The 57,134-nt window shown below is 64.7% G+C and carries 53 protein-coding genes (2 of these 53 only partly in view); 21 read left to right on the forward strand and 32 right to left on the reverse strand.

The window, feature by feature from the left end:
• From IOC82_RS00515 to IOC82_RS00525, 3 genes are all read right to left on the reverse strand, one after another.
• Positions 1–331, reverse strand: the beginning of a protein-coding gene (locus IOC82_RS00515; protein ID WP_290544209.1) for a sulfotransferase domain-containing protein. Its footprint begins 587 nt before the window's first position; only the first 331 of its 918 coding nucleotides appear in the window; it begins with the start codon at positions 329–331; its stop codon lies off the left edge, out of view.
• Between the two features lie 75 nt (positions 332–406).
• The gene (locus tag IOC82_RS00520) at positions 407–1,735 is read right to left on the reverse strand and encodes a sugar-transfer associated ATP-grasp domain-containing protein (protein WP_290544210.1); all 1,329 of its coding nucleotides are present in this window, start codon (positions 1,733–1,735) and stop codon (positions 407–409) included.
• A gap of 36 nt (positions 1,736–1,771) precedes the next feature.
• On the reverse strand, positions 1,772–2,944 hold the full coding sequence (locus tag IOC82_RS00525; protein ID WP_366935626.1) for an ELM1/GtrOC1 family putative glycosyltransferase: 1,173 nt from the start codon (positions 2,942–2,944) through the stop codon (positions 1,772–1,774).
• A 30-nt stretch (positions 2,945–2,974) separates the two neighbouring features.
• Here IOC82_RS00525 and IOC82_RS00530 point away from each other — a divergent pair, with 30 nt between their 5' ends.
• From IOC82_RS00530 to IOC82_RS00545, 4 genes are all read left to right on the forward strand, one after another.
• Entirely contained in the window at positions 2,975–3,907 is a 933-nt protein-coding gene (locus IOC82_RS00530) for a hypothetical protein (RefSeq protein ID WP_290544211.1), read from the forward strand.
• A gap of 50 nt (positions 3,908–3,957) precedes the next feature.
• The gene (locus tag IOC82_RS00535) at positions 3,958–5,088 is read left to right on the forward strand and encodes a glycosyltransferase family 1 protein (protein ID WP_290544212.1); all 1,131 of its coding nucleotides are present in this window, start codon (positions 3,958–3,960) and stop codon (positions 5,086–5,088) included.
• Entirely contained in the window at positions 5,078–6,088 is a 1,011-nt protein-coding gene (locus IOC82_RS00540; RefSeq protein ID WP_290544213.1) for an ELM1/GtrOC1 family putative glycosyltransferase, read from the forward strand. Before IOC82_RS00535 ends, IOC82_RS00540 begins: the two co-directional genes overlap by 11 nt.
• A 179-nt stretch (positions 6,089–6,267) precedes the next feature.
• Complete coding sequence (locus IOC82_RS00545) at positions 6,268–8,721, forward strand: AMP-binding protein (RefSeq protein WP_290544214.1); 2,454 nt, start codon at positions 6,268–6,270, stop codon at positions 8,719–8,721.
• On the opposite strand, the gene IOC82_RS00550 is transcribed toward IOC82_RS00545, so the two are convergent.
• From IOC82_RS00550 to IOC82_RS00585, 8 genes are all read right to left on the reverse strand, one after another.
• Entirely contained in the window at positions 8,718–10,187 is a 1,470-nt protein-coding gene (locus IOC82_RS00550) for a mannitol dehydrogenase family protein (RefSeq protein WP_290544215.1), read from the reverse strand. The genes IOC82_RS00545 and IOC82_RS00550 overlap by 4 nt on opposite strands.
• 33 nt (positions 10,188–10,220) lie before the next feature.
• Positions 10,221–10,991, reverse strand: coding sequence for an L-iditol 2-dehydrogenase (locus tag IOC82_RS00555; RefSeq protein WP_290544216.1), 771 nt, complete (start codon positions 10,989–10,991; stop codon positions 10,221–10,223).
• Positions 10,991–11,992, reverse strand: coding sequence for an ABC transporter ATP-binding protein (locus IOC82_RS00560; RefSeq protein WP_290544217.1), 1,002 nt, complete (start codon positions 11,990–11,992; stop codon positions 10,991–10,993). The genes IOC82_RS00555 and IOC82_RS00560 overlap by 1 nt, the downstream gene beginning before the upstream one ends.
• Position 11,993: 1 nt before the next feature.
• On the reverse strand, positions 11,994–12,824 hold the full coding sequence (locus tag IOC82_RS00565) for a carbohydrate ABC transporter permease (protein ID WP_290544218.1): 831 nt from the start codon (positions 12,822–12,824) through the stop codon (positions 11,994–11,996).
• A gap of 4 nt (positions 12,825–12,828) precedes the next feature.
• Positions 12,829–13,737, reverse strand: a complete 909-nt coding sequence (locus tag IOC82_RS00570; RefSeq protein ID WP_290544219.1) for a carbohydrate ABC transporter permease — start codon at positions 13,735–13,737, stop codon at positions 12,829–12,831.
• Positions 13,738–13,810: 73 nt separating this feature from the next.
• Positions 13,811–15,115 carry a sugar ABC transporter substrate-binding protein gene (locus tag IOC82_RS00575; RefSeq protein ID WP_290544220.1) on the reverse strand — a complete coding sequence of 435 codons (1,305 nt, stop codon included), beginning with the start codon at positions 15,113–15,115 and terminating at the stop codon, positions 13,811–13,813.
• A gap of 513 nt (positions 15,116–15,628) precedes the next feature.
• Positions 15,629–17,065 (reverse strand): cardiolipin synthase, encoded by a 1,437-nt coding sequence (gene cls, locus IOC82_RS00580; RefSeq protein WP_290544221.1) that lies wholly within the window; start codon positions 17,063–17,065, stop codon positions 15,629–15,631.
• A gap of 51 nt (positions 17,066–17,116) precedes the next feature.
• Positions 17,117–17,626 (reverse strand): invasion associated locus B family protein, encoded by a 510-nt coding sequence (locus IOC82_RS00585; protein WP_290544222.1) that lies wholly within the window; start codon positions 17,624–17,626, stop codon positions 17,117–17,119.
• A 170-nt stretch (positions 17,627–17,796) separates the two neighbouring features.
• Here IOC82_RS00585 and IOC82_RS00590 point away from each other — a divergent pair, with 170 nt between their 5' ends.
• From IOC82_RS00590 to mtnA, 10 genes are all read left to right on the forward strand, one after another.
• A complete protein-coding gene (locus IOC82_RS00590) occupies positions 17,797–17,922 on the forward strand; it encodes a hypothetical protein (RefSeq protein WP_290544223.1) in 126 nt (41 codons plus the stop codon).
• 8 nt (positions 17,923–17,930) lie between these two features.
• Entirely contained in the window at positions 17,931–18,563 is a 633-nt protein-coding gene (locus IOC82_RS00595; protein ID WP_290544224.1) for a hypothetical protein, read from the forward strand.
• A 162-nt stretch (positions 18,564–18,725) separates the two neighbouring features.
• Positions 18,726–19,361 carry a toxin-activating lysine-acyltransferase gene (locus IOC82_RS00600; RefSeq protein WP_290544225.1) on the forward strand — a complete coding sequence of 212 codons (636 nt, stop codon included), beginning with the start codon at positions 18,726–18,728 and terminating at the stop codon, positions 19,359–19,361.
• Positions 19,358–20,041 carry a hypothetical protein gene (locus IOC82_RS00605; protein ID WP_290544226.1) on the forward strand — a complete coding sequence of 228 codons (684 nt, stop codon included), beginning with the start codon at positions 19,358–19,360 and terminating at the stop codon, positions 20,039–20,041. Before IOC82_RS00600 ends, IOC82_RS00605 begins: the two co-directional genes overlap by 4 nt.
• A gap of 121 nt (positions 20,042–20,162) precedes the next feature.
• Positions 20,163–20,375, forward strand: coding sequence for a hypothetical protein (locus tag IOC82_RS00610; RefSeq protein ID WP_290544227.1), 213 nt, complete (start codon positions 20,163–20,165; stop codon positions 20,373–20,375).
• Positions 20,376–21,134: a hypothetical protein gene (locus tag IOC82_RS00615; protein WP_290544228.1), complete on the forward strand. Its 759-nt coding sequence runs from the start codon at positions 20,376–20,378 to the stop codon at positions 21,132–21,134. It begins immediately after the preceding gene.
• A gap of 3 nt (positions 21,135–21,137) precedes the next feature.
• Positions 21,138–21,566, forward strand: a complete 429-nt coding sequence (locus tag IOC82_RS00620; protein WP_290544229.1) for a hypothetical protein — start codon at positions 21,138–21,140, stop codon at positions 21,564–21,566.
• Positions 21,567–21,650: 84 nt separating this feature from the next.
• Positions 21,651–22,073: a hypothetical protein gene (locus IOC82_RS00625; protein WP_290544230.1), complete on the forward strand. Its 423-nt coding sequence runs from the start codon at positions 21,651–21,653 to the stop codon at positions 22,071–22,073.
• Between the two features lie 11 nt (positions 22,074–22,084).
• The gene (locus IOC82_RS00630; RefSeq protein ID WP_290544231.1) at positions 22,085–24,220 is read left to right on the forward strand and encodes a tetratricopeptide repeat protein; all 2,136 of its coding nucleotides are present in this window, start codon (positions 22,085–22,087) and stop codon (positions 24,218–24,220) included.
• 182 nt (positions 24,221–24,402) lie between these two features.
• Complete coding sequence (gene mtnA, locus IOC82_RS00635) at positions 24,403–25,503, forward strand: S-methyl-5-thioribose-1-phosphate isomerase (protein WP_290544232.1); 1,101 nt, start codon at positions 24,403–24,405, stop codon at positions 25,501–25,503.
• Here the strand turns inward: mtnA and mtnK are convergent.
• Entirely contained in the window at positions 25,497–26,777 is a 1,281-nt protein-coding gene (gene mtnK, locus IOC82_RS00640; protein ID WP_290544233.1) for an S-methyl-5-thioribose kinase, read from the reverse strand. The genes mtnA and mtnK overlap by 7 nt on opposite strands.
• A gap of 263 nt (positions 26,778–27,040) precedes the next feature.
• Between mtnK and IOC82_RS00645 the strand changes: the two genes are divergently transcribed.
• Genes IOC82_RS00645 through IOC82_RS00665 form a run of 5 tightly spaced genes read left to right on the forward strand, consistent with a single transcriptional unit; the run spans position 27,041 to position 32,709 of the window.
• Positions 27,041–28,066: a sugar ABC transporter substrate-binding protein gene (locus IOC82_RS00645; protein WP_290544234.1), complete on the forward strand. Its 1,026-nt coding sequence runs from the start codon at positions 27,041–27,043 to the stop codon at positions 28,064–28,066.
• 10 nt (positions 28,067–28,076) lie between these two features.
• Positions 28,077–29,594: a sugar ABC transporter ATP-binding protein gene (locus tag IOC82_RS00650; protein ID WP_290544235.1), complete on the forward strand. Its 1,518-nt coding sequence runs from the start codon at positions 28,077–28,079 to the stop codon at positions 29,592–29,594.
• A gap of 26 nt (positions 29,595–29,620) precedes the next feature.
• Positions 29,621–30,691 carry an ABC transporter permease gene (locus IOC82_RS00655; RefSeq protein ID WP_290544236.1) on the forward strand — a complete coding sequence of 357 codons (1,071 nt, stop codon included), beginning with the start codon at positions 29,621–29,623 and terminating at the stop codon, positions 30,689–30,691.
• A 45-nt stretch (positions 30,692–30,736) separates the two neighbouring features.
• Positions 30,737–32,164, forward strand: a complete 1,428-nt coding sequence (locus tag IOC82_RS00660; RefSeq protein ID WP_290544237.1) for a deoxyribodipyrimidine photo-lyase — start codon at positions 30,737–30,739, stop codon at positions 32,162–32,164.
• Positions 32,161–32,709 carry an NADPH-dependent FMN reductase gene (locus IOC82_RS00665; protein WP_290544238.1) on the forward strand — a complete coding sequence of 183 codons (549 nt, stop codon included), beginning with the start codon at positions 32,161–32,163 and terminating at the stop codon, positions 32,707–32,709. The genes IOC82_RS00660 and IOC82_RS00665 overlap by 4 nt, the downstream gene beginning before the upstream one ends.
• Positions 32,710–32,760: 51 nt before the next feature.
• On the opposite strand, the gene rpe is transcribed toward IOC82_RS00665, so the two are convergent.
• The 3 genes from rpe to IOC82_RS00680 all read right to left on the reverse strand — a co-directional run bounded on the left by rpe (position 32,761) and on the right by IOC82_RS00680 (position 35,193).
• Positions 32,761–33,426 carry a ribulose-phosphate 3-epimerase gene (gene rpe, locus IOC82_RS00670; protein WP_290544239.1) on the reverse strand — a complete coding sequence of 222 codons (666 nt, stop codon included), beginning with the start codon at positions 33,424–33,426 and terminating at the stop codon, positions 32,761–32,763.
• Positions 33,427–33,440: 14 nt separating this feature from the next.
• The gene (gap, locus tag IOC82_RS00675) at positions 33,441–34,454 is read right to left on the reverse strand and encodes a type I glyceraldehyde-3-phosphate dehydrogenase (protein WP_290544240.1); all 1,014 of its coding nucleotides are present in this window, start codon (positions 34,452–34,454) and stop codon (positions 33,441–33,443) included.
• 91 nt (positions 34,455–34,545) lie between these two features.
• Positions 34,546–35,193, reverse strand: a complete 648-nt coding sequence (locus IOC82_RS00680) for a TetR family transcriptional regulator C-terminal domain-containing protein (protein ID WP_290544241.1) — start codon at positions 35,191–35,193, stop codon at positions 34,546–34,548.
• Between the two features lie 91 nt (positions 35,194–35,284).
• On the opposite strand from IOC82_RS00680, the gene IOC82_RS00685 reads away from it, so the two are divergent.
• Complete coding sequence (locus IOC82_RS00685) at positions 35,285–36,550, forward strand: DUF3422 family protein (protein ID WP_290544242.1); 1,266 nt, start codon at positions 35,285–35,287, stop codon at positions 36,548–36,550.
• Positions 36,551–36,670: 120 nt separating this feature from the next.
• Here the strand turns inward: IOC82_RS00685 and IOC82_RS00690 are convergent, their stop codons facing one another.
• The 12 genes from IOC82_RS00690 to IOC82_RS00745 all read right to left on the reverse strand — a co-directional run bounded on the left by IOC82_RS00690 (position 36,671) and on the right by IOC82_RS00745 (position 52,077).
• On the reverse strand, positions 36,671–37,840 hold the full coding sequence (locus IOC82_RS00690; protein ID WP_290544243.1) for a Gfo/Idh/MocA family oxidoreductase: 1,170 nt from the start codon (positions 37,838–37,840) through the stop codon (positions 36,671–36,673).
• Positions 37,841–37,855: 15 nt separating this feature from the next.
• Positions 37,856–38,914 carry a sugar phosphate isomerase/epimerase gene (locus tag IOC82_RS00695; protein ID WP_290544244.1) on the reverse strand — a complete coding sequence of 353 codons (1,059 nt, stop codon included), beginning with the start codon at positions 38,912–38,914 and terminating at the stop codon, positions 37,856–37,858.
• Between the two features lie 22 nt (positions 38,915–38,936).
• Positions 38,937–40,250, reverse strand: a complete 1,314-nt coding sequence (xylA, locus tag IOC82_RS00700) for a xylose isomerase (RefSeq protein ID WP_290544245.1) — start codon at positions 40,248–40,250, stop codon at positions 38,937–38,939.
• On the reverse strand, positions 40,250–41,707 hold the full coding sequence (gene xylB / locus IOC82_RS00705) for a xylulokinase (protein ID WP_290544246.1): 1,458 nt from the start codon (positions 41,705–41,707) through the stop codon (positions 40,250–40,252). The genes xylA and xylB overlap by 1 nt, the downstream gene beginning before the upstream one ends.
• A 317-nt stretch (positions 41,708–42,024) precedes the next feature.
• A complete protein-coding gene (locus tag IOC82_RS00710; RefSeq protein WP_290544247.1) occupies positions 42,025–43,356 on the reverse strand; it encodes a flavin reductase family protein in 1,332 nt (443 codons plus the stop codon).
• Positions 43,357–43,361: 5 nt separating this feature from the next.
• Positions 43,362–45,005 carry an ABC transporter ATP-binding protein gene (locus tag IOC82_RS00715; RefSeq protein WP_290544248.1) on the reverse strand — a complete coding sequence of 548 codons (1,644 nt, stop codon included), beginning with the start codon at positions 45,003–45,005 and terminating at the stop codon, positions 43,362–43,364.
• Positions 44,995–45,897, reverse strand: a complete 903-nt coding sequence (locus IOC82_RS00720) for an ABC transporter permease (protein ID WP_290544249.1) — start codon at positions 45,895–45,897, stop codon at positions 44,995–44,997. Before IOC82_RS00720 ends, IOC82_RS00715 begins: the two co-directional genes overlap by 11 nt.
• A complete protein-coding gene (locus tag IOC82_RS00725) occupies positions 45,894–46,865 on the reverse strand; it encodes an ABC transporter permease (RefSeq protein ID WP_290544250.1) in 972 nt (323 codons plus the stop codon). Before IOC82_RS00725 ends, IOC82_RS00720 begins: the two co-directional genes overlap by 4 nt.
• A gap of 286 nt (positions 46,866–47,151) precedes the next feature.
• The gene (locus IOC82_RS00730; protein ID WP_290544251.1) at positions 47,152–48,747 is read right to left on the reverse strand and encodes an ABC transporter substrate-binding protein; all 1,596 of its coding nucleotides are present in this window, start codon (positions 48,745–48,747) and stop codon (positions 47,152–47,154) included.
• Between the two features lie 246 nt (positions 48,748–48,993).
• Positions 48,994–49,947 (reverse strand): Hsp33 family molecular chaperone, encoded by a 954-nt coding sequence (locus tag IOC82_RS00735; protein ID WP_290544252.1) that lies wholly within the window; start codon positions 49,945–49,947, stop codon positions 48,994–48,996.
• Positions 49,944–50,873, reverse strand: coding sequence for an ornithine carbamoyltransferase (gene argF, locus IOC82_RS00740; protein ID WP_290544253.1), 930 nt, complete (start codon positions 50,871–50,873; stop codon positions 49,944–49,946). The genes IOC82_RS00735 and argF overlap by 4 nt, the downstream gene beginning before the upstream one ends.
• Before the next feature lie 25 nt (positions 50,874–50,898).
• Positions 50,899–52,077 carry an aspartate aminotransferase family protein gene (locus IOC82_RS00745; protein ID WP_290544254.1) on the reverse strand — a complete coding sequence of 393 codons (1,179 nt, stop codon included), beginning with the start codon at positions 52,075–52,077 and terminating at the stop codon, positions 50,899–50,901.
• Between the two features lie 429 nt (positions 52,078–52,506).
• On the opposite strand from IOC82_RS00745, the gene IOC82_RS00750 reads away from it, so the two are divergent.
• A complete protein-coding gene (locus IOC82_RS00750) occupies positions 52,507–53,043 on the forward strand; it encodes a GcrA family cell cycle regulator (protein WP_290544255.1) in 537 nt (178 codons plus the stop codon).
• 163 nt (positions 53,044–53,206) lie between these two features.
• Here the strand turns inward: IOC82_RS00750 and phoB are convergent, their stop codons facing one another.
• The 5 genes in view from phoB to pstC are tightly spaced (at most 11 nt apart) and all read right to left on the reverse strand, a layout consistent with a single transcriptional unit that may run on beyond the window.
• Entirely contained in the window at positions 53,207–53,908 is a 702-nt protein-coding gene (gene phoB, locus IOC82_RS00755; RefSeq protein ID WP_290544256.1) for a phosphate regulon transcriptional regulator PhoB, read from the reverse strand.
• Positions 53,905–54,627 (reverse strand): phosphate signaling complex protein PhoU, encoded by a 723-nt coding sequence (gene phoU / locus IOC82_RS00760; protein WP_290544257.1) that lies wholly within the window; start codon positions 54,625–54,627, stop codon positions 53,905–53,907. Before phoU ends, phoB begins: the two co-directional genes overlap by 4 nt.
• Positions 54,628–54,638: 11 nt before the next feature.
• Positions 54,639–55,460 carry a phosphate ABC transporter ATP-binding protein PstB gene (gene pstB, locus IOC82_RS00765; RefSeq protein WP_290544258.1) on the reverse strand — a complete coding sequence of 274 codons (822 nt, stop codon included), beginning with the start codon at positions 55,458–55,460 and terminating at the stop codon, positions 54,639–54,641.
• Positions 55,461–55,471: 11 nt separating this feature from the next.
• A complete protein-coding gene (gene pstA / locus IOC82_RS00770) occupies positions 55,472–56,968 on the reverse strand; it encodes a phosphate ABC transporter permease PstA (protein WP_290544259.1) in 1,497 nt (498 codons plus the stop codon).
• Positions 56,961–57,134 carry the end of a phosphate ABC transporter permease subunit PstC gene (gene pstC / locus IOC82_RS00775; RefSeq protein ID WP_290544260.1) on the reverse strand. The gene runs 1,005 nt beyond the window's last position, so 174 of the gene's 1,179 nt are visible here — the last part of the coding sequence; the start codon falls outside the window, past its right edge; its stop codon occupies positions 56,961–56,963. The genes pstA and pstC overlap by 8 nt, the downstream gene beginning before the upstream one ends.

The raw sequence follows: 57,134 nt of genomic DNA on the forward strand, positions 1-57,134 counted from the left end.
CGAGATAGTCCTTCAGGTAATTGTCGTGGGTGAAGAACAGCACCGGCACTTGCGGGTGGCGGTTGCGGAACTCGTCGAAGCCCGAGATCGAGTCGCCGGCATAGCCATTCTTCTTCGCGAAGTAGCGCCACAGCAGGACGCGCACCCAGGTGCGGCCGCTCTTGCCGAAGGAAACGATTGCCCCGCCGGCGGCCTTGAGCTTCTTCATCTCCTCGTAGCCGCGGAACCAGCGTTCGGCGCGGATGCCGGTCTCCCGCGGCAGCAGCACGGAGCCGTGCGAGACAAGCTGGCGCAGGCCGGTGCGGAGGTCGAAGGAATTGGGAAGCGGCATCACATCTGGTCTTTCAAAGCGGCAAGGGCGCGGCGGGCATAGCAAATCGCCGCCGCAACAGCAATGCGCCGCCCGTCAGGCACGGGAACTCACATTATATGCGAGGAGATGGGCGATGCGGCTTTCGCCCGCGGGGCCGCGCTCGGCGCGCTGGTGGATGTCGAGATCGGGCTTGCCATTGCCCTCGACGATCATGGCGCCTCCGGCCAGCATGGCAACATCCCAGCCCACCACCACGCGCTGGGGAAAGACCTCATGCGCCTTCACCGCCAGCGAAAGAACGTCTTGCCAGTGCGGCAGGGTGCGGCCGGCGAAGCGGGCGCCGCTCACCGGATGCGCGTCGCGCCAGCCGACGTCCGGGCGGATGCCAATGTCCGACGCGATGCCGATGACACCCGTCTTCAGGTCCACCGCCGTGGCGAGGCCGCCCTGGTGGAAATTGTCCACGACCGAATTGCCGATAGCCATACGGAAGGCGGCATTCGTGGCCTCGGCGCGGCCCTGCTCGTTGCGGCATGTGAGCACCCGGACGGTGGCGAGCGCTCCGTTCGAGATGTCGTCGAGGGCCGGGTGGTTGGCGAGCCGCGGCTGAACGAGGAAATCATCCTTCAGCGACTGGCGCGAGAGCTTCTCCATCAGCTGTGCGCGGGTGAGAATGCCGCCATGGGCATTGCGATAGCGGTCCTCGCCGATGAAGTCCCAACGCTCCATGCGGTGGCCGCCGCTGCCGGAGCGCGGCTTCACGAAGAGATCTCCATCGGGCAGCACGGCGCTGCCGCCCTTCAGCGGCTGGCGCTCGCCCCTGGAAAAATGCATGAGCACCGGAACGGCGCTAACACCCTGCTCATGGCAGTGCTCGGCGAACCAGATCTTGTCGTCCATGCCGTCCAGGCCTTCGGGCGGCTGCAGCAGCGCATAGGCGGGGCCGATGGTTTCATGCGCGGTAAGATAAAGATGCGCGCGCTTCTTGCGCTCCGCCAAGTGCAGCTCGAACATATAGTACCAAAAGGGTGCGATGGCGAAGCGCGACGCCATCTCGACCTGGCCGAAGATCTGCGCGGCCGGGCTTACGCCCGAACGCTGAGCAATGACGCGGGCATTGCGGCGCGCGAAAATGAACACGGCAATCATCAGCGCGATGGGCCAGACGATGGCCGCGACGATGGCCTTCAGCGGCCCCCAGGGCAGCTGCCAGTATACCCAGGCATAATAGCGGTGAAGATATTCGGCGGGCGGCAGCGCCGGCGTGGGCTTGCCGCGGAAGATGCGGCGGAGCGCCATGGGAAGCCCTGCCACCATGTAGGCGAACCCCTCTCCCGCCACCAGCAGGGCCTTCCAGGCAGCGCCCTTCAGCGCCGTCAGGCGGTCGCCAGGGCTGAGGCGGGAGTCTTGCGGGGCAGGCATCGAATCACGGTGTCCGGAAGGGTAAAGGAGAAACGCTCATAGGCCGAAAAGCCCGCGGATGCGAGTGACCGCGCGGGCAAGCCCATCCTCCAGCGGCTGCCGCGGCGCCCGCGAGGGCGGGCCGCCCAGCCACTGCGCGTGGCCCGACGCGATGAGCTGGCGGTGCACCACGCGCAGATCGCGCGAGAAGCGTGGCGGGGCGTAATTGATCAGCAGACGGAACATGGTGGCGCCGGGGCCGCGGCCGCGCCAGCCGATGCGGGTTGCGCCGGGATCTTCACGCATGGCGAAGACCCCCTCCTCGATGTCGAAGAGCAGCACCGGCTTTGCCGTGCTCACCGCCTCCGCCATCATCGAGATCGAATCCGCCGTGACCACGATGCGGCTGGCCAGCCCGAGCATCGCATGGAAGGGATTGCCGGCTGCGTCCGGCTGCCAGCGATGAAGGAAGAAGGGCACGTCGATCGCCGCCTGAAGCGCCCCGGCGGCGGCAGCGCCGGTGCGCGCACTGGTGGTGACGAGAAGCGAACCGCCCTCCCCCCTCGCGAGCGCCGAGGCCTCGCGGCCAAGCCGTCGCGCCGAATCCGCCGTGAAGCGATAGGGTCCGCTCGCGCCGCCCACCAGCACGGCGGTGAAGGGCTGCGGCAGGTGGCCGAGGCGCGGCGCCCAGCGCGCCGCCTCGGCCGCCAGCCGCTCCCGCGTCACGTCATGGACGGGCAGCAGGTTGTGCAGCACGTTGGGCGCGCCGGCCAGACGATACTGCGGCGTGGTGATGACGAGGTCGAAGCGGCTGAGCGCCGACCACGGTGTCCCGACGAAGACGATGCGGAGCTGCGGGTTCTGCTTCTTGAGCCAGAAGGCCACGGCCTCCGCCCCGCGGCCCGAACAGATGACGAGGTCCGGCCACGGTGCCGCAAGCGGGCTCGACGCCGCGAGCTCCACGCCTGCCAGGGTGGGAAGGCTCATCAGCCGCAGCAGGCCTTCGTGACGGCGATAGAAGAGCCGCTTCGACTCAGCCGGCCAGCCCAGTGCGCCTGCGATGGCCCGAAGCTGGGTATTGTCGCCGGAGTGCGGGCTGATCAGGATCCAGGTTTTCAGGCTGCGGTTTTTCAGGCAAAATTTCCATTCTGCGGCAATGACTTGGACCTTGTGACAGAGAGCCGCGCGCGAGCGGCCTTGGACGCGCCGGTCAGTACATGATAGAGGGATCGTTTGTCATCAATAGTTTCGGGGATTGTCATGGCTTCGACCGGCAATGCCGGGGCCACCCGGCCTCACATCTTCATCCAGGCGAACGACAAGCAGTCGATCGGCGCCATCGTGTCCGCCTATTCGATGAAGCGGTCGCCCCACGCCGGCGAGTTCGACGTGACCATCATGAACAAGGACGCCTATCCATGGTTCGCCAAGCGCGACGGGCAGACGTACAAGCGTCATGGCGTGGACCGCGTGTGGCTGGAGAATGACCTGCAGTCCTTCACTCTCACCCGCTTCCTGCCGCCCCAACTGATGGGCTACCAGGGCCGCGCCCTCGTCGTCGATCCGGACGTCTTCGCGGTGCAGGACGTGTGGGAGCTGCTGACGCGCGACATGCAGGGCAAGGCCATCATGTGCCGCGGCTCCAAATTCAAGAACGGCGCCTTCGCCTCCTCCGTCATGCTGCTTGACTGCGCCAAGCTGAAGCACTGGGACGTGGAGAAGAGCTTCAACGAGCTGTTCGAAGGAAAGCGCGACTATCACCAGTGGATCTCGCTGCTCATGGAAGACCCCAACACCATCGGCGTGTTCGAGAACGAGTGGAACGACTTCGACAAGCTGACCCCCGCCACCAAGATGATCCACAACACACGCCGCCGCACCCAGCCGTGGAAGACCGGCCTCAGGGTCGATTATACCCCGACCGAGTTCGTGCCGGTGATCGGCTGGATCATGCGCATGCGCCGCAAGATGTTCGGCGAGCATGCGCTGCTCGGACGCTATGCCAGGCACCCGGACCCAAGGCAGGAGCAGCTGTTCTACGGCCTGCTCAAGGGCGCTTATGAGGCCGGCATGGTGACGGATGCGCAGATCAGGGACGCGATGGACAAGAATTACATCCGCCACGACTCCGTCGAGGTGATGAAGGCCGCGCCCAGCCTGCCGCCGCTCGCCGAAATGAAGGCCGCGGCCTGAGCCCGCCCCACGAGATGCATGAGGCAGGGCCACCCGCGGACGATCTGCGGGTGGCTCTTTTCACGGGCAACTACAACTACATCAAGGACGGCGTCGCGCTGACGCTCAACCGCCTCGTGGCGTTTCTCGAAAAGCGCGGCGTGCCGGTGCTGGTCTTTGCGCCAGTGGCGGAGCGGCCTGCCTTCGAGCCGGTGGGCGAGCTGGTGCCCGTGCCCTCCTTCGCCATCCCGACGCGCAAGGAATACCGCATCGCCACCGGCCTGCCGGAAGCGCAACGCAAGCGGCTCGAAGCTTTCGGGCCCACGCTGTTCCACATCGCGGTGCCGGACATCCTCGGCTACCAGGCGCTGAAGCTGGCGGAAACGTGGAACGTGCCCGCCGTCGCTTCCTATCACACGCGCTACGACACCTATCTGCGCTTCTATGGCCTCGGCATGTTCGGGAAGCTGGGCCAGCGCTACATGAGGAATTTCTACAACCGCGTGCGCCGGGTCTATCCGCCGTCGGAGTCGATGGCGGAGATCATCCGCAAGGAAGGCCAGTCGCGGCATGTGGAGGTATGGGCGCGGGGCGTGGACAGCGAGTTGTTCTCGCCCGGGAAGCGCGACATGGCGTGGCGGCGCGCGCTGGGCATTGCGGACGGCGAGGTGGCGATCAGCTTCGCCGGACGGCTGGTGAAGGAAAAGAACACCGCGATCTTCATGCGCGTGATGAACCTGCTCACCGAGCGGGGGCTTAAGATGAAGCCGCTGGTGATCGGCGACGGTCCCGAAATGGCGGCGATGACGGCGGGGCTGAAGAACGGCGTGTTCGCGGGCTTCCTGCATGGGGAGGACCTGGCGCGGGCCTATGCCTCATCCGACATCTTCTTCTTTCCGTCGGAAAGCGAGACCTTTGGCAACGTGACGCTTGAAGCCATGGCGAGCGGGCTCACCGCCGTCAATGCCATTGCCAGCGGCAGCAATTCGCTGGTGATCGAGGGCGAGACGGGACACCTTGTCAGTGCGCGCGACGAGCAGGGGCTGGCGGCGAAGCTCGAGATGCTGGTGAAGGATGAGGCCTTGCGCCGGCGCATGGGGGCGGCGGCGCGGGCGCGCGCGCTCACCTTCAGCTGGGACGCGATATTGTCGGGCCTGCTCGACAGCTATCGCACGGTCCTGCGCGAAGCCCATGGCCGCTGATCCGGCGATCTGGATCCTCTCGCGCGGGCGCAAGGGCGATCTCGACCAGATGCTGGCGCTCGCGAAGGCCATGGGCTGGCCGCATGAGGTGAAGACGCTGCGTTTCGCCGGGCCGGACATCCCCGTACTGTCGAATTTGCTGCTGAAAGAAAAGATGTCGCCGCCGTGGCCCGACCTCGTGCTCTGCGCCGAGGCTTCGCCCAGTGTGATTGCGCGCGGGATCAAGCGGCTGTCGCCCGGCACGCGCATCGTCTGCCTCGGCCGGCCGGCGGGCGCCCCGGGAAACTTCGATCTCATCCTCACCACCGCGCAGTACCGCATTCCGGCAGCGGCCAATCTGGTGGAACTCTCCATGCCGCTGACCGGGGTGGCAGAGGCCAGCGCCCGGAAGGGCGCCGGCCCGGTCGCTCTCGCCGTCGGCGGCCCTGCCTTTCCCGACCTTCTCGATGCGGCGGCGGCCGAAAGGCTTGCTGCGGACGCCCTGGCACATGCTGCGAAGAGAGGGCAGGTGCTCGATGTCGTCACCAGCCCCCGCACGCCGCCCGGGGCAATTGCCGTTCTCGAAAGAAGCATCGTCGCTCCGCACCGCCTGACCTTGTCCGGACACGGCACGAACCATTACAAGGACGCCCTTGCCGAAGCCTCCGAGATCATCGTGACCAGCGATTCCGTCTCCATGGTGGCGGATGCGCTGGCGAGCGGAAAGCCCGTCTCCATCTATCCGCTGCCACAGGCGCTCAATGCCAAATGGAAGCTGGGCAGCTGGCTCTACCGCAATTCGGTGGAGGCGCCCCAAGCGCTGATGGGGCCGGTGCGCTGGCTGTTCAACGCGGGCGTGATCGAGGTGGCGCCGGACCGGCGCAAGCTCTTCGCGCGCCTCGTGGCCGAGGGGCGAATCGGCTGGTTCGGAGAAGCCGTGCCGCCGCCGCAACCGGGCGCTGCGCGGCGCGACCTTGAAATTGCCGTGAAGTCGCTGCGTGAATTGATGTCCAGACCCTAACCCACCGAGTTTCACATGAACCATCGCACTCTCGGACAGCTTTCCGTCTCCGCCATGGACCCCGGCCGCCTCGCCGCGGCCTTTTCCAGGGGCGCGGTCTTGGGCGAGCGCTCCTGAACATCCTTGCCCACATAAAGCCCGGCAATGACGCGCCGGTTCTCCTCCTGCCGGGGCATGAGTTGAGCTACGGCGATCTTCACGAGAAGGTGGAGGCCGTTCGGCGGCGCTTGGGGCGCGCGCGGCGGCTCATCGCGCTGGAGGCCCAGGCTTCCCATGATTTTGCCGTCAGCTATCTCGCCGCGCTGAGGGGTGGCCATGCCGTGGCCCTGCTGCCGCCGGGCGATGCACCGGCGGCGGAGCGCTTCCGCGGCGACTTCCGCCCGTCACTCTCATGTGGCGTTGCCGATGGCCGCTGGCGCATATCGGAACATGCGGATGCGCCTGGCGCCGGCCTGCACCCCGACCTCGCCGTGATGCTTGCCACCTCCGGCTCCGAGGGCCGGCCCCGCTGGGTGAGGCTGTCACGCGCCAACATCGCCGCCAATGCGGCGAGCATCGCCGGCTATCTCGGCCTCACCGCGGCGGACCGCGTGCCGCAGACCCTGCCCTTTCACTATTCCTACGGGCTCTCGGTGTTGAATTCCCACCTGGCGGCGGGGGCCAGCATGGCCTTTTGCGGCCAAAGCGTGGTCGATCCAGGTTTCCTGGAGGGCGCGGCCAGGAGCGGCTGCACCGGCCTTTCGGGTGTGCCTTTCACTTATGAACTTCTCGAGCGCATCGGCTTCCGGAACAGGCTGTGGCCAAAACTCCGCTACATGACGGTTGCCGGAGGCCGGCTTCCGCCGGAACTGGTGAGACTCTATGCCCAGCGGCTGCAGGCCCATGGCGGGCAATTCTTCGTCATGTATGGCCAGACGGAAGCGACCGCCCGCATGGCCTACCTGCCACCCGAGCAAGCGGCGGACCAACCGGACTGTATCGGTATCGCCATTCCCGGCGGAAAACTCCGCATCGATGCGCCGCGCGGCGAAGAAGGCGAACTCTTCTACCGCGGCCCCAATGTGATGATGGGCTATGCCGCCACCCGCGCCGACCTGGCGCGCGGAGCCGAACTCGAGGAACTCGCCACGGGCGACCTTGCGGTGATGACGGAAACGGGTCTCATCCGGCTTGCCGGGCGGGCCGCGCGCTTCTCCAAGATCGCCGGCCTGCGCATCGGGCATGAGGCCATCGAATGGTCGCTGCGCTCACGCGGCATCGCCTGTGCGGTGACCGGCGATGACGCGGCGATCACCGTTCATGCGGAAGCAACGGAGGCCGACGTGGCGCGGCTGGCGGCGGAGGCTGCCGCGCTTCCGCAACGCTGCATCCGGGTGGAGCGCCATGACGCATTGCCGCGGCTCCCGTCCGGCAAGATCGATTATCGCGTGCTGGCTGCCCCTGCCCCGGCCGCTGCCACCGCGCCGCCGCGCAACCTGCTCCAGGATTTCCGCGCCAGCTTCTACCCGCGCGCCGCCGGGCCGCAGGACAGTTTCGAGAGTCTCGAGGGCGACTCGCTCGCCTATGCGCAGGTGTCGCTCGCCGTTGAGGCGCGGCTCGGCCGCTTGCCCCAAGGCTGGGAGACGATACCTATTGCGCGGCTGGAGAAGATGGCTGGGAGCGAAACGAAGCCGCGGACCAGCCGGTTCGGCAGGATCGAGAGTCACATTGCGCTCCGCGCCGCGGCCATTCTTCTCATCGTGCTGCATCACGCCAGCGGCTGGCCCATTCCCGGCGGCGCCATGACGCTGATGATGCTGGTGGGCTATGGCTTCGCGCGCTTCCACCGCGACGCGCTGTTCGCCGGGCGCGTCTGCGCCATCCTGAAGCCGATGCTGCGCAACCTGCTCCCCTATCTGGTGGTGGTCGCCGGCTTTGCGCTGGCGTGGCAGAAGATTCCGTGGGCCTCGGTGTTCCTCGCCGGCAACCTGGGGCTGGCCGATCCCGCGAAGGGCAGCATGCTGCCCTATCAATACTGGTTCGTGGAGGCCTATGCGCAGCTCTGCCTGCTGACCGCGTTCGCCTTCTGCTTTGGCGGCGTGCGGCGGGCCGTAGCAGCACGGCCCTTCGCCACTGCCTTCATCGCCATGATCGCGGCCTTCGGCCTGCGTTATGGCGTGCCGCTGATCTATGACGTCGGCAACCGCAAGATCTTCCTGCTCAGCTATGTGCTGTGGCTGCCGCTGCTCGGCTGGGCCGCCTATTTTGCGAGGCGGACATCGCAGAAGCTGCTGCTGCTCTTCGCCCTCACGCTGATCTGCCCGGCGGCGGCCTACCTCGGCGGTAACTGGACAGGCGCCTGGGTGATGAACCTGATCCAGCTGCCGGCGATGGCGGCCTTGCTGTTCCTGCCGGCGATCCGCCTGCCGCGGCCGATGCTGCCGGGCGTGATGCTGGTCGCAGCATCGAGCTATCACATCTACCTTTTCCACCAGGTGATCCCCGAGCTTCTGCAGCTGCAGAGCTATGGCGCGTGGGGCATCGCCGCCACGGTTGCCATCGGCCTCATCACCGGCATCGCGGCCGCCACGCTGCAGCGGCTGGCGCTGGCAGGCCTCAGCCGCAAGGCGGAACTGGCGGCGCGCGAGGCTTAAGCCCCGACGAAATCGGCCAGCGCCCTCTCGGTGCCCCTCGCCCAGATGCCGGCGAGGCTCCGGGCGAAGGCCTCGCGGAAGATTTCCGACTGGCCCACATCGCCATAGACATCATCCATCGACAGCCATGCAAGCGGATCAGCCTTGGCCCTCGCCGCAAGCGCCGTCAGGCGCGGCCAGATCGGGTCACCCGCGGTTATGTCCCTGCCCGTCTCCGTCTTGCCGAAGCAATGGCGGCACCACAGCGCGGATTCGAAGGCGAGCGATGAGACGGAGCCTCCCGCTTTCAGCCGGTCGCGCGCCACGGGCACGATGAACTTGGGCTGGCGGTTGGAACCGTCGAAGGCAAGGCGCGGAATGGTGTCGCCGATCTTCGGGTTGGAGAAGCGGCGATGGATGAGGCGGTAATAATCATCCAGCACCACGCCGGGCACCGGCGGCACGGTGGGCATGATCTCGTCGCGCTCGATCTTGGCAAAGAAGGCGGCCACCAGCGGATGGTTCATCGCATCATGCACGAAATGCACGTCGAGCAGGCTGGCCGGATAGGCGATCGCGGCGTGGCCGCCGTTGAGGATGCGGATCTTCATGAACTCGAAGGGCGTGACATCGGGCACGAACTGCACGCCTGCGGCCTCGAGCTCAGGCCTGCCATTGCAGAACGTGTCTTCCAGCACCCACTGGATGAACTCCTCGCAATAGACCGGCCAATTGTCCTCGATGCCGAAATCCTGCGCGCAGAGCTTGCGCTCACGGCCGGTCGTGGCCGGCGTGATGCGATCCACCATGCCGTTTGGAAAGGCGGCAGTGGCGGCGATCCAGTCAGCCAGGCCCTTGTCCCACAGCCGCGCGACACCGGCGACGGCATTGCGCGCCACCACGCCATTGTGGGGGATGTTGTCGCAGGACATGACGGTGAAGGGCTTCGTGCCAGCCTCGCGCCGCTTCTTGAGCCCCAGAGCGATGAGGCCGAAGACCGTCTGCGGATCGTCCGGGTTCCTGCCATCCTGCGCGATCTCCTCGAAGTCCGGATTGAACTGGCCGGTGGCGGGATCGATGAAATAGCCGCCCTCGGTGACGGTGATGGAAACGATGCGGATTGCCGGGTCGGCAAGCTGGAGCACGATGGCGGCGCGGTCCTCGGGCGGGACCATTCCGAGCATGGCGCCCGTCACGCGGGCGCGGCTGACATTGGCCTCCTGCTCGACCACCGTTGTGAGCCAATCCTGCGGCTTCAGCGCGTCATACATGACGCGGTCTGCGGGTCTGACGCCGGTGCCGATGATGCCCCAATCGCGGCTCTTGCCCATGTTGAACAGCGTGTCGAGATAGACCGCCTGGTGGGCACGGTGAAAATTGCCGAGGCCGAAATGCAGGATGCCCGGCTTCAGGTCAAAGGCCCGATAAGCCGGCACGGCGATGCCGGGCTTCAGGCTCGCGAGGGTGGCACGGGAAAGCGTCGTCATGTCAGGCAGTCTCTTTCTGTTCCGGGGGAGCCGTCAGCTCATCCACTGGCCGCCGTCGACGTTGTAGGTCTGGGCCACCACGTAATCGCTCTCGGACGACGCGAGAAAGATGGCGCAGCCCACATGATCCTCGGGTCTGCCCATGCGGCCGAAGGGAACGCCCTCGCCGACGAGGCGCTTCTTCTCGCCCAGCGGACGATTTTCATATTTGGCGAAGAGGCCGTCGACATGCTCCCACATCGGCGTGTCGACCACGCCGGGCGCTATGCCATTGACGTTGATCTTGTGCGCAATGAGCGCCAGGCCCGCCGACTGGGTGATGGAGATGACGGCGGCTTTCGACGCGCAATAGACGGCAACGAGCGCCTCGCCGCGGCGGCCGGCCTGCGAGGCGAAATTGATGATCTTGCCGCCCCGGCCGCGGCGCTTCATGCTCTCCGCCGCCTCCTGCAGCATGAAGATCAGACCCTTGACGTTCACGCCGAAGACGAAGTCATAGCTCTTTTCGGTGATCTCGCCCCAGGGCGCCATGTCGAAGACGGCAGCATTGTTGACGAGGATGTCGATGCCGCCCATCCGCGTCCCGCATTCGGCGACGCAGGCCTTGATCTCGTCCAGCTTGGTGACGTTCAGCGCATAGGCGAAGGCGCCGTTTCCGATCTTCTGCGCCAATGCATCGGCCTCCGCGAAATTGAGGTCGGCCACGCAGACGCGCGCGCCCTCCTTCGCATAGCCTGCGGCAATAGCCGCACCGATGCCACGCGCACCGCCGGTGATGATTGCCGTTTTTCCCTGAAGACGCATCAGACCTGAACCTTTCCCTGGGTATCGAAACGATGGATACGGGCCTTCTCGAAGGCGAGCGACACGGCCTCGCCGGGCTTGCCCAGGTTGTCACCCGGCGCGCGCACCGTGAGGCGGCCCGCCTCGCCCGCATCGACATGAAGAAAAGAGTCGGAGCCGAGGTGCTCGGTGAGCACGATGGCGCCGCGTGCATCGCCACCCTCGCTGACGATGGCGATATGTTCCGGCCGGATACCGACCGTCGCGGCCTTGTACTTCGTGGCGAAGGGGCCGGAGATGAGGTTCATCTTCGGCGACCCGATGAAGCCCGCAACGAAGACCGAATTCGGCTTGTGATAAAGATCTAGCGGCGAGCCCACTTGCTCGATCACGCCCTTGTTCAGCACCACGATGCGGTCAGCCATGGTCATGGCCTCCACCTGGTCATGCGTCACGTAGATCATGGTGGCGTCGAGCTGCTGGTGCAGCTGCATGATCTCGACGCGCATGTTGACGCGGAGCGCAGCATCGAGGTTCGACAGCGGCTCATCGAACAGGAAGCACTTGGGCTGGCGCACGATGGCGCGGCCGATGGCCACACGCTGGCGCTGGCCGCCCGAGAGCTGGCGGGGCTTGCGCTCAAGATAATCGGTCAGGTTCAGCGTCGCGGCGGCCCTGGCCACCTTGGCGTCGATCTGCTCCTTGGGTTCTCCCGCCATCTTGAGGCCGAAGGCGATGTTGTTCCGCACACTCATGTGCGGATAGAGCGCATAGGATTGGAACACCATGGCGAGCCCGCGCTTGGCGGGAGGAACGCCGGTCACGTCTTCGCCATCGATGAGGATCTGGCCGCCGGTCAGGTCCTCCAGCCCTGCGATAAGGCGGAGCAATGTCGACTTGCCGCAGCCCGAGGGGCCGACGAAGACGATGAACTCGCCATGTTCGATTTCGAGATCCGCACCCGGGATGATGACGGTATCGCCGAAGGTCTTGCGGACGTGCTTAAGCGAAATTCCGCCCATGTTACTTCACTGCTCCGAAGGTGAGGCCGCGGACGAGCTGCTTCTGGGCGAACCAGCCAAGGACGAGGATGGGGGCGATAGCCATGGTGGAGGCGGCGGAGAGCTTGGCCCAGAACAGGCCTTCCGGGCTCGAATAAGACGCGATGAACTGCGTCAACGGCGCTGCATCCTTGGTGGTCAGCGTCAGCGTCCAGAAGGATTCGTTCCACGCCAGGATGATGTTGAGGAGCACTGTAGAGGCAATGCCGGGCACCGCCATGGGGGCCAGCACATAGATCAGCTCCTTGCCGATCGATGCCCCATCCATGCGTGATGCCTCGAGGATCTCGCCCGGGATTTCCTTGAAGTAGGTGTAGAGCATCCAGATAATGATCGGCAGGTTGAGCAGCGTCAGCACGAGGATGATGCCGATGTGGCTATCGAGAAGCTTCAGGTCGCGGAAGATCAGATAGAGCGGGATCAGCGCGCCAACCGGCGGCATCATCTTGGTGGAGAGCATCCACATCAGCAGGTCCTTGGTGCGTTTGCCCGGCGCGAAGGCCATGGCCCAGGCGGCTGGGATGGCGATGAGAAGCGCCAGCAGCGTGGAGCCAAGGGCGAGGTAGACCGAGTTCATCGCGAATTTTATGTAGTCCGAGCGCTCCTGCACGATGGCATAGTTTTCGAGCGTCCAGTCGAAGAACAGGAAAGTGGGCGGGATTGATACCGCCTCGCCTTCGGTCTTGAAGCTGGTGAGCACCGTCCACAACACGGGAAAGAAGATCACGAAGCCCAGGCCCCAGGCGAGGCCGGTGAAGATTACCTTGCGGCGGATGGGAACTGCGCGCGCCATGTTCTCATGCCTCCAGGTTCTTGCCGATCATCCGCATCAGGAAGAAGGCAACGATGTTGGCGAGGATGACCGCGATGATGCCTCCTGCCGATGCTCCGCCGATGTCGTTGGAAATCAGGCCGTACTGATAGACGAGGAACGGCAGGTTGCCGGCGCGCCCGCCCGAGCCCGAGACATAGATTTCGGCGAAGACATTGAGAAGAAAGATCGTCTCGATGAGGATCACCACAGTAACGGGCCGCGCGAGGTGGGGAACAATCATGTACCAGAAGAAGGAGAACGGCGGCGTGCCGTCCATTTGGGCGGCTTCCTTCTGTTCCTCGTCGAAGCTCTGCAACGCGGTGAGAATGATGAGTGTTGCAAAAGGCAGCCACTGCCAGGACACCATGATGACGATGGCCGTCATCGGATAATGCGCAAACCAGTCGATGGCGCCCAGGCCCATCGACTTGGTGATCCAGGCGAGGAAGCCCTGCACCGGATGCATCATCATGTTCTTCCAGACCAGCGCACTCACCGTAGGCATGACGAAGAAGGGCGCGATCACCATGAGGCGCACAAGATTGCGGCCATAGATCGCCTGGTCGAGCAGCAGGGCGAGAAGCGTGCCGCCCGCGACCGAGATCACCAGCACCCAAAAGACCAGCAGCAGCGAATTGCGCATGGCCTTGAAGAAGGCGGGGTCAGTGAGGAAGTAATAGTAATTGGTGGCGCCCGCGAGGCAGCGGTTGGCCTCGTCCATCAGCGCGCCCGGTGTCGTCAGCGAGCAGGCGGGATTGGGGTCGAGCAAATTGTAGCGGAGGAAGGAAAACCAGATGGTCATGGCGAGCGGCACGATCATCCAGAGGAACAGGGCAAGGACCGATGGTGCAACGGCGATCCTGCCGATCGAGCGAGTCTGCTGCGTTGCCATGGCTCAAACCCAGTGAGGGGAGGAAAATGGCTGCCCGGTCTCAAGCCGGGCAGCCGAGTTGCGGGAGGTTCGGTTACTTGATGTAACCAGCCTTGGTCATTTCACGCGCCGTCACGTCCTGCGCTTCGGCGAGCGCCTGGTCCGCGGTCTTCTCGCCGGCAAGCGCTGCCGAGAATATCTGGCCGACGCTGGTGGCAATGCCGGCGAACTCCGGGATCGCCACGAACTGCACGCCGACGTAAGGCACCGGCTTCACGGTGGGCTTGGTCGGGTCAGCCGAGTTGATCGAGTCGAGCGTCATCTTGGCAAAGGGGACCTTGGCATATTCAGGATTCGCATAGAGCGAAGTGCGCGTGCCCGGAGGAACGTTGGCCCAGCCTTCCTTGCCGGCAACAAGCTCGGTGTAGTGCTTCGACGTCGCCCAGCTGATGAACTTCTGGGCAGCATCCTCCTTCTGTGTGCCGGCGGGGATGGCCAGAGACCAGGCCCACAGCCAGTTGCCGCGCTTGCCGAGGCCGTTGTCCGGCGCCAGCGCGAAGCCCACCTTGTCGGCGACCTTCGACTCCTTCGGGTTGGTCACGAAGGAAGCGGCCACCGTGGCGTCGATCCACATCCCGCACTTGCCGGCGTTGAACAGGGCGAGGTTCTCGTTGAAGCCGTTGGAGGAAGCGCCCGGAGGCCCGTCGGATTTCATCAGGTCGAGGTAGAAGTTGAGGGTGTCTTTCCATTCCGCCGTATCGAACTGGGGCTTCCAGTTCTCGTCGAACCAGCGCGCGCCGAAGGAGTTGGACGTGGCCGTGATGAAGGCCATGTTCTCGCCCCAGCCGGCCTTGCCGCGCAGGCAGACGCCATAGATTTCCTTGTCCTTGTCGGTGATCTTGCCGGCGATGCGCTTGATGTCCGCCCAGGTGGGAGCTTCCGGCATCTTCTCGCCTGCCGCCTCGACCAGGTCGGTGCGGTACATCACCATGGAGCTCTCGCCATAGAAGGGCGAGGCCATGAGCTTGCCGTCCACCGTCAGGCCGCCGGCGATGGCGGGCAGCAGATCCGCCGGGTCATCCACCTGCGTCAGCGGCACCAGCCAGCCCTTCTTGCCCCAGATCGGCACTTCATAGGTGCCGATGGTGAGCACGTCGAACTGGCCTCCCTTGGTGGCGATGTCCGTCGTCACCTTCTCGCGCAGCACATTCTCCTCGAGGGTCACCCACTCGAGCTTGATGTCCGGGTTGTTCTTGGTGAAGTCCTCGGTCAGGCCCTGCATGCGGATCATGTCGCCGTTGTTGACGGTGGCAATGGTCAGCGTCGTTTCGGCCGAGGCGGTCGAGGCAAGGGCGGCGAGACTGATCGCGCCCAGAATGCCTGCCAACAGAGATTTCATATGGTCCTCCCATTCGCTTGGGCAATTATTTGCCCATCATAAGAGCGTATGTTCACTAATGGCGTTTGGTCAAGCGACATTCATGTGTGCGCCGCACACTTGCTTCGGCAGCGCAGCAGGAACGCTGGCCGCTTTAGTTAGAATGCAGTTTTATATTCGCATGCAGCGGCGCCAAGTGCGAGCCTAACGCCCATCTATTGAGCAAAAGCTCAAAAACTTGAGATGATTTAGGCAACAGGGCACAGACTTGAGCATGCCAATTATCACTACGTTCAGCTTTAACGTTCGAATTCACTGGCGTTTCAGGGAACGTTCGGGATCTGTCCGCAAGAAATGCAAAGCTTTGCGGTCCAACTTTTACGGGTGCCTCGGTCAGATGCCCCTTGCATGACTTAAGTAACTGAATTTGCAATGTTTTTCTACTTGTCGGCACAAATGGCCTGCAGATCAGTTGATGCAAAGCTTTGCACAAAGCATTGCAAGATTCGCTTTCTGTTCCTTGCGGCGCAAGATTTACAGCAGCGGCGTCATGAGCCGCATGGTCGACTCGATGAGCCGCGCGCCCACCGGACGCTGGTTCCAGGGCACAAGCATCACTGCCTCGGCATCGTCGAGATAGTTCTGCTGCAGGCTGCGGATGCCGGCCACGGCATCCCGGTCATAGACCAGAAGCGAAACCTCGTAGTTGAGCCACAGGCTGCGCATGTCGAAATTGGCGGTCCCGAACATCGCCTGCTCGCCATCGACGGTGATCGACTTGGTATGCAGCAACCCGCCCTTGAACTCATAGATCTCGCCTCCCGCCGCGATCACCTCGTCGAAGAAGGAGCGGCTGGCATGCCGCACGAGCAGCGAATCGATGCGCCGCGGCAGCACCACGACGACCTTCACGCCCCGCGCCGCGGCCCCGCGCAGCGCGGTGACGAGAGAATCCTCCGGGACGAAATAGGGCGTCGTCACCACCACCTCGCGTTCCGCTGCATTGATCAGCGCCAGCATGACTTGCAGCAGGCCGTCACCCGACTCGCCCGGCCCCGACGCCAGCACCTGGATGGACGAAGAACCTTGCGGCGGCGCGGGCTCGAGGCCGGTCTCGGCCACCACCTGCTCCAGCGTGACGCCGCCTTCCGCCACCCAGTCGCTGATCATGACGGCGGCCAGCGCGCCCGCCACTGGCCCCTCGATGCGCAGCATCGCGTCAACCCATTCGCCGACGCCCGCATCCTTCTTGAAGAAGCGCGGGTCCACCATGTTCATGCTGCCGGTCCAGGCGATGCGCCCGTCAATCACCACGATCTTGCGGTGAAGCCGCAGGTCGGTGCGCCCCGCGAGGCCGCGGAGCAGGCCCACCGGCAGAGCCGCACGCAACTCCACCCCGGCCTTGCGCAGCATGTCCGGTTCAGCGCCCCGCCACCAGCTGGCAGCCCCCAGCGCATCGACCAGCACGAGGCACTTCACGCCACGCCCGGCCGCGCGGATGAGGGCCTCCAGCACGCCGCGCGTGAGGCCGCCCTCGGTCCAGATATAGAATTCGGCCAGTGCGCTGATTCGCGCCGCATCGATGTCAGCGGCCATGTGCTTCAGCATGGCGAGGGTATCGGACGCGAGAGTCACGGAATTGCCGGCGAAAGCCGGGGCGCCGAAGAAGCTTTGGCCCGCCCGCTCCAGCGGCTGCTGCTTGTGGGTCAGCTGCACGCCACCGTACTGCAGCCGGTTCTCAGCCAAATGAGGCGCGGTGATCTTATGGAAGTCGCCTTGCATGAGGGCACGGCCGCGCGAGATGCGGCGTTCGCCGATAAGGAAATAGAGGAGCGCGCCAAAATAGGGAACCGTCGCCGCCAGCAGCAGCCAGGCCACCGCCACGCCGCGCGCCGGCCGCCGCAGCAGGACGCGAAGGATGACGGCCGCCATCAGAACGGCATGAATGAAAACGATCAGAAGCGATGTCATGCGGACGCCAGCTTAGCAGAATGTGCCGGGCCGCAAGGCACGCGGCAACATTTATCCTTTGGCGTCGAGCGCCTTCAGCCCTGCATCCAACCCCTTCAGCGACACCGGAATGGTGGTGGGCTCCACCACGATGCGCATCTTGAAGGTCACGCTGAAAGCATCCGCACCGCGCAGCGCGCCAAGCGTCTTCCCGTCGACGGCGGTGCTGGCGATGCAGCCGCGCCGCACGCAGGTCTGAACGGTGAAGGGCAGCATAACCGCCCCTGCCCTGCCGGTCACGCCGGCGGGAATGTCGAGCCCCAGCGGCAAGACCGCCGCGAGGCGAAGCTCCTTGCTGTCCTTGTTGCGGGCAAGGGCAATGGCCGCGACCGGCTGCCGGGTGTCCCTGGCGATGATCCGCTGATGCAGGGCACAGGCCTCTTCGCCAGTGCTGGTCTTCGTGCAGCGCAGCACCCAATCGCCGAAGGAGTCTCCCGTCAGAGGCTTCGCCATGCCGGCCTCCACTGGCGCAAGGGCGCTGGCGGCGAGCAGCAGCGACAAGGATAGGGCAGCGGTTTTCATGGCGTTGGTCTTTCAGCGTGGATATCTGCCTTGATCCTAGGGCGCGTCAGGGGGCGGTTCAAGCTCACCCTCAGCCGCGGTCTCACAACGTCCCGCGGCCATGCCTGCGGCGAACCCGGTGCTGCAATGCCCGCGACCCGGAGGTGACGCGCTTTCTGACTGGCGGGCGCGTGCAAGGTGAGGCGCCGCTGCACTGGGGCTTCGGCAGCGGCGGCAGCGACGCCTATTATGTCGATACCACGGGCGACAGCATAACCGACTCCACCGGCTATTCCGACACGGTGGTGCTTCGATAAGTTACGCATTGGGTGCGGGGCTGGAACATCTCGTCCTTGGCGAGCCGGCGCCGCCGCCTGCGCCGGGCATCGGGTCCGGCGGCGCTGTCATGGGCACCGGCAACGAGCTCGATAACATCATCACGGGCAACAGCCTCAACAACAGGCTGAAGGGGCTGGGAGGCGATGACTGGATCAACGGCGGAGCGGGCGATGACACGGCCGTCTATCGCGGCAAAGAGTCCGAGTACGATGTCAAGTACCTTGACAACATAATACTCGTGCGCGACTCCAACGGAGGCCGGGACGGCTTCGACGTTCTGATCGGCGTCGAGCACCTGGAATTCGCGCCCGATGACGATGAGCCTGAGAAGACTCCGACCCAGCCTTTCCGCGGCCTCGCTCCGCTGTTCATCGATCCGCTGGTGCTCGACCTCAATGGAGATGGCGTCCAGCTCATCCGGCTTGACCGGAGCCAGACGCACTTCGATTTCGACGGCAATGATTTCCGGGAGCGGGCGGGGTGGATTTCGCCGCAGGACGGCTTTCTGGCGCGCGACATCAACGGCAATGGACGGATCGACAACGGCAGCGAGCTGTTCGGCAACGCCACGCAGGATGCCTTTAGGGTGAGTGCGGACACGCGGTGCCGCGCGGCGTAAACTTCGGGGCCGCGGAAAATCGCCTGGCATTGCCACAAGAGGGACGATGTTCACCTTGACGTAAGTAGGCGGTCCACGTTATCGAATATTACCGAATTGTTATGAACTTGTGTTCCGTTGAACATCGCAGCGCAGCAAATGGGCTGGGTCAAGGGGTGAGCGATGACGGATCGTGCAATGGAACCGGTGAACGGCGCGGCACATGCTGGCGCTGCGCCCGGCCCGGGCGCCAATCCGCCGCCTGCGGGGCAGGATGCCGGCGCGGTCCGCGCGTTCACTGCGGCCCGGGCCCAGCCGCGCGAAGGGTTCGGCGACATCGTCATGGCGATGATGGCGCGGTCGCGCCACCGCCACCAGACGCTGGCCGATCTCCAGCACCTTGTCCTCGAACCTCTGCTGAAGGACAGGGTCAGCATCGCATATGCCGAGGACCGGGAGCAGAACCCCCTGGCCGGCAGTCTGGGCATCGCCATCTGGGCCAGCCTCTCTGACGAGGCCGAGGCCCGCCTCCAGGACCAGACCCGCGCCGGCGTCTTCCCCCTGCGCCTCAAGCCGGAGGACTGGACATCGGGCGACAACCACTGGCTGCCCGGCGTCATCGCGCCAGACCCGCGCAGCGCCGCCGCCGTGATCGGCAACTTCCGCCAGCTGGCGAAGGACGGCCGCATGAAGCTTCACCCAGGCATCTTGCGGCTGCTGGATGCGGAGACGCTGAAGAAAATGGGCTCGATCCAGATGAGGCGGGAGGGGACGCTGGCGACAAGCGCCACCTCAGCCGGCAGTTGGTTAGCATCATGACCGGCGCCCGGCCCACCGCCGGACGGCCTGCAAGGCGCAGCCTATGGCGCCGCGGCGCCACGGGCGCTGCCCTGTTGCTGGCGGGCGTGGGGCTGGCGGGGTGCTGGATGTATCCTGCCGAGTGGAACGAGAAGTTGACCGTCACCATTGCCACTCCGCAGGGCGATGTGTCGGGGAGTGCGGTGCGGTGGCAGACGCTGTCGGAGGATCCGGTTCTCCGCTCCGCCCATGCCAGGCTCGGGGGCGAGGCGGTGGTGGTGGAGGTGGCGAAGGGGCGCTATTTGTTTGCGCTGCTCCAGCAGTACCGGCCACAAACCGAAATTCTGTTTTTTCCGGACGAAGCGCCGCTTGAGTCCGCCTACAAGCTGAACAGCCGCAAGGGCGAGGTCCTGACCGTTCCGCGCGAGATGTATCCCATGCTCGTGACCTTCGGAAACCTTAGCAGTCCGGCGAGCGTGCAGCAGGTCGACCCCGCCAACCTCGCGGCCACATTCGGCCCCGGCTACGCGCTGAAATCCATCACGCTGGAGATCACCGATGAGCCGGTGACGAAGGGCTGGGCAAACAAGTTACTTCCTTGGCTCGGTCCCTATCCGGAACCAGGTCTCTGCAAATCAACAAACGAGTTGGAATACCCACTTTGCCGCCAAGTCACTCACGGCAGTTTTAGAAGGAGCTGAAACTATGGCTACGTCTAGAGATCTGTTGCTGTCGATACTCGCTATGGATTCCTACAACCGAGGCTACTCGCCAGGTATAGAAGGTCTGGGCGGGCCTGGCTCAATGATTGGCGGAGCCAGAATGTTGGATATATCTATCCCATCGGGTTCTGAAGCCGCCGGCTTCTACGCCTCAGCCTACACACTTGCCGATGGCAGCACGGTGATCTCCTACCGCGGGACGGACGGGCTTGATCCCTTCGCAGAGGGGAACGACATCCTCAACGGCTGGGTTGCCGGCGCAGGCACGCAGACCGGCCAGACCAAGCTGGCGATGCAGGCAAGGGGCAGCTGAGTGGCCAGCAATATCACCGCAAAGTCCTGGCCTTGGGTGACCGGCGTCGCGCTGGCCATGGGGCTCTTGTGGCTGCTGCGGAACACTTGGCCGCCGCAGGTGCTGTTTCTCTATTTCGGTCTGTTTACCGGTATTGACATTCAAAACCTATGGGACCCGCCCGTGCGTTGGCACACGAAGCAGACGCTCACCATCGAGACGCCAAATGGGGACGTCACCTCCAGCGTAATGCGGGGCAAGGTGATGTGGAAGGACCGGCTGTTCAGGACCTCTCCCATGCGCGAGACGGGCGAGGCGCTGGCGATCGAGGTTTCACCCGGGCGTTATCTCTTTGCCATCATCCAGGAAATGAAACCAAATGAGATGGCGCTTCTGGGCATTCACAACGACCAAAGAGTTTGGGAGGGCGTGCCGAAGCTCAAGAACTCTCAGGGCGAGCCACTCGACGTCCCTCCCGATCAGTACCCGATGATGGTCACCTTTGGCGACCTGAGCGATCCGAAGTCCGTGCAGCAGGTCGACCCCGCCAACCTCGCCGCCACATTCGGCCCCGGAAATAGCATCAAGTCCTACACGGTTGAGATCACCGATGAGCCGGTGACGGAGGGTCGCGTCGAAGCACTCCTTCCGTGGATTGGTAATCCGAAAGTGATGGACAATCCAGGTTGGCAGGAAATCCCTATCGATGCACGCCGCCGACTACAGGGGTTGATTACAGACTACGCAGGCGCCCAGAACCGCTTTCTGAAAGGAGATTAAGTAATGCCGACGAATCAGGATTTGCTCAGAGCCATTCTCGCAATGGACTCATACAATCGTGAATACGGCGCGGGACTCGAGGTTTCCGGAAATACCGTTGGTTCCGCGACATTCATTGATCATGTTGGTTCAGGGGTGCCGGAAACTCAGTATACAAAATGGAAATCCGCCGGCTTCTACGCCTCGGCCTACACCCTTGCCGATGGCAGCGATGTGGTCTATGGCGGCGACGGCAATGACGCGATCTTCGGTGAAGCGGGCGAAGACTATCTGTGGGGAGAGTCCGGTAATGATCTCCTTGACGGCGGTGCCGGCGCCGATCGCAACAGCCGCGGTCCGGGCATTCGATCGCAAAAGCATCATCTGGGTTCTCCGAAGGCAAGCGATTTCCGGCTGCCATCGCACATAGAGCAAACTCTAACGTCAAGGTAATTACCTTGGAACAGCACATTACATAAAGTCAATGTTTGCGGTGGATTTCGGAAATGCACTTACCACCCCGCCGGCAGCACCTCGATGTTCCGCGGCGGGAAGGACACCAACCGGGAGGGCGGCTATCGCGTGACGGGCGTCATCAAGTGGGCGGGCGCCATCAAGCCCGCGATCAACGGCATCGCCCCGCATGCGGACATGCCCGCCGCGCTGGTGGCGGCGGCGGGCAACGCGAGTGCCAGGCTAGACCTCCTCAAGGGCCGGAAGACCGGCGCGCGCGATTACCGGGCCCGCATCGGCGGCGATGACCAGGGTCCGGCCCTTGCCGGCAGGGCCGGGTGGCCGCACAAGGAGTTCCCGCCGCGCCAGACGCCGGGCTCCTTCAACCTCCAGCGTGTCATGAAAGCCGTCACCAGCGTCCGGGGCGAACGCGCGGACGGCACAGAGGCGCCGGAGTGGCTTGACAGCGCCCTTCGGCGCCTTTCTGCTTGCCACGGTCTGTTATGAATGGGATGGCGATGCCGAGGCTCCGTTGGCAACTGTTTCTGGCGGGTGTGCTGTGCGCGCTTTCCGCGTCCCTTGCCCGGGCGGAGGACGTGCCCCGCGGCGGCTTCGCCGGCAGCGCCAGCTGCGCCGGATGCCATGTCGCGGAGGCGGGTGCCTGGGCGGGATCGGACCATGCCTGGGCGCTGAAGACGCCGGATGCGGCCAGCGTGCTCGGCGACTTCAACGATGCCTCGATCGCCAACGGGAACGTCACCACGCGTTTCACCTCGAAGAACGGCAGGTATTTCGTGGAAACCGAAGGGGCGGACGGCAAGCCTTCCGGTTTCGAGGTGCGCTACACCGTGGGCCACAGGCCGCTGCAGCAGTATCTGGTGGAGACGGAGAAGGGCCGGTTGCAGGTGCTCGACCTCGCCTGGGACGTGACCGCAGGGAAATGGTTCCATCTCTACCCCGATCAGCATGCGCCGCCGGGCGACGGGCTGCACTGGACGGGGACCTACAAGAACTGGCAGGCGCGCTGCGCCACCTGCCACCAGACCGGTTTCGACAAGGGCTTCGACTTTCCCACCCGCACCTACAAGAGCCACTGGGCGGAACTCACCGTAGGCTGCGAGGCCTGCCATGGGCCGGGCGGCGCGCATGTGGCCTGGGCGAAAGGCCATGGCGGCGAGGATCCCTATGCGGCCCTGCCGATGGGGCCGGGGCAGCAGGCGCAGGAACTGGCAGTCTGCGGACCCTGCCACGCGCGCCGTGAGGCATTCTCGCAGGTTCAGCCCGCGGCCGGGGCGCCCTTCCATGACAACTATGCCCTGGCGCTGCTGACGCCGGACCTCTATTTCCCCGACGGACAGCAGAAGGACGAGGTGTTCATTCTCGGATCCTTCCTGCAATCCAAGATGAAGGCCAGGGGCGTGACCTGCTCCAACTGCCACGAGCCGCATGGCGGCGGGCTGGTGGCGGAGGGCAATGCCGTGTGCACGCAGTGTCACGGCACGGCGGGAAACGATGCGTTCCCGTCACTGCGCAAGGCCGATTTCGACACGCCCTTGCATCACCGCCACAAGCAAGGCAGCGAGGCCGCGCAATGCGTGAGCTGCCACATGCCCGGGCGGAGCTACATGCGGATCGACCCGCGGCGCGACCATTTCTTCAGGAGGCCCGATCCGCTGCAGTCGAAAGCGGCCGGAGCGCCTGACGTGTGCACCGGTTGCCACGCCGGCAAGACTGCCGGATGGGCGGCGGAGCAGATCGCCGCATGGACGCCCGCCGGAGACAAGAACTGGCAGGACCGTTCGGCCTTCATCGCCTTCACGAACGGCGACCGCGCGGAGAAGACCGTCGCCGATCTCACGCGCTACGTGCTCGACCGGGAGCACCCGGCCATCGCGCGCGCCACCGCGCTCCAGGCGCTGGGATCGGCGGGTTCCCTTTCGGCGGCGGACGCCGGGCAAGCGTTGAAGGACGACGACCCGTTGGTGCGCGCGGCGGCCACCGGGGCGCTGCGCCAGATCGATATCCAGAGCCGGATCGCCTTGTTGATGCCGCTGCTCGCCGATCCTGCCCGCAGCGTGCGCCAGCGCACGGCAGTGGAGATTGCCGGCGCCGGGGCTGCCAAGCTGCCGGCGCAAGATGATGCCGCATACAGCAGGGGGCTGCGGGACTTCGTGGATGCGCGCATGGCCAATGCCGACACGCCGGAATCGCACATGGCGATTGGCGGGTTGGCGCTGAGCCGCCGCCAGTGGGACGAGGCACAGCAGGCCTTCACCACCGCAGTGGAGATGGACCCGCAGTTGGCCTCCGCCTGGCTGGTGCTGGCGCAGCTCGCCGACGCGCGAGGCAATGTCAAGGCCGCGGAAGATGCGCTCAACGCCGGCCTTGCAGCATCGCCGCGCAACGCCGACATGATGCTGGCGCGCGGCGACCTCGCGGCGCGCCAGGGGAAATTCGACGACGCACTCGGCTGGTACCGCCGCGCACAAGGCGCAGACCCACAGCGATCCGACGTCTGGGTTGCCTACGCCATCGGCTATGCTCTGAAGGGCGACAAGGTGGCGGCGGCCGAAGCCGCCAGCCGGGCCCGGGCGCTCGACCCGGGCGTGGCGCTGCCGCAGGAGCTGGAGCAGTTCCTGGCGCAGCCGAAGTGACTTGATTTCGGCGCATGCGGCACGCAAGACTTCATTGATGCGCGGGCGGCGGGACGGCGAATGACCTCTTCGGCTTCCTGACGACGCAGGCCAATGCCAGGGAGGACGGCTGAGATGCCGGCAGCCCGGAGATTGATTGCCGGAAGCTTCTCCGCCACAGTCCCGGTCAAGTGGAGGCTCTCATGATCGTCAACGGACGGCACTACCGCACCATCTGGCTCAATGCCGACGGCTGGTCGGTGGACATCATCGACCAGACCAGGTTCCCGCATGTTTTCGGGACGGCGACGCTGCGCACGCCGGAGGAGGCGGCCGCCGCCATCAAGGACATGCTGGTGCGGGGGGCGCCGCTGATTGGCGTCACTGCCGCCTATGGCATTGCGCTGGCGATGCGGCAGGATTCTTCCGATGCGGCACTCGGCAGCGCTTATCAGCTGCTGGTGAAGACCAGGCCCACGGCCATCAACCTCAAATGGGCGCTGGACGGGATGACGCGCGTGCTGACGCCGCTGGCGGTGACGGACCGCGCCGCCGCGGCCTATGCCCGTGCCGCCGAAATCGCGGAGGAAGATGTCGCCATCAACCAGGCCATCGGCCGCAACGGCGTCGCGATCATCAAGGCCATCGCGGCGCGCAAGGGACCGGGCGAAACGGTCAACATCCTCACCCATTGCAATGCCGGCTGGCTCGCCACGGTGGACTGGGGCACCGCCACGGCGCCCATCTACACCGCGCATGATGCAGGGATCCCGATCCATGTGTGGGTCGATGAAACGCGGCCGCGCAACCAGGGGGCCTCGCTCACCGCCTGGGAGCTGCTGCACCACGGCGTGCCGCATACGGTGATCCCGGACAATACGGGTGGCCACCTGATGCAGCACGGGTTCGTCGACATGGCGATCGTCGGCACCGACCGGACGACGGCGCAGGGCGATGTGTGCAACAAGATCGGCACCTACCTGAAGGCGCTGGCGGCGCATGACAATGGCGTGCCCTTCTACGTCGCCCTGCCCTCGCCCACCATCGACTTCTCCGTGATGGACGGCGTGAGGGAGATTCCGATCGAGCAGCGCGGCGGGCATGAGGTGTCGCATCTCACGGGCCGAACCGACGACGGGCGCATCGAGACGGTGGAGATCGTGCCGCGAGGCTCGAAGGTGGCGAATTATGCCTTCGACGTGACGCCGGCGCGCTATGTGACGGGCCTCATCACCGAACGCGGCGTGATCGCGGCCAATCGCGCGGCCCTCGCCGCGGCTTTCCCGGAGCGGGCGGCTCAGTAGCGCGTCATCTCCTGCCGCATGCGGCGGGCGGCGCCGGTGACGGACTGGATGGCGGGATAGCGCTCCGCATGCACCATCATGTCGCGCGCCAATGTCAGCGCGCGGGCTTCGCAGGTGGCGCGGCGGTCCTTGTCTTCGATCCATTCGAGATCGATGTTGTGGGCGAGGCCGAGGATGCGGCGGATCATCTTGGCGGCAGCGAAGCCCACCGTGTCGGTCCACAGCCGGTCCATGTAGGCCTTGCGCTCGATCTCAAGCCGGGCCTCTCCCTCCGCGCCCTGGAACAAGGATGGCGGATAGGCATCACCCGTCGGGTTCTGGCGCCAGAGCTGCAGGAACTTCCCGTGGAACAGGCCAATGATCTGCTCGAGGGTGCCGAGCACCCAGTCGCGATAGTGATCGCGCGCGCCCGGCAGCTTTTCGTGGCCGTCCTGAGCGAAGAAGTTGAGAAGGAAATTGGCCACGATGGCGCCGGTATCGAAGCCCATGGGGCCGATGAAGGCGAATTCCGGGTCGATCACCCGCGTGTCCTCCGGCGTGAGCATGATCGAACCGGTATGGAGGTCGCCATGCAGCATGGCCTCCGCCGAGGACAGGAACTTCAGCTTGAGGCGCGAGACCGCCACCTTGAGATCGCCATCCTCGCGCCAGCGCGCGGCGTAGGGGTCGAGCTGCGGCGAGGTCCAACGGTTCAATTCCGCCACGCGATAGGGGTCGGTGAAGATCAGGTCCTCGGTGATCTTGCACAGCGCGGTGTTGCCGGCGAAGGCGGCGATCATGGCCTTCTTCCTGTCCGCCGTCAGTGTCAGGTCGGAGGTGAGGCAGAGCGTGCGCGCCATGAAGGTTGAGATGTCGTCGGCGAACTTCGGATACTGGACGCCGGCGATCATGCCGCGCCGCATGATGATGTGGGGCTCCAGCAACTCCATCACGATGAGGGCCAGCGTCTCATCGTAATGGTGGATCTCCGGCACCAGCGCCCCGGCGAGACGGGCCTGCTCGGTGAGCGCCATGTGCTCGTAATGCGCGCGGGACAGCGGCAAGGGCCAGCTCTCGCCGACGAGGCGCACGTAGGGAAGCGCCTGCTTCACCGCCACGCCGCCCGACGGACCCTTCACGATGAAAACGAGGTTCAGGTTGCCGTCTCCCACCTCGTCGACCGACCATCGCTCCGGCGTGCCGCCAAGAATACCGCGCACCGCCGGGATGCCTGAAAGATAAGCGGCGAGCGTTTCGGGTTTCTGGGGAGCGTAGCCGTCTCGGGTTTCGATCATTGCAGGCACGTGGTTTGCTGATGGCGCTGGCCGCAGTGAGCACCGAAAGTCCCGGCGATTGCAAGCGGCGCGCGGCGCACGGACTGCAATTTCGCATGCGCGAAGGGTTTGATGCCTTGCAGCATTCGTCATTTATCACACAATGGGGCTGGACAACTTGCAATCTCTATCGGATGTTCCGGGCGATCGGCGTCCTCAAGACAGTCGGCCGAAGAAGCCAGCGGACGCGCGAGACACTATCAGCTTTGGAGGAGGACCAGGCAATGCTCGACGATCTGATCAAGGAAGCCGCCAACCGCCGTGACGTGTTCAAGAAGCTGGGCGCCACCGCGCTCGGCGCCGCCCTGCTGGCCGATGCCGGGTTCGACCCCGCCATGGCGCAGGCGCTCGCGCCCTCGGGCAAGCCCATGAAAGCCGCCTTCTCGAATGCCGGCCTGCAGGCCACCTGGTGCGCCCAGGGCAAGCAGGCCGCCGAGGCCTGGGGCAAGCTCATGAATGTCGAGGTCACCTGGTTCGACGGCGAGCTCTCCGCCACCAAGCAGCGGGCCGCCATCGACAACATGGCCTCGCAGAAGTGGGACTTCGTGGCGATCCAGACCTTCGGCATCGGCACGCTGACCGACCCCATCAAGAAGATGATCGACGGCGGCACGCCAGTGATCGCCATGGACACGCTGGTGGCCCCGCCCGGAACCGTTCCGATCCACACCTTCATCGCGCCCGACAATATCATGATGGGCTCGGTTGTGACCTCGGCCCTGGTTGGGGCCATGGGTGGCGCGGGCAACATGGTGATGACTCAAGGCGCGCTCGGCCACTCGGGCGCCCAGGGCCGCGCCAAGGGCTTCCACCAGGTCGTGGATGGCAATGCCAGCATCAAGCTCCTCGACGAGCAGCCGGCCGACTGGGACGTGACCAAGGTGGCGCGCATCTGGGACTCGCTTCTGACCCAGTATCCGGATATCAAGGGCGCCTTCTTCCACAATGACGACATGGCGCTTGCCGCGCACAACGTCATGAAGGCCAAGAACCGCACCGACATCCTGATCGCCGGCGTCGACGCCATGCCGCCTGCGGTGAACGCGGTGCTGGAGGGCGTGATGGTGGCGACGGTGCGCAACCCGTCCTGCCGCATCCACGGCTGGTCGGTGGCGGCTGGCGTTGCCGCCGTACAGGGCGGCGAACAGGCCGGCAAGGACATTCCGGACTTCATCCTCGCCGACGGCCCAGTCATCACCAAGGAAACGGCTGCCGGCCACCTTTGGCTGCAGAAGAACTTCCTGATCTGACCAGCTTGTGATGCAAGATCAGTCACGCCAGACGAGCGGGGGCCAACAGCCCCTGCTCGAACTCACCAACGTGTCGAAGCACTTCGGCGGCGTGATGGCGCTGCAGAATGTGGACTTCACCCTGCTGCCCGGCGAGATTCATGGCCTTGTCGGCGAGAATGGCGCGGGCAAGTCCACCACAATGAAGATCATCGCGGGCGTGCACACCGATTTCGACGGCACCATGAAGATCAAGGGCCGCGAGGTGCGGCTGCGCTCGGCCAGGGACGCGCTGGCCAATTCCATTGGCATGGTTCACCAGGAACTCTCGGTCGTGCCGGACCTGACGGTCGCCGAGAACGTGTTCCTCGGCAACCAGCCGCTCACATCCATCGGGACTGTCGACTGGGGGCGCATGAACCGCGAGGCAAAGCAGCTGATCGCCAGTCTCGGCCTCGACATCGACCCCACCACCACCATGGGCTCCCTGCCCGTCGGGTTGCAGCAGCTGGTCGAGCTTTCCCGCGTGCTGTTCTCCGGCGCGCGGATCATCATCCTCGACGAGCCGACTTCGGCGCTGTCGCCGCCGGAGGTGAAGCAGCTCTTCGAGGTGCTGCGGCGGCTGCGTGCCGAGGGCCGCTCCATCGTCTTCATCTCGCATTTCCTCGATGACGTACTGGACATTTCCGCCCGCGTCACGGTGTTCCGCAATGGCAAGAAGGTGATCACCGAAGAGACGGCGAAGCTCACCAAGGACATGGTCATCGCCCACATGATCGGCCGCGGCTCCAAGGGCATGCACATGGGCGAGGCGGCGGAGCTGAAGGGCGATGATGCGAAGCCCGTGGTGCTCTCGGTCGCCGGCGTCAGCGATGGCAAGAACCTGCGCGATTTCTCGATCGAACTCCGCGCCGGGGAGATCACGGGCGTTTATGGCTTCATGGGTTCGGGGCAGATCGAACTCGCGCGCGCGTTATTCGGCAAGGCGCCGCTGCGGCGGGGCTCGGTGAGCCTCGACGGCAAGCCGGTGCGCTTCAGGTCCACAGCTTCAGCGCGCGCCAAGGGCATCGCCTTCGTGCCGGAGAACCGCCGCATGATGCTGTTCCGCCAGGAGCCCGTGTACAAGAACGTGTCGATCTCCATCCTCGACCGCATCCACCGCATGTGGCTGAAGCCGCGCACGGAGAAGCGCATCGCGGAAGGCCATATTAAGGACCTGCAGATCCGTCCGCCGCGCACCGCCATTCCGCTGGGCTCGCTGTCGGGCGGCAATCAGCAGAAGGTGGCGCTGGCCAAGTGGCTGACCCACCTGCCGCGCGTGCTGATCCTGTCCGAGCCCACCCGCGGCATGGACGTGGGCGCCAAGGAAGACGTGATCCGCATCGTGAAATCGCTGCGCGACAAGGGTGTGGCCATCCTCGTGCTCTCGACCGAGCCGGAGACCATCCTGACGCTCGCCGACCGCGTGACGGTGATCCGCAAGGGCACGGTGGCGCGCGAATTCGCAACAGGACACATCGAGAAGGCCGACCTTCTGGCGGCGGCCTGAGTTTTTCGAGGGGAGAGGAACAGACCATGACCACCGGCGAAACGGCAGCGCCCCGAAGCTTCTCGATGAAGCGCTTCCTCGCCGAGCAACTGCGCAACATCGCGCCCGTCTTCACGCTGGTGGCGCTGGTCGTGTTCTTCACCTTCGCGTCGAGCTCCTTCCTGACGCTCGACAACATGCTCAACATCGTGCGTCAGCTCTCCATCACCGGCATCATTGCAGTGGGCCTCACCTTCGTGATCCTGACAGCGGAGATCGACCTGTCGGTCGCGGCGGTGGCCAATGCGGTGGGCATCACGGTCGCCTATTTCACCATCCAGCCGGATTACGTGAACATCGCCAATATCCCGCTGCCGGGCTGGATCGCCATCATCCTGGCGCTGCTCTCGGCCCTTGCCTTCGGCCTCGTCACCGCCTTCGGCATAACCTTCATCGGCATCCCGTCCTTCATCATGACGCTCGCGATGATGCAGATCGCCAATGGCGTCTCCGCCCTCCTCGTGCGCGGGCAGATCGCCTACCAATATCCGGAGCTCGTCACCACGCTGGGCGCGGGGACAGCCTTCAGCATTCCGCTCGGCATCAATGCAGCGGGCAAGGCGATGTTCATTCCTATCGGCTGGGCGATCATCGTGTGCATGATCTTCCTTTTCGTCGGGCACCTGGTGCTGACCTATACGCGCTATGGCCGCTATATCTACATGGTGGGCGGCAACCGCGAGGCAGCGGAATATTCCGGTGTCAACGTCAAGTTCATCATCGGCTCGGTGATGGTGATCTGCGCCATGTGCTCCGGCATCGCCGGAATGCTGGGTGTCGCCTATTTCGGCTCAGCACAGCAGAACCAGTTCGACACCTTCCTGCTCGATGCCATCGCTGCCGTGGTGGTGGGCGGCACATCCCTCTTCGGCGGGCGCGGCGGCATCGGCAACACCATCATCGGACTTCTCGTGCTGGGGGTCGTCAACAACGGGCTGGACCACATCCAGATCGACAGCTTCCTCAAGATCCTCATCCGCGGGTTGATCCTGCTCGCGGCGCTGATCATCAACGTCTATGCGCAGGTGCTGAAGGAAAAGCAGGCGGACCTGGACTGAACGGGCCGGTTGATCTCCGCCCTCCTTCGCTGCGTAAAAGACAGCATGACATCCCATGCCCTCTACTGGCTTCGAAATGACCTGCGCCTCACCGACAATGCCGCCCTGACGGCGGCGGCGGCGCAGGGCCCGGTGATCTTCCTCTATGTGCTCGATGACGAGACGCCGGGGGAGTGGCGGCTGGGCGGCGCGTCGCGCTGGTGGCTGCACAAGAGCCTGGAGGCGCTGTCCGCCGAGGTGCGGCTGGTGCTGCGCCGGGGGGCGGCGGACAAGGTGATCGCGGAGGTGCTGAAGGAGAGCGGGGCCACGTCCGTGCATTTGACCCGCGACTATGCGCCATGGTCAGGGGCCCTGGAACTCCGCGTGAAGGCGGTGGCGGAGGCCGCGGGGGCGGCCTGTCACCGCTATGGCGGCTTCCTGCTGCATGAACCGGAGGCGATCCGCAATGGCTCCGGCGAGCCCTACCGCGTCTACACTCCCTTCTCCAAGGCCTGCTTCGCGGCGGGCGAGCCGAAGCCCCTGAAGCCCGTGCCGAAGTTCTCCGCTTTCGACGGCAAGCTGAAGAGCGACAGGCTCGCCGATTGGGGCCTGCTGCCGACGAAGCCTGACTGGGCCAAGGGCATGGCCGCGCATTGGACGCCGGGCGAGGCCGGTGCGGCGCAACGGCTGAAGAACTTCATCGCCGATGGGCTCGCGCATTATGCAGACCAGCGCGACCGGCCGGACCGCGACGTGACTTCGCGGCTGTCGCCCTACCTGCGCTTCGGCGAGATCAGCCCTGCCCAGTGCTGGCATGCGGTGCGTGCGGCGCAAGTTACGGCAGGCGGCAAGCTCGACAAGACGGCGGAGAAGTTCCTGAAGGAGGTGCTGTGGCGGGAATTCTCCTATCACCTGCTGCATCACTGGCCGACGCTTCCCGAGAAGCCCTTCCGGCCCGAGTTCTCCGCCTTCCCGTGGAGCGAGAATGCCAAAGCGCTGAAGCAGTGGCAGACGGGGCGCACGGGATACCCGATCGTCGATGCGGGCCTTCGCGAGCTGTGGGTGACGGGCATCATGCACAACCGCGTGCGCATGATCGCGGCCTCCTTCCTCATCAAGGACCTTCTGATCCCGTGGCAGGTGGGCGAGCGCTGGTTCTGGGATACCCTCGTCGATGCCGACATCGGCAACAATGCCGCGAGCTGGCAGTGGGTGGCGGGCTGCGGCGCGGATGCCGCACCCTATTTCCGTATCTTTAATCCCGTGCTGCAGGGCGAGAAGTTCGATCCCGCGGGTGCCTATGTGAGGAAGTGGCTGCCGGAACTGGCGCATATGCCCGACGAATTCGTGCACCGCCCCTGGGAGGCGCCCGCGCTGGTGCTGAAGGCGGCCGGGGTTGAACTGGGCAAGAACTACCCCCATCCTGTGGTCGACCACGGCAAGGCGCGCGACCGCGCACTCGCGGCCTTCAAGGAGATCAAGGGGGCGGCATGACGAAGCTTCTCGGCATCAGCGGTGCGCTGCGGAAGGCATCGACCAACACCGGCCTGCTGCGCGCGCTGAAGGAGATAGCGCCGCCGCATGTGTCCTTCGACATTGCGACGCTGCACGGCATTCCGCTGTTCGACGAGGACGAGGAGGCGGCGACGGGCAAGCCCGAAGCGGTACGGGCGCTCGATGCGAAGATCCGCGCGGCGGATGGCGTGGTCTTCGCCTGCCCGGAGTATAATTTCTCCGTGCCCGGCGTGCTGAAGAATGCCAATGACTGGTTGTCGCGAGGCGGCTCGCCCTTCCGCTGGAAGCGGGTGGGCATTGTCGGCGCGGGCGGCGGGCAGTTCACCGGCACGGCGCGGGCGCAATATCATCTGCGGCAGAACCTGCAGGCGCTGCAGGCCATCGCCATGCCGCGGCCCGAGGTCTTCGTGAACCACAACGAGGAGAAGTTCGACGCCGAAGGCAACCTGACGGATACAGAGACGCGGCGGCACCTTGCGAAATGGTTCGAGAGCTTCCTGGAGTGGGTGGAGAAGCGGCCTTAAGATTATCGTCCTCTCCCGCTGAAGAAGCGGGAGAGGACGCGAAGGCCTGTGTCAGGCCATCACACTCGTGGCCGCGGCGCGGATCGCCTTGATCTCGGCGGCGTAATCCTTCGCCTTGAAGATCGCCGAACCGGCCACCAGCACATTGGCGCCGGCGCGAACAATGTCACCAGCATTGTGTTGAGAAACGCCGCCATCGACCTCGATGTCTATGTTGCGGCCTCCGACAATGCCTCGGATCTCCGCGATCTTCTCCAGCATAGCCGGAATGAAGGACTGGCCACCGAAGCCGGGGTTGACGCTCATCACCAGGATAAGGTCCAGCCGGTCCAGCACATGCTTCAGCACCGAAGGCGGCGTGGCGGGGTTGAGCGAGACGCCCGCTTTCTTGCCCATGGCTCGGATGGCCTGCAACGTGCGATCGAGGTGGGGGCCGGCTTCCGCATGCACCGTGATGATGTCCGCACCCGCCCTAGCGAAGCTTTCGAGATAAGGATCGGCGGGGGCGATCATCAGATGCACGTCGAAGGGCTTTTTGGTCAGCCCACGGACCCCGTACATGACCGGCGTGCCGAAGGAGATGTTGGGCACGAAGTGCCCATCCATTACGTCGATGTGGATCAAGTCGGCCCCTGCCTCGTCAATTGCGCGCACCTCCTCGCCCAGCCGCGCGAAGTCGGCGGCGAGGATGGAGGGTGCAATCAGCAGGGGCCGCATCTTAATCATCAGCCTTAGGCGATCAGCTTGCCGAAATAGGCAGCCGTGTCGCCCATACGGTTCGAGAAACCCCACTCATTATCGTACCAGGAGAGGATCGACACGAAGTTGCCGTCCATCACCTTGGTCTGGTCGAGGTGGAACACCGAGGAATGCGGATCATGGTTGAAGTCGATCGAGACATTGGGCTTGCCGGTAGTGCCGAGGATGCCCTTGAGCGGGCCGTTCGACGCCTTGACGATCAGCTCGTTCACCTCCTCTTTGGTCGTTGCGCGCTTGGCGATGAACTTGAGGTCCACGACCGAGACGTTGGGCGTCGGCACGCGCATGGCGAAGCCATCGAGCTTGCCCTTGAGCTCCGGCAGCACGAGGCCCACGGCCTTGGCGGCGCCGGTGGACGTCGGGATCATCGACAGCGCCGCGGCGCGGGCGCGATAGAGGTCCTTGTGCATGGTGTCCAGCGTCGGCTGGTCGCCGGTGTAGGAGTGAATCGTCGTCATCATGCCCTTCTCGATGCCGAGCGAGTCGTTCAGCACCTTGGCCACGGGCGCGAGACAGTTGGTGGTGCACGAAGCATTCGATATCACCATGTGATCCTTCGACAGCTTGTCGTGGTTCACGCCATAGACCACCGTGAAATCAGCGCCATCTGAAGGCGCCGAGACGATAACGCGCTTGGCGCCGGCGGCGAGATGGGCCGCCGCCTTGTCGCGCGCGGTGAATATGCCAGTGCATTCGAGCGCGATGTCGATCCCTAAGTCCTTCCAGGGCAGCTGGCTCGGGTCCTTGATGGCGGTGACCTTGAACTGGCCGGCGCCGATCGAGATCGAGTCGCCCTTCACCGTTACGTCATGCGGGAAGCGGCCATGGACGGAGTCAAACTGCAGCAGGTGGGCGTTGGTCTCCACCGGGCCGAGGTCGTTGACGGCCACAACGTCGATGTCCTTGCGGCCGGACTCATAGATGGCGCGAACGATGTTGCGGCCGATGCGGCCGAAGCCGTTGATGGCGACACGGACTCTCGTCATGGGAAGCTCTCCGGATGATGGCGGTTTGAAACTCGGCGGCTGTTATAGAGATTTTGCTGCGCCGCGAAAGGGGCTTCTTGAGGTGCGTAACTCAGCCCTGCGCGGGATAGTGCTCTGGGAAAAAGGCGGCGAGTGTGGCCGCCATGACCTGCTTGGCCTGGGAGCCGTTCACCTGGCCCTTATATCCCGCCCCGCCCAGGCCCACCCACAAGCCATCGCCCAGCGATTCCAGTCCGCGCGCCGTAAGCGCAGGATCGAGCCGGTAGCCGCCTTCGGCGATTACACGGCGGCAAAGCTCCTCGGTTACCGCCTGGCGCTCGGCGTCGAAGCCGGCGCAGATCTGATCATGGAAGGGCCGGCCCTGGATCTCGCCCCAGAAAGCCACCCAGGCGGCGAGTTTTTCGCGTGTATAGACCTTGGTGTCGAAGTCGGAGAGCAGCAGCGCCTTAAGCCGGTCCGCCGGCTTAAGGCCGGCGCCCTCCATGCTGGCCTCCCAGTGATTACGGTATTCGGCGGCCAGCGCCTCCAGCACGGCTGCCAGCAGTTCGCCCTTGCTGTTGAAATGGAAGATGACGATGCCGGCGGAAAGCCCCGCCTCCTTCGCCACATCGGCGACCGTGAGGCTGGCATAGCCCTTGCGGGCCAGCACGGTGATGGTGGAATCGATCAGTTGCTGGCGGCGCACCGGCCGGGCGGCCTTGCGGGGTGAAGCTGTATCGGACTGTCGCGCACTTGCCATGCAGTGCAGCTTAGTCAATGCTCGACCGCGGGGAAAGACTGAAGGACGGCCCTAAGGTCACCCTGCGGCGGAATTTTCTCGTAAGGCAGCCATGCGCGACCATGAATTGAGATCGGTACTGAATGACGAGCTGCATGGCCGCCCCGGCCTGCCCGTGGTTGCGCCGGCGCGCATCACGCATCTGGCTTTCACCCTGTCGGAAGGCGACCCGGACCCGCTCGAGCATGTCCGCCTGCTCTGCGATGCGCTGGGGGTGAAGCCGCCGCCCCCCGGCGCGCCCCACCATGCGTTCGACATTGCCGGCGGCCAGTTCAAGTATGAGCGCCATGGCGAGTTCTACCGCATCAGCGTGGTGGCGGAGGGCGGGCCAGAGAAGAGCGAGGCGCTGGTCATCCTGCCGGTGGGCTGGGTTGACGGGCTGCCGGGCTCCCGCCTCGTCGGCATTCACACCCGCGTCATGACCAAGGAGGAACCGGGGCCGGATGTGGCGGAGCTCATCCGCATGTTCGGGCACGAAGACCTCGCGGGCTCGCGCGTCAGTTCCGGGCAGGCGACCGTGTGGACCGACTTCCGCATCGGCGAGGACGGCTATACCCGCATGCTGGTGAAGGATCACGGCCTGTCGCCGCTCCGGCTTGGCCGCGTCATCCGCCGCATCCACGAGATCGAAACCTACCGCATGATGGCGTTGCTGGCGCTGCCGCTGGCGCGCAAGGTGACGGGCGATCTTGGCGCGATCGACCGCGCACTTTCCAAGGTGACAGCCGACATGCTGTCGGCGCGGGAGAGCCATGAGGATGCGGAACTGCTGACATCGCTCAGCCGCATCGCGCGCGACGTGGAGGAGATTTCGAGCCGCACCAGCTATCGCTTCTCCGCCGCGCGCGCCTATGCGGCGCTTGTCGACAAGCGCATCGCCGAGTTGGGCGAGGAGAGGGTGATGAGCTTCCAGCGCATCGGCGTCTTCCTCGACCGCCGCTTCTCGCCCGCTATGGCCACCTGCCAGGCAGTCAGCGAGCGCATCAAGAGCCTGGCCGAGCGCAGCGAACGCGCCTCCAACCTGCTGCGCACCCGCGTCGACATCGCACTCGAGGCGCAGAACCAGCAGGTGCTGCAGTCGATGGAAAAGCGCGGCCACCAGCAGCTGCGCCTGCAACAGACGGTCGAGGGCCTCTCGGTGGTGGCGATCAGCTATTACCTCATCGGCATTCTCTCGAAGCTGATCGAAGGCTTCGGCTCATACGCCCATGTGGAGACGAAGCTCATCAGCATCGTCATCATTCCCGTTGTGATGTTCCTGGTATGGTACGGGGTCAGAAGGCTCAGGAAGCATATTCTGAGTTCGGAGAGGGACTGACGTCACCTCCCAGTCAGCTCATCATGCGCGGGCTCGACCCGCGCATCCTTTTCGCGGCCACAAAAGAGGATCGCCGGATCAAGCCTGGCGATGATGAGCGTGGGAGGTGAGTGCGACGCCCTACAGCTTCGTCCACTTCCCGTTCTTCTCCGACGACGTCACGCAGGCCTCGATGAAGGCCATGCCAGCAACGCCATCGGCGATGCCGGGGAAGGCCACGTCCTTGTCCAGCTTCTGGCCCGCCCGCTTTGCCTTGATGGCGTGCGCCACCTCCGTATAGATATTGGCGAAGCCTTCGAGATAGCCCTCCGGATGGCCAGGCGGCACGCGGGTGACGCGGCCTGCCGCAGGGCCGGAGCCCGCGCCGCCGCGGGTGATCAGCCGCTTCGGCTCGCCGAAGGGCGTGTGCCAGAGATAATTTGGGTCCGCCTGCGCCCATTCGAGGCCGCCCTTGGCGCCGTAGACACGAATCTTCAACCCGTTCTCGTTGCCCGGCGCCACCTGGCTGGCCCAGATCATGCCGCGCGCGCCATTGTTGAAGCGCAGCATCACATGCACGTTGTCGTCCAGCACGCGGCCCTTCACGAAGCTGGTGAGGTCGGCCGAGAGCTCGCTGGCGCTGAGGCCCGAGACATCGCACATAAGCTGATAGGTATGCGTGCCGATGTCACCCACACAGCCGCCCGCACCGGAGCGCCTAGGATCGGTGCGCCATTCGGCCTGCTTCTGGCCGGTCTTTTCCAGCGCGGTGGTGAGCCAGTCCTGCGGATACTCCCCCTGCACGACGCGGATTTCACCGAGTTCGCCCGCCTTCACCATGGCCTTGGCATGGCGGATCATCGGATAGCCCGAGTAGTTGTGGGTGAGCGCGAAGATGATGCCCGGGTGTTTCGCCAGCGCCTTCTCGAGCTGCTTCGCTTCCTTGAGGTTCAGCGATAGCGGCTTGTCGCAGATAACGTGGATGCCGGCTTCGATGAAAGCCAAAGCTGCCGGCACATGCACGTGGTTCGGCGTGACAATGGAGACGGCCTCGATGCCATCGGCGCGCTTGGCCTCGGCCTTCGCCATCTCGCGGTAGTCGGTGTAGATGCGGCCGGGGCTCAAGCCCAGTTCGGCGCCCGAGGCCTTGGCCTTCTTCGCATCGGCGGAAAGTGCGCCGGCCACGAATTCATATTGATCATCCATGCGGGCGGCCAGGCGGTGCACGGCGCCGATGAAAGCCCCCTGTCCGCCGCCCACCATGCCGAGCCGGATACGGCCCGTATTCGCGTCGCTGCGTCCTGATACCATGATCTGCGTTTCCCCTTATGCCAGGCCCAGCATGCGGCGGGCCTTGGTCGTGTCCGGCTTGCCGCCCGCGAAGTCGTCGAAGGATTTGGCGGTGGTCTTGATGATGTGGCTCTCGATGAAGGGCGCACCTTCGGCGGCGCCCTGCTCCGCATCCTTGATGCAGCATTCCCATTCGAGCACGGCCCAGCTGTCGTAATTGTAGCCGGCGAGCTTGGAGAAGATGGCGCCGAAATCGACCTGCCCGTCGCCCAGCGAACGGAAGCGGCCGGCACGCTTGAGCCATGGCTGGAAGCCCGAATAGACGCCCTGGCGGCCGGTGGGGTTGAACTCAGCATCCTTCACGTGGAAGGCGCAGATGCGCTCATGGTAGATGTCGATGAAGTCGAGGTAATCGAGTTGCTGCAGCACGAAATGCGACGGGTCGTAATTGATCTGGGCGCGCGGATGGTTGTTGAGCCGCTCGAGGAACATCTCGAAGGTGATGCCGTCGATCAGGTCCTCGCCGGGGTGGAGCTCATAGCCCACGTCGACGCCATGCTTGTCGAAAGTGTCGAGCAGCGGCTTCCAGCGGCGCGCCAGCTCGTCGAAGGCTTCCTCGATGAGGCCCGGCGGGCGCGGCGGCCAGGAATAGATGAAGGGCCAGGCGAGCGCACCCGAGAAGGTGACGTGGCTGGTGAGCCCCATGTTCTGCGACGCCTTGGCGGCGAGCTTCACCTGTTCCTCGCCCCAGGCGCGGCGGTCCTTCGGCTTGCCGTGGACGGCGGCCGGCGCGAAGGCATCGAAGCCCTCGTCATAGGCGGGGTGCACGGCGACGAGCTGGCCCTGAAGGTGCGTCGAAAGCTCCGTCACCCCGACGCCATTGGCGCGGGCGACACCCAGAACCTCGTCGGCATAGGTCTTGGACTCGGCGGCCTTCTTCAGGTCGAAGAGGCGGCCGTCCCAGCTCGGGATCTGCACACCCTTGTAGCCGAGCGAAGCGGCCCACTTGGTGATCGAGTCCCATGAGTTGAAGGGGGCGGCATCGCCCGCGAACTGGGCGAGGAAAATGGCGGGTCCCTTGATATCGGTTGGCATGTTGGGGTCCTCCCTGGACTGATCAGATATAAGAGTTCAGCAGCGCTTCGAGGCGCTCCTGCTTTCCGGACTTTGGCTGCGGATCGAGACCTTCGGCGAGCGCCCGCCTGGCGATCGACTCCAGCGTTTCCTTGCCCTCCAGCATTGCCTTGTTCTTTGGCTCTTTCCACTTGGCGTAGCGCTCGTCGACGATGCGGCCGAGCTTGCCATCCTCGAGGATCGTTGCGGCAATCAGCAGACCGCGGGCGCAGGCATCCATCGAGGCGGCGTGGGCGTACAGGATGTCGTCTGGGTCGATCGACTGGCGGCGGATCTTGGCATCGAAGTTGAGGCCGCCGGTGGTGAAGCCGCCGGCCTTCAGGATTTCGAGGAAGGCGAGCGACATTTCCGGAATGTTCATGGCGAACTGATCTGTATCCCAGCCCGACTGGTAGTCGCCGCGGTTGATGTCGATCGAACCGAAGACGCCGAGCGCCGCGGCCAGCGCAATCTCGTGCTCGAAGGTGTGGCCGGCGAGGATGGCGTGGTTCTGCTCGATGTTGACCTTCACGTCCTTCTGAAGCCCCAGCGAGGCAATCGTCGCGTAGACGGCGGCGACATCATAGTCATACTGGTGCTTGGCCGGCTCCTGAGGCTTCGGCTCGATCAGGATGGGGCCCTTGAAGCCGATCTTGTGCTTATAGTCGACCACCATGGACAGGAAGCGCTTGGCCTGTTCCAGCTCATGCCCGATCTTGGTGTTGAGCAGCGTCTCATAGCCCTCGCGGCCGCCCCACATGACGTAATTGGCGCCGTCGAGGTCCTTGGTGACGTCCAGGCAGTGCTTCACCTGCGCGGCACAGTAAGCGAAGACGTCCGGGTCGGGGTTGGTCGCCGCACCCGCCATGAAGCGGCGGTTCGAAAACATGTTGGCGGTGCCCCAGAGGAGCTTCTTGTTCCTGGCCGCCATCTTCTTCTCGAAGAGCTTGGCGATCTCGGTGACGTTGGCGTTGAACTCCTTCAGCGACTTGCCCTCGGGTGCGATATCGAGGTCGTGGAAGCAGAAGAAATCGACATTCAGCAGTTCGAGTATCTCGAACATCAGGTCGGCCTTCATGCGGGCCGCATCCATCTCGTCCGGCATGTGGCGCCATGGGCGCTGGAAAGTGTCGCCGCCGAAGGGATCGCTGCCCGGCCAGCACAGCGTGTGCCAGTAGGCGATGGCGAAGCGCATGTGGTCGCGCATCGTCTTGCCCATCACCACCTGGTCCGGGTTGTACCAGCGGAAGGCGAACTCGCTCCTGGAATTCGGGCCCTCGTACCTGATCGGATCCTTGATGGAATAGAAGGCGGACATCAGCGGTAAATCTCCTTGATCGCAGGGTAGATGGATGCATAGCGGCGGTAATGCGCTTCATAGGCCTCGCGCGCCTTGGGTTCGGGCTTGATGGTGCGGGCTGTCTTGGGTGCTGTCAGCACCTTGCGGAAGTCGGCGCCCGTGGCGGCGATAAGTCCCAGGCGCGCGGCGCCGAAGGCGCCGCCGACGTCGCCTGCGGCGGGGAGATCGACCGGCACGCCCAGCACGGTGGCGATGATCTTGAGCCAGAGTTCGGACTTGGAGCCGCCGCCTACGGCGGTGACGCGCGTCACCTCGGTGCCGGCATCCTTCAGCGCTTCGAGCGAATCGCGGAAGGCGAAGGCCACGGCATCGAGTGCTGCATGGGTGAGCGTCTTATGGTCGCTCTCATGGCCCAACCCCATGATGAGGCCGCGGATCTGCGCATCGGCCACCGGCGTGCGCTCGCCCGAGAGATAGGGCAGCATCAGCGCGGCGGAAGGGCCGGCGAGCTTGGCGCCCAGCGCCGCGGTGAGCTTCGGCGCGGGCTTGCCGAGGATGGTGGCCAGCCATTCGAGGCTCGCGGCGGCGGAGAGGATGACGCCCATCTGGTGCCAGGTGTTGGGCACAGCATGGCAGAAGGCATGCACCGCGCGGCCAGCATTGGGCCTGAACTTGTCGTTCGACACGAACATGACGCCCGAGGTGCCGATGGAGACAAGGGCCGCATTGTCCGTCACCGCGCCGATGCCACAGGCCGCCGCCGCATTGTCGCCGCCGCCGCCCGCCACCACGGGCCGCTTCGGCATGCCCCAAGCCTTGGCAACGGCGGGCGTGAGACGCCCGGTCGCGTCGGTGCCTTCATAGAGCTTCGGCATCTGGTCGATGCTCATGCTCCCGGCGGCCAAAAGCTTGTCCGACCAGTCGCGCTTGGCGCAGTCGAGCCAGTAGGTGCCGGATGAATCCGACATGTCCGAGGCATATTCGCCTGTCATGCGGAAGCGGATGTAGTCCTTAGGCAGCAGCACCTGGGCGACCTGGGCAAAGACTTTCGGCTCATGCTTTTTCACCCAGAGGAGCTTGGGTGCTGTAAAGCCCGCGAGCGGGATGTTGCCGGAAATCTCCCGCGCACGGGGCTCCGCCTTCTCGATGTCCTCGCATTCAAGGAAGGAGCGCGCGTCGTTCCACAGGATACAGGGGCGCAGCACCTTGCCGTCCTTGCCGAGCAGTGTTGCGCCATGTTGCTGGCCGGAGAGGCCGATGCCTTCAACCGCGGCGATGGCCTTGGGCTTCATCTTGCCCAGCTTTTTCACCACGCTGTTGCAGGCCTTCCACCAGTCCTCCGGGTTCTGCTCTGACCAGCCGGGCTGCGGGCGCGAGACCTTGAGGGGGGCGGAAGCGGTGGCAATGATCTTTTGCTTGGCGTCGATCAAGACGCCTTTCACCGATGATGTGCCAAAATCGAGTCCCAGATACATGTGCGTTCCTGTTACGGGATATTGTCGCGGAGATGGATGTCGCCGGCGCCGTCAATGAGGACACGCGCCTCCGCTGCGACATCCCCGATGGCGGCCTTGACCATGGCCCATCAAAGCGCGGCGGCAAGTTTCCGTCAATTCCCGAGAGGCGTCTGTCAGCAGCTCAGCCTCGCCCGCTTCTGCGGGAGAGGACGCCCCAACGAAGTTGGGGCCGGTGAGGGGAAGTGCCACATGTGTCACCGCCGCAACTCCCCCTCATCTCCCGTTGCCGGTGGCAACGGGGTCTTCTCCCGCCGACGCGGGAGAAGATGGCCAGTCTAGTCCACCGCCTTCACGGTGCCCTGGCGGTGGTCGCCGGAATAGACCTTGAAGCGGCCAATCTTGCGCTCCGCAGCATAGCGGCGGAGCATGGAGCGGGTGGCCTCGTCGGGGAGGCGATCCCACGGGATATCCTCGAAATCGGCGAGCACGGTCCTGCCCCTTGCATGGAGCAGCGCCTCGCCGCGGTAATAGATGCACTGCTCGCGCGTGCCTGGGTTCTCGAAAACCGCGAAGAGGAAACCCAGCGTGGCGTCAAGCCCCTCGCGCCGCAGCAACTCGTGCAGCTGCGAGGCGCTGCCGGAAGACCCAAGCCTGCCCACTTCCGGAAGGGCCAGGCCGCCGGGGCGGGACGGATCGGGCAGCAGCACAAGGCGGTTGTCGTTCTCGAGGATCGCCCCCACCACGGTGCGGCTGGCGGAGGATGCCGCGTTCACCGCCGCCTGCTCGAGGCCGAGCGTGATATAGTGGCCGCGCGCATAGCCCAGCGGGTTGGCGTCGGAATAGGAGAAGGCCTCGATATGGCCCATCAGGATGATGTGGTCGCCGGCATCGATCACCTGGTAGCGCGCGCAGTCGAACCAGGCTGCGGAGCCCTCGATCAACGGATTACCGAAGGGACCGGCGCGCCATCTGGTGGCCTCGAACTTGTCAGGGCGCTTGGAGGCGAAAAGCACGGAGGTATCCTTCTGGGCCTCCGACAGGACGTTGACGGCAAACCCCCTCGCGTGGCGGAACACGCCCATGCTGGCCGCGTGCTTGCCGATGCAGATCATCAGAAGCGGCGGCTCCAGCGAGACGGAGGTGAAGCTGTTGGCGGTGAAGCCGCGCGGCCGGCCGTCAGCACCTGCCGTTGTCACGATGGTGACGCCGGTCATGAAGCTGCCGAAGGCGGAGCGGAGCTCCCGGTTGTCGAAGCTCGAGAGGCGCTCCGATATAAAGGACGCGAGTTGCGCATCAATAACCCCCGGCCTTTCCACACGGACGCGCGGCATCGACTTCGGCGTCTCCGCCTCTCCAAGGATCAGGACGGGGCAGAGAATGGTTGCCTCCGTCAGCCCGTGCGGAGCGATGAGCGCGAGGCGGAGCACGTTCTGCGGGTAGGCGGCGGCGAAGGCCAGCGCCGTTCCGGCAGCCTCGCCACGGGCGACGATATTGACGGCGCTGATGCCGAGATCGTCAAGCAGATGACGCAGGGCGCTGAGGGGCCGCCCGGCGGTAAGATCGGCGTTGATCACCCGGTGCGTGGGCGCAAGGGCCCGCCCGTCGTGCCCGAGCAACAGGACGGCCTCGCCCTGCCCCGTCTCGCTGTTGCGCTTGCCGTCCGCCACAGCCCTCAGGCCTTGACCTTCGCCCGGGCGCGTTCGGCGAGGAGGTTGGTGAGCCAGTCTGGGTCCATCTGCGGCACGGAGGAGAGGAGGAGCTCGGTATAGGCCGGGAAGGGCGGGTTCAGCACCTGCGTCTTGGGGCCCTGCTGCACCACCTTGCCACGGTGCATGACCACGATCTCATCCGAGATGGCGCGCACCGTGGCGATATCATGGGTGATGAAGAGGTAGGAGACGTTGGTGTCCTTCTGCAGCTTCATTAGCAGCGTGAGGATTTCCTCTTGCACGATCTGGTCGAGCGCCGAGGTGACCTCATCACAGATGATGATGTCGGGCTCGGCGGCGAGTGCGCGGGCTATCGAAATGCGCTGCTTTTGGCCGCCCGAGAGTTCGGTCGGCAGGCGGTCGATGTAGCTTTCGTCGAGTTCTATCGAGTCGAGCAGCTCCGCCACCTTGCGGTCACGCGCCGCACCCTTGATGCCGTGGTAGAATTCGAGCGGGCGGCCGATGATGTCGCGGATCGTCTGCTTCGGGTTCAGCGAAGTGTCCGCCGACTGATAGATCATCTGGATCCGGCGCAGCGTGTCCTTGTCGCGGTCCTTCAGCGCGCGCGGCAGGGGCTTGCCGTTGAACAGGATCTCGCCCTTGGTGGGCGGCAAGAGGCCGGTGATGGCGCGCGCCAGCGTCGACTTGCCGGAGCCCGACTCGCCCACCACCGCCACGGTGCGGCCGCGCGGCAGGCTGACGGTGACATTGTCGAGCACCTTCACGACGCCCGAATAGGACGCATCGACGTTGCGCACGCTGAGCGTCACGTCATCGCTGATCGACTCCTCCTTGGCGAGCTTGCGCACCGCCCAGAGCGTCTTCGTATAGTCCTTCTTGGGCTCCTTCAGCATCTCGCGGGTGGGGGCTTCCTCCACCTCGAGGCCGTGGCGCAGCACCATGATGCGGTCGGCCATCTGGGCCACCACCGCGAGGTCGTGGGTGATATAGATCGCCGCGGTGTGGAACTCCTCCACGATGTTGCGCATCGCCGCCAGTACCTCGACCTGCGTGGTAACATCCAGCGCCGTCGTCGGCTCGTCGAAGATGATGAGATCGGGGCGGCAGGACATGGCCATGGCCGTCATGGCGCGCTGCAGCTGGCCGCCAGACACCTGGTGCGGATAGCGGCCGCCGATGCTCTGCGGATTGGGCAGCTGCAGGCGGCCGTAGAGATCGACCGCGTCGGCCACCGCCTTGTCGCGCGGCATCAGCCCGTCGCGCACCGCCGTTTCGACCGTCTGGTCGATCAGCTTGTGGGCGGGGTTGAAGGAGGCTGCGGCACTCTGCGCCACATAGGCGATGCGCGCTCCCCAGAGCTTCCGCTTCTCGTCTTCCGAGACGGCGCGCAGGTCGATGCCGTCGAACATGATGGTGCCGCCGGCGATCCGGCAGCCGGGACGCGCGAAGCCCATGGCGGCAAGCCCGATGGTCGACTTGCCCGCACCCGATTCGCCGATGAGGCCCAGCACCTCGCCGCGCTTCAGGGTGAGGTCCACCCCCTTGACGATAGGATGCCACACGCCATCCGAATTGCCCTCGATCTTGAGGCCGCGGATTTCGAGAAGGGCTTCCCCCTTCACACGTTGCTTGTTGTCACTTTTCATCGCGCAGGCCGCTGGTCTTGTGGAGGAACCAGTCCACCACGAAATTGATCGCCACCGTCAGCAGCGCGATGGCCATGGCGGGGTAGAAGGGCGCCGGGATCCACGGGAAAGTGCGGACGGGGAAGGTGATGAGCGTCTTGCTCTCGGCCACCATGGAGCCCCAGTCGGCGGTGGGCGGCTGGATGCCCACGCCGAGGAATGACAGCGCCGCGATGGTGAGGAAGACGAAGCAGAAGCGCAAGCCGAATTCGGTGATGAGCGGCGGCAGGATGTTGGGCAGCACTTCCTTGAAAATGATCCAGCCCATCTTCTCGCCGCGCAGCTTGGCCGCCTCGACATAGTCCATCACCACCACGTTCAGCGCCGTGGCGCGCGCGAGGCGGAACACGCGGGTCGAATCGAGCAGCGCCAGAATGAGGATGAGGTTAAGGATGCTCTTGCCGGCGACCGCCAGCAACATCAGCGCGAAAATCAGCACGGGGATGGCGAGGAAGGCGTCGACGACGCGCGAGATCGCCTGGTCCAGCCAGCCGCGCTTCAGCGCGGTGAGCACGCCCAGCGTGCCGCCGATGGCGAAGGACAACAGCGTCGTCAGGAAGGCGATGCCGATGGTGTTGCGGGCGCCATAGATGAGGCGGGAGAACAGGTCGCGCCCGATCTGGTCCGTGCCGAGGAAGAACTGTTCGCCCGCAGGCTGATAGGCCTTGCCCACCACCTCGGCCTCGCCGTGGGGCGCAAGCCAGGGCGCGAAGATCGCGGCGAGCACATAGATGAGGATCACGATCATGCCGAACCAGGCGCTGATGGGCGCCGAGGCCAGCGTACGCTTGGTGTTTTCCCAAAACGTGCGGCGGGCGCGGACGGAGCGGAGCTGTGGAGCTTGCGCGGTCATTTGGGGTGCAGCAGCCTTGGGTTGGTGACAATCGACACGATATCGGCCGACAGGTTGAGCAGGATGTAGGTGGCCGCGAAGATCAGCGCGCAGGCCTGCACGACCGGCATGTTGCGGCTCGACACCGAGTCGACCATCAGCTGCCCGATGCCGGGATAGACGAAGACGACCTCGACCACCACGACACCCACAACCAGATAGGCGAGATTGAAGGCGATGACGGTGGCGATCGGCGCCCAGGCATTGGGCAGCGCGTGATGGATGATGGCGTCGCGCTGCGACACGCCTTTGAGCCGGGCCATTTCCATGTAGGGGCTGGCCAGCAGGTTGATGAGGGCCGCCCGGGTCATGCGCATCATGTGGGCAACGATGACGAGGGTAAGCGTGATCGACGGCAGTGCCGCGCGGTAGATATGCTCCAACAGCGATGTGCCTTCCGACACGGTCGACAGCGACGGGAACCACTTCAGCTGGATGGCAAAGAAGAACATCAGGAGATAGGCGATGAAGAACTCCGGCGTCGCGATGGTGGTCAACGTCGCTGCATTCACCGCCCGGTCGAACAGGCTGTTGCGGTGAAGCGCCGCCATGATGCCGAGGAACAGCGCCAGCGGAACGGCAAAGATGGCCGTCATGATGGCGAGGAAGAAGGTGTTGTAAAGGCGCGGCGCGATGATGGCGGAAACGCTCTTCTTGATCGAGCCGCCGGCGCCGGCGTACGAATAGCCGAAATCGCCGTGCAGCACGTTCCCGATCCATTCGAAGTAACGCAAGGCAGCCGGGCGGTCGAGGCCCAGCTGGTGATTGAAGGCGGCCACCGTTTCCGGCGTGGCGCCCTGTCCGAGGATGGCTTCAGCGAAGCCACCCGGCAGCATTTCAAGGGACGCGAAGATCATCACCGACACGACGAAAAGCGTCAGCAATCCAAGCCCCAAGCGCTGCAGTACGGTCTTCAGAACCGGATGCATGCCTCTCCCCTGGGCCTCTTTGCGGACCCGTTCGTAAAATAGTAGCAGAACTACCGATCATGCCCAGCGAAATGATGGGGGCCGCCGAATGGCCACTGCCGCGCCGCTACTGCGTGACTCTCCGGCCCCCGGCGGCGCGCATCCCGCCAAGCTGCGTCCCGGCCGCCAAGATCCGGCTCCGTGATGGCGTCTCTGTTAATGCCAGCGGCCAAGCAACGCCCGACGAAAGGACCCCGTCAATCGCTTGACGGGGTCTGGTCAACTAAATCCAGAAATCAGGCGTAAGTTACGCCATCCACCAGCGCTCATACATGAAGCCACCGTCGTGGTCGAAGTCGGTGTTGAACTCGCCATGTCCGATCGCGTTGCTCAGCGCGCCGACGTAATTGTTGAACATCAGCACCACCTGGCCGCCGTCGTCATGCACCAGTTGCTGGCACTCGGCATACATGGCCTGGCGCTTGGCTTCGTCCGTCTCGGCACGGGCCGCAACGAGCAGCTCGTTGAAGCGCGGGTTCTTCCAGCGCGTGTCGTTCCAGGCCGCATCGGCCGCCATGGAGATCGACAGGAAGGCATCCGCCGTCGGACGGCCACCCCAGTAACACTGGCACCAGGGCTTCTTGATCCAGACGTTGTCCCAGTAGCTGTCGTTCGGCTCGCGCACGACGTTGATCTCGATGCCCGCGGCCTTGGCCTGCTCGGCCATCAGCAGCGCGGCGTCGACGCCCCCCGGGAAGGCCGCGTCGGACGCCGAGAGATCGACCTTGAGGTTTTCCATGCCGGCTTTCTTCAGCAGCGACTTGGCCTTCTCCGGGTCATAGGTATAGACCGGCTCGGGCTGGATCGCATATTTGAGAGAAGGCGCGAGCATGTTGTCGTTGCCGGCCGAGCCATAGCCGTAAAGGATCTTGTCCACCAGTTCCTGGCGGTTGATCGCCCACTTGAGCGCCTGGCGCACCTCGAGCTTGTCGAAGGGCGCTTGGTCGACCAGCATCGGCGCCGAATAAAGCGCGGTGCCCGACACATTGTAGAGCGAGGTGTTCGGCGCGTTCTTCACGATGTCGATGGTCTTGGGATCGGCACGGTCGATGAAGTGCACTTCTCCTGAGAGATAGGCGTTGGTGCGGGCTGCCACGTCGATGATCGACAGAAGTTCGATCGCATCGAAGTAGGTGGTGCCGAAGTAGTTCGGGTTGCGCTCGGCGGTCATCTTCACGCCGGGCTCGAAGGACTTGAGGATGTAGGGACCGGCGCCGATGCCCTTCTCCCACTGGATCTTGCCGCCCTCGGAAGGATACATGGCAAGGTGGTAGTCTGAGACCAGATAGGGGAAGTCGGCGTTGCCGCCGCTCAGCTCGAACACCACGGTGTCCGGGCCATCGGCCTTCGCCGAGACGAGGTTCGACAGCACACCCTTGGCCGGCGACTTGGAATCCGGTCCGATGTGGTAGTTGATGGTGGCGACCACATCATCAGCCGTCAGCGTCTTGCCGTTGTGGAAGGTGATGCCCTTCTTGATCTTGAACACCCACTTCTTTGCGCCGTCCGACGGCTCGAAGCTTTCGGCGACATGCGGGATGACTTCGTTTTTCGGGCTGATCTGAACGAGCGGCGCGCCCATCACGGACTTGCCCCAGGCGAAGGTGAAGCCATTGGACCAGGTGGCCGGATCGAGGGAGTCTGTGGTCTGGCCATGGCCAACGGCGGCCTTGAAGGTGCCACCCTTCTTGGGCTCGGCGCGCGCGGCGCGGGTGAACATGGCCTGCGCGGCCGCCAGCGTGACGCCCGAGGCCATCACGAACTGGATGAAGTCGCGGCGCGACAGCTTGCCGAGGCCGACGGCCTTTTCGGCGGCCTTCAGTTTCATTTCGAATTCGGTCATGCGTCTCTCTCCTTAAGTGACCGTCAGTGATAGGCTATGGGGATGGTGCCGGGGGCCGCACAGAAATACTCTTCGCGGCCCGATGCCTGCGCCTCTCCCACGTCCGTTCATCTTTATCCTTGGGGCCTTAGGCCCTATCCACGCAAACCTGTCACGGGGATTTCCGTCCGTCAATCAAAGTTGCACAGGGCAGCGGGGAATACTACTAACGATTTGGACAGGTTTCGGGCGAAAAGCGACATGAGATCAGGACGCGAGGTCTTCGGGCTTCACCTTGTAGGTGGTGGAGCAGAACTCGCAGGTGACGCCGATCTCGCCATCGGTCACCATGTCGGCGCGGTCCTCGGCCGGGAAGCGCGAGAGCATGCGGGCAATGCCCTCCTGTGAGCAGCTGCAATAGCGCTCCAAATGTGTCGCTGGGTAAGCCGTTACCCCGTCTTCGTGATAGAGACGGTAGAGCAACTGTTCCGCCGGGAGCTGCGGGTCGAGGAGCTCATGCGCCTCCACCGTGTCTAGCAGCAGGCGGGCCTTCACCCAGTCATCGTTTTCTTGCGGTGCAACATCGGTGCCCTCCGGCGCGTCGCCGGAATGAGTGGGGAGAGGGCTGGAGCCCCCTTCGCGCGGCAAGTGCTGCACCATGATGGCGCCGGCCCGCCACGCCTCGCCCTTGTTGCCGCGCTGGATCAAGGGTCCGGCCGCCATGCGCAGCCTCGTGGGGATCTGTTCGGATTTCTCGAAATAGCTGTGCGCGGCCGCGGTCAGGTCTGCGCCGTCGAGCGGCACGATGCCCTGGTAGCGCTCCATGTCCGGCCCCTGGTCCACCGTCATGGCCAGATAGCCGGTGCCGAGGAGCTCAGCCTGGGTGGGGGTCTTCGGCGCCGCCACGCGCGCCGCATCAAAGCGGGCATAGCCCCTGATCTTTCCGGGGGCGACATAGTCGGCGACGATCATGTCCACCGGGCCGTCGGTCTTGGTCTGCAGGATGAACTTGCCGTCGAACTTCAGCATGGCGCCGAGGATGGCCGCCAGCGCCACAGCTTCGGCCAGCAGTGCGGAGACGGGTGCAGGATAGGCGTGGCGGTGCAGTATGTCATCGACCGCGGGTCCGAGGCGCACCAGCCGGCCGCGCACGCCCAGGGGTTTCACCTCGAAAGGCAGAATCAGGTCGCCGGCCGTCAGCGCAGCCGTATCGGCCATCATGCCCCCAGGCAGTGCAGCAGGATGGCCTTCTGCACATGGAGGCGGTTCTCCGCCTCGTCCAAGATCAGCGAATTCTGCGAGTCGATCACCTCGTCCGTCACCTCCTCGCCGCGGTGGGCGGGCAGGCAGTGCATGAACTTCGCGTTGGGCTTGGCCAGGCGCATAAGCTTGGCATTCACCTGATAGGGGCGCAACAGGTTGTGGCGGCTGGCCGAGTCCGTGTTGTGCATGGACACCCAGCAGTCTGTGATGACGCAGTCGGCGCCCGCCACCGCCTCTTCGGGCGACGTTGTAAGCGACACGTCCGCACCGGCGGCTTTGGCCCAGTCCATCACCCCGCGGGCGGGGGCAAGCTCTGCCGGCGCGCCGATCCTGAGGCGCCCGCCGAGGCGGCCCACGGCCTGCACCCATGAGGCCGCGACATTATTGCCATCGCCCACCCAGCTGATGGTCAGGTCCTTCAAGGGGGCCAAATGCTCTTCCAGTGTCATCACGTCGGCCATGACCTGGCAGGGATGGGTGAGGTTGGTGAGGCCATTGATGACCGGAACGCTGGCTGCGGCGGCAAGTTCCGTCACCGTCTCATGCGCCGCCGCGCGGATCATGATGGCATCGACATAGCGCGACAGCACGCGCGCCGTGTCGGCAATGGTCTCGCCGCGGCCCAGCTGCATTTCGCTGCCTGTCAGCACCAGCGTGTCGCCGCCCAGCTGCCGCATGCCCACCTCGAAGGACACGCGGGTGCGCGTGGAGGGCCGTTCGAAGATCAGCGCCAGCATACGGCCCTTCAGCGGCTCATCCGTTTCGCGCAGGCCCTTCGGGCAGCCTTTGCGCGCATCCTTCATGGCGCGCGACCTGGCGATGATGCCGTTCAGCGTCGTGGCGTCAAAATCGGAGATATCGAGAAAATGCTTCGGAATACTCATGGGAACCGTCATGGGAATTAAGGAGTCAGGCCTTGGCTTCGAGCGCCTTGCAGGCGCGGTCGAGCTTGTCCACGGCCTCGGCGATGTCTTGATCGCTGACGATAAGCGGCGGCAGCAGCCGCACAACATTGTCGCCCGCACCGAGGACAAGGAGATGCTGGTCCAGAGCGGCCGCCTGCAGTGCGGTGTTGGGGACCTTGCACTTGATGCCCATCATCAGGCCCGACCCACGGATCTCATCGATGATGGTGGGGTGGCTGTCCTTGAGTGCCGCCAGTTTCTGCTTCAGCGTGAGCGCGCGCTGCTGCACGTCCTCGAGGAAACCTTTCTTGAGGATCACGTCGAGCACCGCACTGGCCACGGCGGTGCCCAACGGATTGCCGGCGAAGGTGGAGCCATGCGTGCCCACCGTCATTCCGACTGCCGCCCTTTCGGTGGCGAGGCACGCGCCGATCGGAAAGCCGCCACCAATGCCCTTGGCGATCGCCATGATGTCCGGCGTGATACCGGCCCATTCATGCGCAAACAGCTTGCCGGTACGCCCAACACCCGTCTGCACCTCGTCCAGCACCAGCAGAATTCCATGGGCGTCGCAGAGTTCGCGCAGCCCCCTCAAGCACTGCGGCGGCACCGGGCGGATGCCGCCTTCACCCTGAACAGGCTCGATCAGAATGCCGGCCGTCTCGGGTCCGATGGCCGCCTTCAATGCGTCGTGATCACCGAATGCAACCTGGTCGAACCCATCGACCTTGGGTCCAAAGCCCTCGAGATACTTGGCCTGGCCGCCCGCCGCGATGGTGGCCAGCGTCCGGCCATGAAAGGCGCCCTCGAATGTGATGAGGCGATAGCGTTCCGGATGTCCTGTGGCCGAATGATACTTCCGCGCCATCTTGATCGAGCACTCGAGAGCCTCAGCCCCGGAGTTGGTGAAGAACACGGTGTCGGCAAAGGTGTTTTCGATCAGCTGCCGCGCCAGCTTCTCCTGGCCCGGCATCTGATAGACATTCGAGGTGTGCCACACCTTGTTGGCCTGTTCGATGAGTGCCTGAAGCAGATGCGGGTGGCGATGGCCGCAACTGGTGACCGCGACGCCAGACCCAAAATCGAGATAGGCTTCACCTTCCGGTGTGAACAGTCGCGCGCCCTCGCCCCTGTCGAAGGCAACCTTCGCGCGGGCATAGGTGGGCAGAACGGGCGTGATCATGGCGGAACCTTGTTGTTGAAATCAAAAGGCGCCCGCCGTGTTGGGTGGGCGCCTCGCAGCGAAGTGCTTATAATTCCAGGGCCGCGCGGGGTCAATGACGCAGGGGCGGCCGGATGATTCACGCGGTCCGGGGCGTGATTCACGGTTGTCCACACTGAGTCAAAACAGCGCAGGGACAGCCGATTCCTGCCGCTGATAAGGTTTGTTTAACCAAGGCGCGGGGCACGGAAACTGGGGAAAACAGGTCCGATTCCAGCGCAGAAGGTTGCGAGTGAGTCACCGCATATTGTAGGGTCGCCACGATCAGCTACGACATGTAGCGGCTAACGGTCAGTTTGGCGAATGAACACGCCGGGACGGAGCAGGTCCGGCGAGGAACGAGGGATTCCGTTGCCGGAACAGCATGAAGTCAATCATGGAGGGGCGAAATTGTCCTGGACTGATGAGCGCGTCGAGCTTTTGAAGAAGCTCTGGACGGAGGGTTTGAGCGCCAGCCAGATCGCCGGCCGGCTTGGCAATGGCGTCACCCGCAATGCCGTGATCGGCAAGGTGCACCGCCTCAACCTGTCGGGCCGGGTGCAACAGCAGCGCGTCACGGCGCCGCGCGCGCCCCGGAAGCAGCGCGAGCCGAGCCTCGCGCCGCGCGCTGGCGGCTCCATGCCCAGCATGCCCACCGCCGGCTCCGCGGCGCTGAAGCCGATGATGCGGGCCGAAACCCACATCCGCCCGGCGGCGATCCCCGAGCCGCAGCCGCTGCGCCTCGTCGACCTGCCGAAGGACGGCCGCGTCACCATCCTCCACCTCTCCGACAAGACCTGCAAATGGCCGATCGGCGACCCGGGCTCGGAAGACTTCTGCTTCTGCGGCCACGGCCCCCGCGAGGGCTCGCCCTACTGCGAGTATCACGCCAGGCTCGCCTACCAGCCGATCCAGGACCGCCGGAACCGCAAGGCCAGCTACGGCTGAAAGGAGTCTTTTCCCGCCCCTTCGGCGGGAGACGAAGGGACCCGCTGCGAAGCAACGGGGAGATGAGGGGAAGTAGATTACATGATCCTCAAAGACCGCGTCCCCTCGCCTACCCCGGCTGCGCTTGGACCCGCTCATCTTCCGCGGCGCGGGAAAGGCCGGTTCAAGTCGTTCGCCCGAACCGCTCATCAAATGAATAGCCCATGCCGCGCACGGTGCGGATCGGGTCTGCCTCGCGGCCGCGGCTCAGCGACTTTCTCAGACGGCCGACATGGACGTCGACCGTGCGCTCGTCGACATAGACGTCATGGCCCCACACCGTGTCGAGCAGCTGCGCGCGGGAATAGACGCGGCCCGGGTTGCGCATCAAGTGTTCGAGCAGCTTGAACTCGGTGGGCGAGAGATTGACGTCGCGTGTTGACCGCGTGACGCGCCTGGTCTTGCGGTCGAGCGCGAGATCGCCGGCCTTCAGCTGGTCGGCCACCGCATCGGGGTTCGACCGGCGCAGGATGGTGCGGATGCGGGCGAGCAGCTCCGGCACCGAGAAGGGCTTCACCATGTAGTCGTCGGCGCCGGTGGCGAGGCCTCGCACGCGCTCGGCTTCCTCGCTGCGCGCGGTGAGCATGATGATGGGAATGTCGCGGGTCTCGGGCTTGGCGCGCAGCAGGCGGCAGACCTCGATCCCCGAAATTCCTGGCAGCATCCAGTCCAGCACGATGAGATCCGGCCGTTCGCCGGCGACGAGCCGCGCCACCTCTTCGCCTTCCGCCGTGTGGCGCACGCGGTAGCCTTCCGATTCGAGATTGTAGCTGAGGAGGATCTGAATCGGTTCCTCGTCTTCGACAACAAGGATGGAGGCGCTCATCTGCCGTCGGACCCTTCGAGGTCGATGCGCATGGCGGCGGTCACGTCCTTCTTCGGACGGCCCTCGCCCAGCGGTTTGCCGTGAACGAGATAGTGGATGTTCTCGGCGATGTTGGTCGCATGGTCGCCGATGCGCTCCATGTTCTTGGCGCCGAACAGGAGATGCGTGCACAGAGAAATGTTGCGCGGGTCTTCCATCATGTAGGTCAAGAGCTCGCGGAAGATCGAGTTGTAGAGCGCGTCCAGCTCCTCGTCCGAGCGCCAGACCTCCATCGCCATGCCGGCGTCGGTGTGCGAATAGGCGTCGAGGATGTTCTTGAGCTCCACCTGGGCGAGGCGGCCCATGCGGGTGACGCCGGCCATGAGCTTGCGCGGCAGCTGGTCCGACATGGCATGGGTTCGCTTTGCCGTGTTCTTGGCGAGGTCGCCGATGCGCTCGAGGTCGGAGGCCACGCGGATCGCCACCATGATCTCGCGCAGGTCGCGCGCCACCGGCTGGCGCCGGGCGATGGTCAGGATCGCCTTTTCCTCGATCTGGTGTTCGAGGACGTCGACGCGCTCGTCGTTCTGGATCACGCGGTCGGCGAGTGCCGTGTCGCGCCGGGTGAGCGCATCGATCGCGTCATCGAGTTGCTGTTCGACGAGGCCGCCCATCTGGGCAAGCATCGTCTTGAGCTGCGAGAGGTCCTCGTCATAGGCCTTCACGATATGGTCCGACATCTCTTGTCTCCTCAGCCGAAGCGGCCGGTGATGTAGTCCTGGGTGCGCTTTTCCTGCGGCGCGGTGAACATCTCGTCGGTGTCGCCATATTCCACCAGGGTCCCCAAGTGAAAGAACGCGGTGAGCTGCGAAACGCGGGCTGCCTGCTGCATGGAATGGGTGACGATGACGATGCAGTAATTCTGGCGCAGCTCGTCGATCAGTTCCTCGATGCGGGCCGTGGCGATGGGGTCCAAGGCCGAGCACGGCTCGTCCATCAGGATCACCTCGGGGTTGACCGCAATGGCGCGCGCGATGCACAGGCGCTGCTGCTGTCCGCCGGAGAGGCCGGTGCCCGGATTCTGCAGGCGGTCCTTCACCTCTTCCCACAGGCCGGCTTTGCGCAGACTCTTCTCCACGATCTGGTCGAGCTCCGTCTTGTCCCTGGCAAGCCCATGAATGCGCGGTCCGTAGGCCACATTCTCGTAGATCGGCTTGGGGAAGGGATTGGGCTTCTGGAACACCATGCCCACCTTGGCGCGCAGCTGGACGACATCGATGTTGGGGTCATAGATGTCATTGCCGTCGACAGTGATGTCGCCCGTCACCCGGCATGCCGGGATGGTGTCGTTCATGCGGTTGATGCAGCGCAGGAAGGTGGACTTGCCGCAGCCCGAAGGGCCGATGAAAGCCGAAACCGAACGGTCCGGAATGTCGATCGACAGGCTCTTGATGGCTTGTTTGTCGCCATAATAGACGTCGACGTCGCGCGCCGTGACCTTGAACTGGCCACTGGCGAGCGCCTTCGGCTTTTCCGGGGTGACGAGTGTCTGGTGGGGGACGGGGGCGTTCATGACTCTTTTCCTTACCAGCGGCGCTCGAAGCGCTTGCGGAGATAGATGGCGGCGGCATTGAGGGCGAACAGCACGACGAGCAGGACGATGATGGCCGCCGCCGTCTTGGACTTGAAGGCCGCTTCCGGCAGGTCCGACCACAGGAACACCTGAACGGGGAGCGCGGTGGCGGCACTGGTGAAGCCCGAGGGGATGTCGGCGATGAAGGCGACCATGCCGATCATCAGGAGTGGCGCTGTCTCGCCGAAGGCGCGGGCGAGGCCCAGGATGGTGCCTGTCATGATGCCGGGGAGCGCCAAAGGCAGCACGTGCTGGAACACCGCCTGCTGCTTCGAGGCGCCAACGCCGAGGGCTGCCTCGGTGATCGACTGCGGCACAGCCTTCAGCGCGGCGCGCGAGGCGATGATGATGGTGGGCAGCACGAGGAGCGCCAGAACCAGGCCGCCAACCAGCGGCGCCGATCGCGGCAGGCCGAAGAAATTGAGAAACACCGCGAGCCCTAAGAGACCGAAGATGATGGAGGGCACGGCGGCGAGGTTGTTGATGTTCACCTCGATCAGGTCGGTGAAGCGGTTCTTGGGCGCGAACTGCTCGAGATAAATGGCGGCGGCAACCCCCAGAGGCAGGGCGAAGGCCAGCGCCACGGCGACCGTCAGGAGCGAACCCACCAGCGCGCCGCGGACGCCTGCAAGCTCCGCTTCGCGCGAGTCGCCCGCCGTGAAGAAGCGCCAGTTGAAGCCCGTCTCGACGCGGCCTTCGGCCTTGAGCTTTTCGAGCCACAGCGCCTGCACGTCGCTGATGCGGCGGTCCTGCTCCGGCACCGAGAGTGTCACGAGCTGCCACTGGCCCGCGGCCAACTGCTGCATGGCGGGCTCCATGGGGGTGAGCGCCTCGGCTGTCACATAGCCTGGCTTTGCGGCGGTGATGCGGAGGTTGACGGCTCCCGCCTGCACCAGCTGGCCGGGTAACGCTTCCGGCGACTTCTCCGGCGTGTCGCCGGTAATGAGGAAGCCCTCCTCGCCTTCGAGCGGCGCGATCTGTATCGCGCTGGCGCCGGGCGCCCGGGTGACGCCTGTCTGCTGGCCCTTGAGGTAGAGGTCGGCGTCATCGGAAAGGAGCGCGGGAACGGTGAGGGTCTTGCCGATGAGGGAGGGATCCGCCACCACCCTGCTGCGCAGGTCGTCGGAACCGCCAGTGGAGATGAGCCCGTTCAGCGCCTTCCTCAGCACGCGGCTGCTGGCCTCCGGGAACAGCGTCCTCAGCCCCTCGCGCAGCAGCTTGTCATAGTCGCCCGCCACGGGATTGGCGGCGTCGACCGCGGCAGGGTCGACCGTGACCTCGAGCTGGATCTTCTTCTCCAGGAAGGCGGGAAGGCCCTGCCAGACGATGGAGACGAGCAGCACGGCGAGGAAGGCCGCCGTCACCGCCAGAGCCGTCGCGCCATAGAAGCGGAATCGCCGCTCGGCACGGTAGCGCTTCGCGATCAACTCGCTGCGGAGCTCAGTCATACTGTTCCCGGTATTTCTGCACGATGCGGAGTGCGATGTAATTGAGGAAGAGAGTGAAGAAGAACAGCACGAATCCAAGCGCGAAGGCTGAGAGCGTCTTGGGCGAGTCGAACTCCTGGTCGCCAACCAGCAGGGTCGCGATCTGCACCGTGATGGTGGTGACGGC

It is taken from the genome of Aestuariivirga sp. (assembly GCF_020252395.1).
In the GTDB taxonomy this organism is placed as follows: Bacteria; Pseudomonadota; Alphaproteobacteria; order Rhizobiales; family Aestuariivirgaceae; genus Aestuariivirga.

Coding starts and splice junctions, on each gene's coding strand:
- pstA (WP_290544259.1), bottom strand. CDS start 56,968: ATGACTGAGCTCCGCAGCGAGTTGATCGCGAAGCGCTACCGTGCCGAG.
- IOC82_RS00600 (WP_290544225.1), top strand. CDS start 18,726: ATGACGGATCGTGCAATGGAACCGGTGAACGGCGCGGCACATGCTGGC.
- IOC82_RS00630 (WP_290544231.1), top strand. CDS start 22,085: ATGCCGAGGCTCCGTTGGCAACTGTTTCTGGCGGGTGTGCTGTGCGCG.
- IOC82_RS00620 (WP_290544229.1), top strand. CDS start 21,138: ATGCCGACGAATCAGGATTTGCTCAGAGCCATTCTCGCAATGGACTCA.
- gap (WP_290544240.1), bottom strand. CDS start 34,454: ATGACGAGAGTCCGTGTCGCCATCAACGGCTTCGGCCGCATCGGCCGC.
- xylB (WP_290544246.1), bottom strand. CDS start 41,707: ATGTATCTGGGACTCGATTTTGGCACATCATCGGTGAAAGGCGTCTTG.
- IOC82_RS00560 (WP_290544217.1), bottom strand. CDS start 11,992: ATGGGCGGAATTTCGCTTAAGCACGTCCGCAAGACCTTCGGCGATACC.
- IOC82_RS00520 (WP_290544210.1), bottom strand. CDS start 1,735: ATGCCTGCCCCGCAAGACTCCCGCCTCAGCCCTGGCGACCGCCTGACG.
- rpe (WP_290544239.1), bottom strand. CDS start 33,426: ATGCGGCCCCTGCTGATTGCACCCTCCATCCTCGCCGCCGACTTCGCG.
- IOC82_RS00695 (WP_290544244.1), bottom strand. CDS start 38,914: ATGCCAACCGATATCAAGGGACCCGCCATTTTCCTCGCCCAGTTCGCG.
- IOC82_RS00570 (WP_290544219.1), bottom strand. CDS start 13,737: ATGGCAACGCAGCAGACTCGCTCGATCGGCAGGATCGCCGTTGCACCA.
- IOC82_RS00585 (WP_290544222.1), bottom strand. CDS start 17,626: ATGAAAACCGCTGCCCTATCCTTGTCGCTGCTGCTCGCCGCCAGCGCC.
- xylA (WP_290544245.1), bottom strand. CDS start 40,250: ATGTCCGCCTTCTATTCCATCAAGGATCCGATCAGGTACGAGGGCCCG.
- IOC82_RS00735 (WP_290544252.1), bottom strand. CDS start 49,947: ATGATGGCCGATACGGCTGCGCTGACGGCCGGCGACCTGATTCTGCCT.
- phoB (WP_290544256.1), bottom strand. CDS start 53,908: ATGAGCGCCTCCATCCTTGTTGTCGAAGACGAGGAACCGATTCAGATC.
- IOC82_RS00720 (WP_290544249.1), bottom strand. CDS start 45,897: ATGACCGCGCAAGCTCCACAGCTCCGCTCCGTCCGCGCCCGCCGCACG.
- IOC82_RS00730 (WP_290544251.1), bottom strand. CDS start 48,747: ATGACCGAATTCGAAATGAAACTGAAGGCCGCCGAAAAGGCCGTCGGC.
- IOC82_RS00530 (WP_290544211.1), top strand. CDS start 2,975: ATGGCTTCGACCGGCAATGCCGGGGCCACCCGGCCTCACATCTTCATC.
- IOC82_RS00575 (WP_290544220.1), bottom strand. CDS start 15,115: ATGAAATCTCTGTTGGCAGGCATTCTGGGCGCGATCAGTCTCGCCGCC.
- IOC82_RS00725 (WP_290544250.1), bottom strand. CDS start 46,865: ATGCATCCGGTTCTGAAGACCGTACTGCAGCGCTTGGGGCTTGGATTG.
- IOC82_RS00665 (WP_290544238.1), top strand. CDS start 32,161: ATGACGAAGCTTCTCGGCATCAGCGGTGCGCTGCGGAAGGCATCGACC.
- IOC82_RS00650 (WP_290544235.1), top strand. CDS start 28,077: ATGCAAGATCAGTCACGCCAGACGAGCGGGGGCCAACAGCCCCTGCTC.
- IOC82_RS00660 (WP_290544237.1), top strand. CDS start 30,737: ATGACATCCCATGCCCTCTACTGGCTTCGAAATGACCTGCGCCTCACC.
- IOC82_RS00610 (WP_290544227.1), top strand. CDS start 20,163: ATGTTGGATATATCTATCCCATCGGGTTCTGAAGCCGCCGGCTTCTAC.
- IOC82_RS00555 (WP_290544216.1), bottom strand. CDS start 10,991: ATGCGTCTTCAGGGAAAAACGGCAATCATCACCGGCGGTGCGCGTGGC.
- mtnA (WP_290544232.1), top strand. CDS start 24,403: ATGATCGTCAACGGACGGCACTACCGCACCATCTGGCTCAATGCCGAC.
- IOC82_RS00540 (WP_290544213.1), top strand. CDS start 5,078: ATGGCCGCTGATCCGGCGATCTGGATCCTCTCGCGCGGGCGCAAGGGC.
- mtnK (WP_290544233.1), bottom strand. CDS start 26,777: ATGATCGAAACCCGAGACGGCTACGCTCCCCAGAAACCCGAAACGCTC.
- IOC82_RS00715 (WP_290544248.1), bottom strand. CDS start 45,005: ATGAAAAGTGACAACAAGCAACGTGTGAAGGGGGAAGCCCTTCTCGAA.
- IOC82_RS00645 (WP_290544234.1), top strand. CDS start 27,041: ATGCTCGACGATCTGATCAAGGAAGCCGCCAACCGCCGTGACGTGTTC.
- IOC82_RS00685 (WP_290544242.1), top strand. CDS start 35,285: ATGCGCGACCATGAATTGAGATCGGTACTGAATGACGAGCTGCATGGC.
- phoU (WP_290544257.1), bottom strand. CDS start 54,627: ATGTCGGACCATATCGTGAAGGCCTATGACGAGGACCTCTCGCAGCTC.
- cls (WP_290544221.1), bottom strand. CDS start 17,065: ATGACATCGCTTCTGATCGTTTTCATTCATGCCGTTCTGATGGCGGCC.
- IOC82_RS00625 (WP_290544230.1), top strand. CDS start 21,651: ATGTTCCGCGGCGGGAAGGACACCAACCGGGAGGGCGGCTATCGCGTG.
- IOC82_RS00550 (WP_290544215.1), bottom strand. CDS start 10,187: ATGACGACGCTTTCCCGTGCCACCCTCGCGAGCCTGAAGCCCGGCATC.
- pstB (WP_290544258.1), bottom strand. CDS start 55,460: ATGAACGCCCCCGTCCCCCACCAGACACTCGTCACCCCGGAAAAGCCG.
- IOC82_RS00680 (WP_290544241.1), bottom strand. CDS start 35,193: ATGGCAAGTGCGCGACAGTCCGATACAGCTTCACCCCGCAAGGCCGCC.
- IOC82_RS00745 (WP_290544254.1), bottom strand. CDS start 52,077: ATGATCACGCCCGTTCTGCCCACCTATGCCCGCGCGAAGGTTGCCTTC.
- IOC82_RS00655 (WP_290544236.1), top strand. CDS start 29,621: ATGACCACCGGCGAAACGGCAGCGCCCCGAAGCTTCTCGATGAAGCGC.
- IOC82_RS00690 (WP_290544243.1), bottom strand. CDS start 37,840: ATGGTATCAGGACGCAGCGACGCGAATACGGGCCGTATCCGGCTCGGC.
- IOC82_RS00565 (WP_290544218.1), bottom strand. CDS start 12,824: ATGGCGCGCGCAGTTCCCATCCGCCGCAAGGTAATCTTCACCGGCCTC.
- IOC82_RS00605 (WP_290544226.1), top strand. CDS start 19,358: ATGACCGGCGCCCGGCCCACCGCCGGACGGCCTGCAAGGCGCAGCCTA.
- argF (WP_290544253.1), bottom strand. CDS start 50,873: ATGAGTATTCCGAAGCATTTTCTCGATATCTCCGATTTTGACGCCACG.